At 66.8% G+C, this 54,597-nt stretch carries 57 protein-coding genes (1 of these 57 only partly in view); 24 read left to right on the forward strand and 33 right to left on the reverse strand.

Annotated features, from left to right (window positions below):
- Positions 1 to 72: the end of a ComEC/Rec2 family competence protein gene (locus tag F3H87_RS14135; RefSeq protein ID WP_149787539.1), read on the forward strand. It extends 1,956 nt beyond the left edge of the window; the window shows 72 of its 2,028 coding nt (coding positions 1,957-2,028); its start codon lies beyond the left edge, outside the window; its stop codon occupies positions 70 to 72.
- On the opposite strand, the gene lexA is transcribed toward F3H87_RS14135, so the two are convergent.
- The 6 genes from lexA to F3H87_RS14165 form a co-directional block, all read right to left on the reverse strand.
- Entirely contained in the window at positions 66 to 761 is a 696-nt protein-coding gene (gene lexA / locus F3H87_RS14140) for a transcriptional repressor LexA (RefSeq protein WP_149787540.1), read from the reverse strand. The two genes, F3H87_RS14135 and lexA, sit on opposite strands and share 7 nt — an antisense overlap.
- A 60-nt stretch (positions 762 to 821) precedes the next feature.
- Complete coding sequence (locus F3H87_RS14145; RefSeq protein ID WP_149787541.1) at positions 822 to 2,006, reverse strand: molybdopterin molybdotransferase MoeA; 1,185 nt, start codon at positions 2,004 to 2,006, stop codon at positions 822 to 824.
- Positions 2,003 to 2,479: a cyclic pyranopterin monophosphate synthase MoaC gene (gene moaC, locus F3H87_RS14150; RefSeq protein WP_149787542.1), complete on the reverse strand. Its 477-nt coding sequence runs from the start codon at positions 2,477 to 2,479 to the stop codon at positions 2,003 to 2,005. Before moaC ends, F3H87_RS14145 begins: the two co-directional genes overlap by 4 nt.
- Positions 2,479 to 3,291 carry an indole-3-glycerol phosphate synthase TrpC gene (trpC, locus tag F3H87_RS14155; RefSeq protein ID WP_149787543.1) on the reverse strand — a complete coding sequence of 271 codons (813 nt, stop codon included), beginning with the start codon at positions 3,289 to 3,291 and terminating at the stop codon, positions 2,479 to 2,481. The genes moaC and trpC overlap by 1 nt, the downstream gene beginning before the upstream one ends.
- Positions 3,292 to 3,369: 78 nt before the next feature.
- Positions 3,370 to 4,386 carry an anthranilate phosphoribosyltransferase gene (gene trpD / locus F3H87_RS14160; RefSeq protein ID WP_149787544.1) on the reverse strand — a complete coding sequence of 339 codons (1,017 nt, stop codon included), beginning with the start codon at positions 4,384 to 4,386 and terminating at the stop codon, positions 3,370 to 3,372.
- Complete coding sequence (locus F3H87_RS14165; RefSeq protein ID WP_149787545.1) at positions 4,383 to 4,964, reverse strand: anthranilate synthase component II; 582 nt, start codon at positions 4,962 to 4,964, stop codon at positions 4,383 to 4,385. Before F3H87_RS14165 ends, trpD begins: the two co-directional genes overlap by 4 nt.
- 170 nt (positions 4,965 to 5,134) lie before the next feature.
- Here F3H87_RS14165 and F3H87_RS14170 point away from each other — a divergent pair, with 170 nt between their 5' ends.
- The gene (locus tag F3H87_RS14170) at positions 5,135 to 6,769 is read left to right on the forward strand and encodes a divergent polysaccharide deacetylase family protein (protein WP_223228072.1); all 1,635 of its coding nucleotides are present in this window, start codon (positions 5,135 to 5,137) and stop codon (positions 6,767 to 6,769) included.
- Between the two features lie 32 nt (positions 6,770 to 6,801).
- On the opposite strand, the gene F3H87_RS14175 is transcribed toward F3H87_RS14170, so the two are convergent.
- The 4 genes from F3H87_RS14175 to F3H87_RS14190 all read right to left on the reverse strand — a co-directional run bounded on the left by F3H87_RS14175 (position 6,802) and on the right by F3H87_RS14190 (position 10,227).
- Positions 6,802 to 7,362 carry a pseudouridine synthase gene (locus F3H87_RS14175; RefSeq protein ID WP_149787546.1) on the reverse strand — a complete coding sequence of 187 codons (561 nt, stop codon included), beginning with the start codon at positions 7,360 to 7,362 and terminating at the stop codon, positions 6,802 to 6,804.
- A gap of 43 nt (positions 7,363 to 7,405) precedes the next feature.
- Entirely contained in the window at positions 7,406 to 8,215 is an 810-nt protein-coding gene (locus F3H87_RS14180; protein ID WP_149787547.1) for a DUF533 domain-containing protein, read from the reverse strand.
- Positions 8,216 to 8,312: 97 nt separating this feature from the next.
- The gene (locus tag F3H87_RS14185) at positions 8,313 to 9,164 is read right to left on the reverse strand and encodes a PhzF family phenazine biosynthesis protein (RefSeq protein ID WP_149787548.1); all 852 of its coding nucleotides are present in this window, start codon (positions 9,162 to 9,164) and stop codon (positions 8,313 to 8,315) included.
- Between the two features lie 364 nt (positions 9,165 to 9,528).
- Positions 9,529 to 10,227, reverse strand: a complete 699-nt coding sequence (locus tag F3H87_RS14190; protein ID WP_149787549.1) for an endonuclease/exonuclease/phosphatase family protein — start codon at positions 10,225 to 10,227, stop codon at positions 9,529 to 9,531.
- Between the two features lie 34 nt (positions 10,228 to 10,261).
- Here F3H87_RS14190 and F3H87_RS14195 point away from each other — a divergent pair, with 34 nt between their 5' ends.
- The 3 genes from F3H87_RS14195 to F3H87_RS14205 all read left to right on the forward strand — a co-directional run bounded on the left by F3H87_RS14195 (position 10,262) and on the right by F3H87_RS14205 (position 12,734).
- Positions 10,262 to 10,897, forward strand: coding sequence for a hypothetical protein (locus F3H87_RS14195; RefSeq protein ID WP_149787550.1), 636 nt, complete (start codon positions 10,262 to 10,264; stop codon positions 10,895 to 10,897).
- A 43-nt stretch (positions 10,898 to 10,940) separates the two neighbouring features.
- The gene (locus F3H87_RS14200) at positions 10,941 to 11,837 is read left to right on the forward strand and encodes a DMT family transporter (RefSeq protein ID WP_149787551.1); all 897 of its coding nucleotides are present in this window, start codon (positions 10,941 to 10,943) and stop codon (positions 11,835 to 11,837) included.
- Positions 11,838 to 11,954: 117 nt separating this feature from the next.
- Entirely contained in the window at positions 11,955 to 12,734 is a 780-nt protein-coding gene (locus F3H87_RS14205) for a hypothetical protein (protein WP_149787552.1), read from the forward strand.
- 17 nt (positions 12,735 to 12,751) lie between these two features.
- On the opposite strand, the gene mnmA is transcribed toward F3H87_RS14205, so the two are convergent.
- Positions 12,752 to 13,894, reverse strand: coding sequence for a tRNA 2-thiouridine(34) synthase MnmA (gene mnmA / locus F3H87_RS14210; RefSeq protein ID WP_149787553.1), 1,143 nt, complete (start codon positions 13,892 to 13,894; stop codon positions 12,752 to 12,754).
- 137 nt (positions 13,895 to 14,031) lie between these two features.
- Between mnmA and sciP the strand changes: the two genes are divergently transcribed.
- The 5 genes from sciP to F3H87_RS22090 all read left to right on the forward strand — a co-directional run bounded on the left by sciP (position 14,032) and on the right by F3H87_RS22090 (position 19,776).
- On the forward strand, positions 14,032 to 14,319 hold the full coding sequence (gene sciP, locus F3H87_RS14215; protein WP_149787554.1) for a CtrA inhibitor SciP: 288 nt from the start codon (positions 14,032 to 14,034) through the stop codon (positions 14,317 to 14,319).
- Between the two features lie 86 nt (positions 14,320 to 14,405).
- Positions 14,406 to 15,131 (forward strand): response regulator transcription factor CtrA, encoded by a 726-nt coding sequence (gene ctrA / locus F3H87_RS14220; RefSeq protein WP_149787689.1) that lies wholly within the window; start codon positions 14,406 to 14,408, stop codon positions 15,129 to 15,131.
- 77 nt (positions 15,132 to 15,208) lie between these two features.
- Entirely contained in the window at positions 15,209 to 17,455 is a 2,247-nt protein-coding gene (gene ligA, locus F3H87_RS14225; RefSeq protein WP_149787555.1) for an NAD-dependent DNA ligase LigA, read from the forward strand.
- Entirely contained in the window at positions 17,452 to 19,542 is a 2,091-nt protein-coding gene (gene recG / locus F3H87_RS14230) for an ATP-dependent DNA helicase RecG (protein WP_149787556.1), read from the forward strand. The genes ligA and recG overlap by 4 nt, the downstream gene beginning before the upstream one ends.
- Before the next feature lie 111 nt (positions 19,543 to 19,653).
- The gene (locus F3H87_RS22090) at positions 19,654 to 19,776 is read left to right on the forward strand and encodes a hypothetical protein (protein WP_262974985.1); all 123 of its coding nucleotides are present in this window, start codon (positions 19,654 to 19,656) and stop codon (positions 19,774 to 19,776) included.
- A gap of 192 nt (positions 19,777 to 19,968) precedes the next feature.
- On the opposite strand, the gene F3H87_RS14235 is transcribed toward F3H87_RS22090, so the two are convergent.
- On the reverse strand, positions 19,969 to 20,421 hold the full coding sequence (locus F3H87_RS14235; protein ID WP_149787557.1) for an iron-sulfur cluster assembly scaffold protein: 453 nt from the start codon (positions 20,419 to 20,421) through the stop codon (positions 19,969 to 19,971).
- Positions 20,422 to 20,487: 66 nt separating this feature from the next.
- Here F3H87_RS14235 and hisI point away from each other — a divergent pair, with 66 nt between their 5' ends.
- On the forward strand, positions 20,488 to 20,847 hold the full coding sequence (hisI, locus tag F3H87_RS14240) for a phosphoribosyl-AMP cyclohydrolase (protein WP_188129167.1): 360 nt from the start codon (positions 20,488 to 20,490) through the stop codon (positions 20,845 to 20,847).
- 60 nt (positions 20,848 to 20,907) lie between these two features.
- Here hisI and gluQRS read toward each other — a convergent pair whose 3' ends face one another.
- The 3 genes from gluQRS to F3H87_RS14255 form a co-directional block, all read right to left on the reverse strand.
- Positions 20,908 to 21,762: a tRNA glutamyl-Q(34) synthetase GluQRS gene (gene gluQRS, locus F3H87_RS14245; protein ID WP_149787690.1), complete on the reverse strand. Its 855-nt coding sequence runs from the start codon at positions 21,760 to 21,762 to the stop codon at positions 20,908 to 20,910.
- A 91-nt stretch (positions 21,763 to 21,853) separates the two neighbouring features.
- Positions 21,854 to 23,209, reverse strand: a complete 1,356-nt coding sequence (trmFO, locus tag F3H87_RS14250; RefSeq protein WP_149787559.1) for a methylenetetrahydrofolate--tRNA-(uracil(54)-C(5))-methyltransferase (FADH(2)-oxidizing) TrmFO — start codon at positions 23,207 to 23,209, stop codon at positions 21,854 to 21,856.
- A gap of 57 nt (positions 23,210 to 23,266) precedes the next feature.
- Complete coding sequence (locus F3H87_RS14255) at positions 23,267 to 24,052, reverse strand: enoyl-CoA hydratase (protein WP_149787560.1); 786 nt, start codon at positions 24,050 to 24,052, stop codon at positions 23,267 to 23,269.
- A 57-nt stretch (positions 24,053 to 24,109) separates the two neighbouring features.
- On the opposite strand from F3H87_RS14255, the gene F3H87_RS14260 reads away from it, so the two are divergent.
- Complete coding sequence (locus F3H87_RS14260; protein WP_149787561.1) at positions 24,110 to 24,529, forward strand: PaaI family thioesterase; 420 nt, start codon at positions 24,110 to 24,112, stop codon at positions 24,527 to 24,529.
- Between the two features lie 113 nt (positions 24,530 to 24,642).
- Here F3H87_RS14260 and speE read toward each other — a convergent pair whose 3' ends face one another.
- Both speE and speD read right to left on the reverse strand, forming a co-directional pair.
- A complete protein-coding gene (gene speE / locus F3H87_RS14265; RefSeq protein ID WP_149787562.1) occupies positions 24,643 to 25,488 on the reverse strand; it encodes a polyamine aminopropyltransferase in 846 nt (281 codons plus the stop codon).
- A complete protein-coding gene (speD, locus tag F3H87_RS14270) occupies positions 25,485 to 25,994 on the reverse strand; it encodes an adenosylmethionine decarboxylase (RefSeq protein WP_149787563.1) in 510 nt (169 codons plus the stop codon). The genes speE and speD overlap by 4 nt, the downstream gene beginning before the upstream one ends.
- 242 nt (positions 25,995 to 26,236) lie before the next feature.
- Here speD and F3H87_RS14275 point away from each other — a divergent pair, with 242 nt between their 5' ends.
- The 3 genes from F3H87_RS14275 to rpsI all read left to right on the forward strand — a co-directional run bounded on the left by F3H87_RS14275 (position 26,237) and on the right by rpsI (position 28,287).
- On the forward strand, positions 26,237 to 27,136 hold the full coding sequence (locus F3H87_RS14275; RefSeq protein ID WP_149787564.1) for a DMT family transporter: 900 nt from the start codon (positions 26,237 to 26,239) through the stop codon (positions 27,134 to 27,136).
- A gap of 183 nt (positions 27,137 to 27,319) precedes the next feature.
- Positions 27,320 to 27,787: a 50S ribosomal protein L13 gene (gene rplM, locus F3H87_RS14280; RefSeq protein ID WP_149787565.1), complete on the forward strand. Its 468-nt coding sequence runs from the start codon at positions 27,320 to 27,322 to the stop codon at positions 27,785 to 27,787.
- Positions 27,787 to 28,287, forward strand: a complete 501-nt coding sequence (rpsI, locus tag F3H87_RS14285; protein ID WP_149787566.1) for a 30S ribosomal protein S9 — start codon at positions 27,787 to 27,789, stop codon at positions 28,285 to 28,287. The genes rplM and rpsI overlap by 1 nt, the downstream gene beginning before the upstream one ends.
- A gap of 143 nt (positions 28,288 to 28,430) precedes the next feature.
- Here rpsI and F3H87_RS14290 read toward each other — a convergent pair whose 3' ends face one another.
- The 5 genes from F3H87_RS14290 to metA all read right to left on the reverse strand — a co-directional run bounded on the left by F3H87_RS14290 (position 28,431) and on the right by metA (position 32,697).
- Positions 28,431 to 29,075: a translocation/assembly module TamB domain-containing protein gene (locus F3H87_RS14290; protein WP_188129168.1), complete on the reverse strand. Its 645-nt coding sequence runs from the start codon at positions 29,073 to 29,075 to the stop codon at positions 28,431 to 28,433.
- Positions 29,076 to 29,282: 207 nt separating this feature from the next.
- Positions 29,283 to 29,900 carry a TetR/AcrR family transcriptional regulator gene (locus F3H87_RS14295; protein WP_149787568.1) on the reverse strand — a complete coding sequence of 206 codons (618 nt, stop codon included), beginning with the start codon at positions 29,898 to 29,900 and terminating at the stop codon, positions 29,283 to 29,285.
- Positions 29,893 to 30,762 carry a polyphosphate kinase 2 gene (gene ppk2, locus F3H87_RS14300; protein ID WP_149787569.1) on the reverse strand — a complete coding sequence of 290 codons (870 nt, stop codon included), beginning with the start codon at positions 30,760 to 30,762 and terminating at the stop codon, positions 29,893 to 29,895. The genes F3H87_RS14295 and ppk2 overlap by 8 nt, the downstream gene beginning before the upstream one ends.
- 41 nt (positions 30,763 to 30,803) lie before the next feature.
- Positions 30,804 to 31,772: an alpha/beta fold hydrolase gene (locus F3H87_RS14305; protein ID WP_149787571.1), complete on the reverse strand. Its 969-nt coding sequence runs from the start codon at positions 31,770 to 31,772 to the stop codon at positions 30,804 to 30,806.
- Between the two features lies 1 nt (position 31,773).
- Entirely contained in the window at positions 31,774 to 32,697 is a 924-nt protein-coding gene (gene metA / locus F3H87_RS14310; RefSeq protein ID WP_149787572.1) for a homoserine O-acetyltransferase MetA, read from the reverse strand.
- 138 nt (positions 32,698 to 32,835) lie between these two features.
- Here metA and F3H87_RS14315 point away from each other — a divergent pair, with 138 nt between their 5' ends.
- Positions 32,836 to 33,393, forward strand: coding sequence for a hypothetical protein (locus tag F3H87_RS14315; protein ID WP_149787573.1), 558 nt, complete (start codon positions 32,836 to 32,838; stop codon positions 33,391 to 33,393).
- A 7-nt stretch (positions 33,394 to 33,400) separates the two neighbouring features.
- Here F3H87_RS14315 and F3H87_RS14320 read toward each other — a convergent pair whose 3' ends face one another.
- The 4 genes from F3H87_RS14320 to F3H87_RS14335 all read right to left on the reverse strand — a co-directional run bounded on the left by F3H87_RS14320 (position 33,401) and on the right by F3H87_RS14335 (position 38,252).
- Positions 33,401 to 34,261 (reverse strand): ATPase, encoded by an 861-nt coding sequence (locus tag F3H87_RS14320; RefSeq protein ID WP_149787574.1) that lies wholly within the window; start codon positions 34,259 to 34,261, stop codon positions 33,401 to 33,403.
- A gap of 61 nt (positions 34,262 to 34,322) precedes the next feature.
- Positions 34,323 to 35,210 (reverse strand): DMT family transporter, encoded by an 888-nt coding sequence (locus F3H87_RS14325; protein ID WP_223228073.1) that lies wholly within the window; start codon positions 35,208 to 35,210, stop codon positions 34,323 to 34,325.
- A 115-nt stretch (positions 35,211 to 35,325) separates the two neighbouring features.
- Positions 35,326 to 36,900: a glutamine-hydrolyzing GMP synthase gene (guaA, locus tag F3H87_RS14330; protein ID WP_149787576.1), complete on the reverse strand. Its 1,575-nt coding sequence runs from the start codon at positions 36,898 to 36,900 to the stop codon at positions 35,326 to 35,328.
- A 92-nt stretch (positions 36,901 to 36,992) separates the two neighbouring features.
- Positions 36,993 to 38,252 carry an OmpP1/FadL family transporter gene (locus F3H87_RS14335; RefSeq protein WP_149787577.1) on the reverse strand — a complete coding sequence of 420 codons (1,260 nt, stop codon included), beginning with the start codon at positions 38,250 to 38,252 and terminating at the stop codon, positions 36,993 to 36,995.
- A gap of 120 nt (positions 38,253 to 38,372) precedes the next feature.
- On the opposite strand from F3H87_RS14335, the gene F3H87_RS22095 reads away from it, so the two are divergent.
- Complete coding sequence (locus tag F3H87_RS22095) at positions 38,373 to 38,504, forward strand: hypothetical protein (protein ID WP_262974986.1); 132 nt, start codon at positions 38,373 to 38,375, stop codon at positions 38,502 to 38,504.
- Between the two features lie 53 nt (positions 38,505 to 38,557).
- On the forward strand, positions 38,558 to 40,102 hold the full coding sequence (locus F3H87_RS14340; RefSeq protein WP_149787578.1) for a trimethylamine methyltransferase family protein: 1,545 nt from the start codon (positions 38,558 to 38,560) through the stop codon (positions 40,100 to 40,102).
- Here F3H87_RS14340 and F3H87_RS14345 read toward each other — a convergent pair.
- A complete protein-coding gene (locus F3H87_RS14345) occupies positions 40,095 to 40,400 on the reverse strand; it encodes a DUF6477 family protein (protein ID WP_149787579.1) in 306 nt (101 codons plus the stop codon). The two genes, F3H87_RS14340 and F3H87_RS14345, sit on opposite strands and share 8 nt — an antisense overlap.
- Positions 40,401 to 40,646: 246 nt before the next feature.
- On the opposite strand from F3H87_RS14345, the gene F3H87_RS14350 reads away from it, so the two are divergent.
- Positions 40,647 to 41,750 (forward strand): DUF6456 domain-containing protein, encoded by a 1,104-nt coding sequence (locus F3H87_RS14350; protein ID WP_149787580.1) that lies wholly within the window; start codon positions 40,647 to 40,649, stop codon positions 41,748 to 41,750.
- Here the strand turns inward: F3H87_RS14350 and mobA are convergent.
- Positions 41,747 to 42,352, reverse strand: coding sequence for a molybdenum cofactor guanylyltransferase MobA (gene mobA, locus F3H87_RS14355; RefSeq protein WP_223228074.1), 606 nt, complete (start codon positions 42,350 to 42,352; stop codon positions 41,747 to 41,749). The two genes, F3H87_RS14350 and mobA, sit on opposite strands and share 4 nt — an antisense overlap.
- A gap of 68 nt (positions 42,353 to 42,420) precedes the next feature.
- Between mobA and F3H87_RS14360 the strand changes: the two genes are divergently transcribed.
- Entirely contained in the window at positions 42,421 to 42,900 is a 480-nt protein-coding gene (locus F3H87_RS14360; RefSeq protein ID WP_149787581.1) for a DUF2478 domain-containing protein, read from the forward strand.
- A gap of 90 nt (positions 42,901 to 42,990) precedes the next feature.
- Here the strand turns inward: F3H87_RS14360 and F3H87_RS14365 are convergent, their stop codons facing one another.
- Entirely contained in the window at positions 42,991 to 45,117 is a 2,127-nt protein-coding gene (locus F3H87_RS14365; RefSeq protein ID WP_149787582.1) for a 3-hydroxyacyl-CoA dehydrogenase NAD-binding domain-containing protein, read from the reverse strand.
- Positions 45,118 to 45,119: 2 nt separating this feature from the next.
- Positions 45,120 to 46,325, reverse strand: a complete 1,206-nt coding sequence (locus F3H87_RS14370; RefSeq protein WP_149787583.1) for an acetyl-CoA C-acetyltransferase — start codon at positions 46,323 to 46,325, stop codon at positions 45,120 to 45,122.
- 147 nt (positions 46,326 to 46,472) lie between these two features.
- Between F3H87_RS14370 and F3H87_RS14375 the strand changes: the two genes are divergently transcribed.
- Positions 46,473 to 47,351, forward strand: a complete 879-nt coding sequence (locus F3H87_RS14375) for an alpha/beta fold hydrolase (RefSeq protein WP_188129169.1) — start codon at positions 46,473 to 46,475, stop codon at positions 47,349 to 47,351.
- Here F3H87_RS14375 and F3H87_RS14380 read toward each other — a convergent pair.
- The 3 genes from F3H87_RS14380 to F3H87_RS14390 form a co-directional block, all read right to left on the reverse strand.
- Positions 47,348 to 48,112 carry a hypothetical protein gene (locus F3H87_RS14380; protein ID WP_149787585.1) on the reverse strand — a complete coding sequence of 255 codons (765 nt, stop codon included), beginning with the start codon at positions 48,110 to 48,112 and terminating at the stop codon, positions 47,348 to 47,350. The two genes, F3H87_RS14375 and F3H87_RS14380, sit on opposite strands and share 4 nt — an antisense overlap.
- 133 nt (positions 48,113 to 48,245) lie before the next feature.
- A complete protein-coding gene (locus tag F3H87_RS14385; RefSeq protein WP_149787586.1) occupies positions 48,246 to 48,566 on the reverse strand; it encodes a DMT family transporter in 321 nt (106 codons plus the stop codon).
- Between the two features lie 396 nt (positions 48,567 to 48,962).
- Complete coding sequence (locus tag F3H87_RS14390; protein WP_149787587.1) at positions 48,963 to 49,916, reverse strand: DUF2971 domain-containing protein; 954 nt, start codon at positions 49,914 to 49,916, stop codon at positions 48,963 to 48,965.
- A gap of 413 nt (positions 49,917 to 50,329) precedes the next feature.
- Between F3H87_RS14390 and F3H87_RS14395 the strand changes: the two genes are divergently transcribed.
- From F3H87_RS14395 to F3H87_RS14405, 3 genes are all read left to right on the forward strand, one after another.
- The gene (locus F3H87_RS14395) at positions 50,330 to 51,637 is read left to right on the forward strand and encodes a tyrosine-type recombinase/integrase (protein WP_149787588.1); all 1,308 of its coding nucleotides are present in this window, start codon (positions 50,330 to 50,332) and stop codon (positions 51,635 to 51,637) included.
- 171 nt (positions 51,638 to 51,808) lie between these two features.
- A complete protein-coding gene (locus F3H87_RS14400) occupies positions 51,809 to 52,084 on the forward strand; it encodes a helix-turn-helix transcriptional regulator (protein WP_149787589.1) in 276 nt (91 codons plus the stop codon).
- A 6-nt stretch (positions 52,085 to 52,090) separates the two neighbouring features.
- A complete protein-coding gene (locus F3H87_RS14405) occupies positions 52,091 to 54,478 on the forward strand; it encodes a virulence-associated E family protein (protein WP_149787590.1) in 2,388 nt (795 codons plus the stop codon).
- Positions 54,479 to 54,597: the final 119 nt, after the last annotated feature.

Here is a 54,597-nt window from a genome sequence, read left to right on the forward strand (position 1 = left end):
CGCATCGTCACCGCGCGCGGCCTGTCGGGGTATCGGTTGTGGAATACGCCCCCGGAAAAGCGGCGTCAGTAGGTGCGGATCAGCCCGACCAGCTTGCCCTGCACCTTGACCATGTCCGAGGGCAGCACGCGGGTTTCATAGGCGGGGTTCGCGGCCTCCAGCGCGATCGACGCGCCGCGGCGGTAGAACCGTTTCAGCGTCGCCTCCTGGTCCTCGACCAGCGCCACCACGATATCGCCGTTATCGGCCACCGAGGTTTCGCGGATGATGACGATATCGCCGCTGTTGATCCCGGCCTCGATCATCGAATCGCCCTTGACCTCCAGCGCGTAATGTTCGCCCTTGCCCGACACCATCGCGCCCGGCACCGCCACGTGATGCGACACTTCGGCAATAGCTTCGATCGGGACACCGGCGGCGATGCGGCCCATCACCGGCAGTTCCAGCGCGTGCACCTCTTCCAGCGGGCGGGCGGCGGCGGGGCGGCTGTCGGGGCGGTCGCCGTCGATCACGCTCAGCTTCGGGCCGCCGGGTTTGCCCCCCAGCGCCTCGGGCAGCTTGACCACCTCGATGGCGCGGGCGCGGTGCGCCAGCCGGCGGATGAAGCCGCGTTCTTCCAGCGCGGTGATCAGCCGGTGGATGCCGGATTTCGAGCGCAGGTCCAACGCCTCTTTCATCTCGTCGAAGCTGGGCGGGACGCCGTCGCGCTGCACGCGTTTATGGATGAATTCCAACAGGTCGAGCTGCTTTTTCGTCAACATAGGCGCTTGCCCTCCGCTACCATGCGTTTTGCTTTGTTCTACGCATGTTCACGGTTTGTGTCAACTCTCGCGCGACAGCGGCACGACCTCGACCGTTTCGCCGGCTTGCCGTGGCCCGTCGCCGATGGGCCGGACAAGCAGCGCGTTGGCCTCGGACAGGATCGACAGCAGCGCGCTGTCCTGCCGGTCGAAGGGCGTGACGGTGCCGCCCGACAGCCGCGCGCGCATGTAATGTTCGCGCGGGCCGTTGGCATCGACATCCGCGCCCAGCGTGGCGGTCAGGCGCGGGGCGGGGCCGGCAGGCAGGCCCAGCATCGCGCGGAGCACCGGCAGCAGGAACAAATGCCCGCAGACCATCGCCGAGACCGGGTTGCCCGGCAGCCCGATCATCACCGCATCGTCCAGCCGCCCGGCCATCAGCGGCTTTCCGGGGCGCATGGCGATCTTGTAGAACGCGCGCGCCATCCCGATGTCTTCGGCCACGCGCCCGACGATATCGTGATCGCCGACCGAGGCGCCGCCGATCGTCACGATCACGTCGGCGCCTTCCGCCAGCCCGAAGGCCGTGTGCAGCGAGGCGGGGTTGTCGGCGGCAATCGGCAGCAGCCGGGCGCTGGCGCCGGCCTCTTCGATCAGGGCGTGCAGGCCGAAACTGTTGGAGGCGATGATCTGGTCCGGCCCCGGCGCCTCGCCCGGCATCACCAGCTCGTCCCCGGTGGAAATCAGCGCCACGACGGGTTTGCGCGCGACCGGCACCTCGGCCACGTTCATCGCGGCCAGCAGCGCAAGGTCGGCAGGCGTCAGCCGCCGCGGGGCGGTCAGCCGGTCGCCTTGGGTGAAATCGCCGCCTGCCGGGCGGATATTGCTGCCCGCGCCCGGCGTGCCGGTGACGGTCACGCGATCGCCCTGCCGGGTGCAATCCTCCTGCAGGACGACATGGCCCACGCCTTCGGGCACCGGCGCGCCGGTGAAGATGCGCACCGCTTGCCCCGCGCCGACGGTGCCTGCAAACCCATGCCCCGCCGCCGCCTCGCCGATCACGTCGAACCCGGCGCCGGACAGGCCCGCGCCCGCCGCCACGCCATACCCGTCCATCGCCGAGGCGGCAAAGGGCGGCTGGCTGCGCCGCGCAACCGCGTCCGCGATCATCACCCGCCCGCGCGCCCGCAACAGCGGCACCGCCTCGCGCGGCATCGCCGGGGCCAGCGCGAAGAGATGGTCAAGGGCCTCGTCTACGGTGATCATTCCGCCTCGTAGCGGCCGGATTTGCCGCCATCCTTCAACGTCACGCGGATGCCACCGATTTCCATCGCCTTGTCCACCGCCTTGGCCATGTCATAGACGGTCAGCGCGGCGGTGCCGACGGCGGTCAGCGCCTCCATCTCCACCCCGGTTTGCCCGGTGGTCCTGACCGTCGCCGCGATCCGCACGCCGGGCAGGCCGGGGTCGAGCGTCAGGTCCACCGCCACCTTGGTCACCGGCAGCGGATGGCAGAGCGGGATCAGCTCGGGCGTCTTTTTCGCGCCCATGATCCCCGCCAGCCGCGCAACCGACAGCACGTCGCCCTTTTTCGCGCGGCCTTCGGCAATGATATCAAAGGTTTCGCGCGCCATCCTTACATGGCCTTCGGCGCGGGCGACGCGCGCGGTCACGGGCTTGTCCGACACATCGACCATATGGGCGTCGCCCTTGCCGTCGAAATGCGTCAGCCCGGCCATCAGAACGGCCCGGCGGTCAGCGGGTTGGCCAGCAGGTCGCGCGTGGCCTGCGTCACGTCGGCCTGGCGCATCAGGCTTTCGCCGATCAGGAAACACCGCGCGCCGTAGCGGGCGATGTCGGCCAGATCGTCGGGGGTGCCGAGCCCCGATTCCGAGACGATCAGCCGCTCGGGCGGCACCAGCCGCGCCAGCCGCCGCGTGGTGTCGAGCGAGGTTTCGAACGTCCTGAGATCGCGGTTGTTGATCCCGATCATGCGCGATTTCAGCCGCGTCGCGCGCTCAAGCTCGGGCTCGTCATGCACCTCGATCAGCGCGTCCATGCCCCAGCGATCGGCGGCCTCTTCCAGTTCGGCGGCCTGGTCGTCGCTGACGCTGGCCATGATGATCAGGATGCAATCCGCCCCCAGCGCCCGCGCCTCGGCCACCTGGTAGGGGTCGTACATGAAATCCTTGCGCAGCACCGGCAGGTCGCAGGCCTCGCGCGCCTGCACCAGATATTCCTTCGCACCCTGGAAGCTGGGCGTGTCGGTCAGCACGCTCAGGCAGGCGGCACCGCCATCGGCATAGGCCCGCGCCAGCGTGGCGGGATCGAAATCTTCGCGGATCAGCCCCTTGGAGGGGCTGGCCTTTTTCACTTCGGCGATCAGGCCATAGCCCTGGCGGCTGGCGTTGAACAGGGCGTCGGCAAAGGGGCGCACGGCAGGGGCGGCAGAGGCATCTGCCTCGACCGCGTCAAGCGGCTTGTCCGCCCTGGCGGCGGCCACCTCGTCCAGTTTATAGGCCCTGATCTTGTCGAGAATTGTATCGGTCATGGTTCCGTCATACCCAAGCGCGCGGGCAAGGGAAAGCGGCAACCGACGATCGGGGGCAGGATGGCCCGGCCGCCGGCCTCAGCCGCCCGTTGCCGCCGCCAGTTTCACGATCCTGTCGCGCGCCGCGCCGCTGTCGATGCTTTCGCGGGCCATCGCAACCCCGGTCTTCAGGTCGGTCGCCGCGTCGGCCACCACCAGTGCCGCCGCCGCGTTCAGCAGCACCGCGTCGCGATAGGCCCCTTCGGCCCCGTCCAGCAGCGCGCGGAAGGCGCGGGCGTTGTCCTCGGGGGCGCCGCCCAGGATGTCCTCGAACGGGTGGACGGGCAGGCCGAAATCCTCGGGATGCAGCTCGACCTCGCGGATCGTGCCGTCGGGTTCCAGCGCGGCGACCCAGCTTATGCCGGTGATCGCCAGCTCGTCGGTGCCGTCGCTGCCATGCACCAGCCAGGCGTGTTCGCTGCCCAGCCGGCCCAGCGTTTCCGCCATCGGTCGGATCATCTCGCGCGAGAATGCGCCCGAAAGCTGCCGCTTCACGCCCGCCGGGTTGGTCAGCGGCCCGAGGATGTTGAAGATCGTGCGCGTGCCCAGCTCGGTCCGGGCGGGGCCGACATGGGCCATCGCCGGGTGGTGCATCGGCGCCATCATGAAGGCGATGCCGCAGGATTGCAGGGCCTTTTCGACCACGTCCGCCCCGACCATCACGTTGACGCCCATCTGCGTCAGCGCATCAGCCGCGCCGGATTTCGATGACAGGTTGCGGTTGCCGTGCTTGGCCACCGGCACGCCCGCACCGGCCACGACAAAGGCGGTCGCGGTCGAAATGTTCAGCGTGCCCTTGCCGTCGCCGCCGGTGCCCACGATGTCGATCGCCCCTTCGGGCGCGCGCACCTTGTGGCACTTGGCGCGCATCACGGCGGCGGCGGCGGCGTATTCGTCCACCGTTTCGCCGCGCGTGCGCAGCGCCATCAGCAGCCCGCCGATCTGGCTGGGCGTGGCCTCGCCATCGAACAGGATGGTGAACGCCGCCTCGGCCTCGTCGCGCGACAGCGGGCGTTCGCAGGCGGCGGCGATCAGGGGTTTGAGGTCGTCGCTCATGCCGGCACCTTCATCATGTCGAGAAAATTCTTCAGCAGCGCGTGCCCGTGTTCGGAGGCGATGGATTCGGGGTGGAACTGCACGCCGTGGATCGGCAACTCGCGGTGTTGCAGCCCCATGATCGTGCCATCCTCAAGCGCGGCGGTGATTTCAAGGCAGTCGGGCAGGCTGTCACGGTCGACCACCAGCGAATGATAGCGCGTGGCCTCGAACGGGCTGGGCAGGCCCGCGAACACGCCCTTGCCGGTGTGATGCATCATGCCCAGCTTGCCGTGCACGATCTCGTGGCAGCGCACCACCTTGCCGCCAAAGGCCTGGCCGATGGTCTGGTGGCCCAGGCACACGCCCAGAAGCGGCGTGCGCGTGTCGGCCGCCGCCTGCGTCAGCGCCAGGCAGATGCCCGCCTGGTCGGGATCGCAGGGGCCGGGCGACAGCAGGATGCCGGCGGGTTTCAGCGCCATCGCCTGCTGCACGTCCAGCGCGTCGTTGCGGTGCACCTGCACCTCGGCGCCCAGGTCGCCCAGGTAATGCACGAGGTTATAGGTAAAGCTGTCGTAGTTATCTATGAGAAGAAGCATCAGCCCGGTCTTTTCGCATTTTCGGGGGTAGAGGCCCCGCTATCGGTCGCGGTATACTTGTTCAGGCTTGCATGGCAAGGTCAAGCAATGCCACCAAAAGGGGCAAAAGACCGGGGCATGGAACGCAGGGGCAGGCCCCGGCAACGGGGTCGGCAGACGGGAGCAGGCAGATGGCGCGCGGATTCTTGGGTGGGATAGTCTTCGGCGGGGTGGTGTCGGTCGTGGCCGCCGTCGCCATCACGGCCGTCATCGGCCCGCCGGTGGTGCCGCAGCCCGAAACAGCGGCGGTCGAGGTGCCGCCGGGATCGGAATTCCAGGAACGGCGCGAGGATCGCGAGGCATCGGTGCCCGCGCCGCTGCCGCAGCCCGAACCGGGCGCGCCCCCCGCCGTCGTGGCGCCCGAACCCGATACGCTGGCCTCAATGCAGGGGGCCGATACCGATCCGGCGGCCCAGCCCAGCACCGGCACCGCCGAGGACCGGCTGGCCAGCCCGCCCGCGCAGGGGCAGCGTGGCCGGGTCGAGGTGACGACCGACGCGCCGGTGCTGCCCGGCCCGCAGGCGGCGCTGCCCGCCGCGCCCGTGGCCGAAGAGGGGGTGGATGCCCCCGCCAGTCCCGCGGCCCCCGACGAGGGCGCCGCGCCCGAACCTGCCGAGGAGGAGGTTGAGGAAGAGATCGCGGGCGAAGCGGGCGAAACCGACCCGGCCGCAGACCCTGCCGCGCCGGCCCCCGACGTGGCCGATACCGCCCCTGCCATGCCGCCGCCCTCGGAACCGGCCAGCGAGGAGGAGCCCGCCGCGCCCGGGATCGCCGCGATGGACCCGGCCGCGCCCGCCACGCCCGCACCGGCCCCCGCGCCCGAGCCGCAGGCCGAGGCCGCTCCGTCCCAGCCGCCCGCACCGGAACCCGCCGACCCCGAAGCCGAAACCGACCCCGAACCGGATACCGCGACCGGCGACCGCCCCGGTGTCGGCACGCCCGCGCCCTCGCTGGTCGAGCGGGCGGATTCGCGCGTCTCGTCGCGCCTGCCCTCGGTCGGCGCCGACGGGGATGCCGCGCCGGATCAGGCCGCCGCCCCGCCGGTGGCTGCATCCGATGCACCGCCGATCGTGGCCAACGCCGCGCCGTTCGAAAACCCCGAGGGCAAGCCGCTGATGTCTGTCGTGCTGATCGACCGGGGCGATTTCTCCAGCGCGGTCGAGGCGCTCAGCGCATTTCCCTATCCTGTCACCTTCGCCGTCGATCCGGCATGGGACGGGGCCGCCGCCGCCGCCGAACGTTATCGCGCGGCCGGGTTCGAGGTGCTGGCGCTGGTCGATATCCCCGAGGCCGCGCAGGCACCGGATGTCGAGGTGAACCTTGCCGCCATCCTGGGCGCGCTGCCCGGCGTCGTGGGAGTGATGGAGGGCGACCGCACGGGCCTGCAATCCAGCCGCGCGATCTCGGACCAGGTTGCCGCTTACCTGCGCGACAGCGGGCACGGGCTGGTGATGTATCCCAACGGGCTCGATACCGCGCGCAAGCTGGCCGAAAAGGAAGGTGTGCCGGCGGTCACGCTGTTTCGGGATTTCGATGCCGCGGGGCAGGAGGCCCCGGTGATCCGGCGGTTCCTGGACCAGGCCGCGTTCAAGGCCGGGCAGGAGCCCGCCAGCGTGGTGATGGTCGGCCGTGCGCGGGCCGAAACCGTGTCGGCGCTGATCCTGTGGGGGCTGGCCGACCGGGCCGGGCGGGTGGCGCTGGCGCCGGTTTCGGCGCTGCTGCGCGCGCGGGCGGGGATGGCGGCGGAGATCGCCCCGGGCGAGTGAAACCGCGCGGTCTGGCCTGAAAACCGCGCGGTTCAGGCGCCGGGGTCGACCTCGCGCCAGTCGCCCGGTTGCAGCCCGTCCAGCGCCCAGCGGCCGATTCGCGCCCGGATCAGCCGCAGCGTGGGATGGCCCACGGCCGCTGTCATCCGCCGCACCTGCCGGTTGCGCCCCTCGGTGATCGTCAGCTCGATCCAGCAGTCGGGCACGGATTTGCGGAACCGGATCGGCGGAGTGCGCGGCCAGAGGCCGGGCGGTTCCTTGATCCGGGTCACCCTTGCCGGTCGCGTCGGCCCGTCCTTGAGCGTCACGCCCTTTCGCAAGGCCGCCAGCGCGGCGTCGTCCGGCACGCCTTCGACCTGCGCCCAATAGGTCTTGGGCATCTTGTTCTTCGGGTGGCTGATACGGGCCTGCAATGTCCCGTCATCGGTCAGCAGCAGCAACCCCTCGCTGTCGCGGTCGAGCCGGCCGGCGGGGTAGATGCCGGGGATGGCGATGAACCCGGACAGGGTGGCGCGCGGGCTGCCGGTGCTGCCGCGATCGGTGAATTGCGACAACACGTCAAAGGGTTTGTTGAACAGGATCAGCCGCGCCATGCGGTGACGCATAGCGCGGGTTGGGGCGCATGAACAGGGCCGATCAGGTGTAAAGCGTGGGCACGCCCAACTGGTCGTGGATATGGTTGACGGTCTGCGGCTGCAGCCCCAGCGCCTGTGCGAAGCCGTGCAGGTATTGCGCCTCGGGCTGGCTGTCGAGGTCGATGGCCATGACCGACATGGCATAGACCTGCGGCTCCAGCCCCTGCGGCACCTGTCCCGCCAGCCCGGCCACGTCGACCGGGGCCTGCAATTCGGCCTGCACGAAGGCCTGTTCCTCGGGCGAGACATCGCCCAGCTTGTCCAGCAGCCGCGCCTGTTCGGCATCGTCCAGCTTGCCGTCGCATTTTGCGGCCTGGATCATCGCGCGCAGCATCAGCCCGGCGGCCAGCTCCTGTTCGGTGGTGGGGGGCGTGTCGGGTTCGTCCTGCCGCGCGATGGCCTGGTTCAGCACGTCGCCGAAGCCGCCGCGCGCGGTGTCGGGCGTGCCGCCCGTCAACAGCCCGCCCAGCAACCCGCCGATGCCGCCCGCGGCACCCGCGCCGGCCAGCCCGCCCAGCAGGTCGTCGAGTCCGCCGCCCCGTGTGCCGGTCACGCCGCCGCCGAGTTGCTCCAGCAGGCCGCCAAGCCCGGCGCTGCCCGCGCCGCCGCCCAGGATGCCGCCAAGCATATCCTCGATCCCGCCACGGCTTTGCGTGGCCTCGGGGCGTTGCTGCATCTGGCGCTGGAGTTGCCCGAGCAGGCCGCCGCCCGGCGTCTGCGCCGCCCCCGCCCGGCGCTGCACCATGGCGCTGGCGCCCTTGGCCACGGCCACGCCGACGGCGACCTTGGCCAGTGTTTTCATCAAGCTCATGATCTTTCCCCCGGTGGATTGCCGGTTCAGAATGCATGTCGCGGGCGTATCTGTCATGGGAAAAGGCGCGGGCCGCTCCCCCCACGGGCGGGTGGTGCTATCGCGGGGGCAGGTGCAGGCGCCCCTCCATCACGCGCACGGCCCGGCCCGACACGGTGACGCGGGAGCCGTGGGTGCGCAGCCCGATCCGGCTGGGCCGGCCCATGTCGTCGCCCTGGCGGTAATCGAGCGCCAGGTCGCGCCCGAGGATCTGCGCCAGAAGGGCGGCCAGCGTGGCCGCCGCGCTGCCGGTGGCCGGGTCTTCGGGGATGTTGTCGAGCGGGGCGAACATGCGCGCGTCGATCCGGTCGCCGTCGCGGACATAGGCCAGCTGCGCGAAATCCAGCCCGCCGGGAAACAGCGCGTGGCCCTCGCGGAAGGCGGCGATATCGGTGCGGATGGCGGCCAGCGCCGTGCGGTCGGTCAGTTCGGTCAGGGTGAAGGGCAGGCCCAGCGTCGCCATGACCGGCGGGTGGGTGGCGGTGCGAATCCTGTCTTGGGCCAGCCCCAGCGCGCGGGCGACGAGGCCGGGCGCCGGTTCGGCCAGCCGCTCCAGCGTGGCTTCGGTCGTGAACTGCGCCGCGCCGTTTTCCGCCCGGGCGCGGATCGGGCCGATGCCGAGGCCCAACACCATGTCGGGGCCGTGCCCCAGATCGGCCAGCGCCACGGCGGTGCCGATAGTGGGATGACCGGCGAAGGGGATTTCCGTCGTGGGCGTGAAGATGCGCAGCCGGGCGGTGTGGGCCGGGGCGTCGGGCGGGAAGAGAAAGGCGGTTTCCGAAAAGTTGAATTCCCGCGCGATGCGTTGCAGGTCGGCCCCGGGCAGGGCGGTGGCGTCGGGGATCACCGCCAGCGGGTTGCCGCCGAAGGGCGTGTCGGTGAACACGTCGTAGACAAGGTAATCGGTCATCGCGGGGTCCGGCTGGCTGTGTCGTTGCGGAGGGTGATGGCATGGGCGTGTGTGCGTCGCAAGCGGGGCCTGGGGGGTGTCGGAAAGGTTGTTATGTCCCACAGGCGATGGGGCAGTTGCATTCAATACATGTTCGTGGACGTCCACGACACATGAACGATACACCCAGCCCGGAACAGCCGCGAAGCGGCCCGGGCATCGCACGGCCGCCCCCCCGGCCGGGCGATTGGCTGCCGCAAGTGCCACGTTCCTAGGGAGGAGGTGGCGGCGCGATAAAGTGGCAGTCACAAAGGTAGGATCGCCCGACCGCGGCCATGCGGTGCCCTCTGTTGCGCTCTTTTCGATCCGCAGCACAGGTCGCCCCTCAGCCGGCGGCGAGGTCCATCCAGACCGGCAGGTGGTCCGACGCGATCCGCGCCGGGCGGCCGATATGCACGCCGCTGTCGAGCGCGCGCAGGTCGTCCGAGATCAGGAACCTGTCCAGCGCCGCAACCGGGCGCGGGGCGGGATAACTGGCGGCCGGCGCGACAAAGCGCAGCCCCGGCACCTGCGCATCGAGATCCCAGCCCGAGCCCCAGTCGTTGAAATCGCCGGCCACCACCGTGGGCAGGGGCGGCAGCGCGCGCAGGGTGCGCGTGATCGCGGCCAGTTGCAGCAGGCGATAGCGTTTGACCAGCCCCAGATGCACGCCCAGCACCCGCAGCGGGCCGATGGCGGTATCGAGTTCGACCCGGATCGCGCCGCGCGGCTCCAGCCCCGGCAGGTCGAAATGGGCGGTCTGCCGCACGCTCACATGCGGGGCGACCAGCATCGCGTTGCCATGCCAGCCGAGCGAGCCGCCGGGCTCGCCCACCTCGACCACGCGCCAGCCTTCTTCCTCGGCCATGTGGGCGGGCAGGGCGGCGGGGCGCGGAGGCAGGCGCTTGTCGGCCTCCTGCAGGACGACCACGTCGGCGCCCATCGCGCCGATCACCTGCAAAATCCGGTCCGGCCGGCGCCGCAGGTCAAGGCCCACGCACTTCTGCAGGTTGTAAGTGGCTAGTCTGAACGGGCTCGGGCGCATATATCGGACTCTGTCATAACCAGGGGACGAGGCGATGTTCGCAGATCAGACATGGGTGGCCAAGGCGATCTGGGCCTTGCTGGTCTTCTTTCTGGTCGATGCGCTTTTCGTGGGCAACTGGCCGCTTGCCTTCGTCTCGGTGGCGACGCTGCTGTTGTCGCTGGCACCGGTCTATATCGGCCGCTGGGCCGATGTCGTGGTGCCGCCCAGTTTCGTCGCGGCGATCACCATGTTCGTGGGCGGCACGCTGTTCCTGGGCGAGGTGTTCGATTTCTACGAACGGTTCTGGTGGTGGGATATCGCCATGCATGGCGGCAGCGCGGTGGGATTCGGGCTGATCGGGTTCATCCTGGTCTTCATGATGTTCCAGGGCGACCGCTATGCCGCGCCGCCGCTGGCGATTGCCTTCTTCGCCTTTTGCTTTGCGCTCGCCATCGGCGCGACCTGGGAGATTTTCGAGTTCTGCATGGACCAGGCATTTGGACTGAACATGCAGAAATCGGGGCTGATGGACACGATGGGCGACCTGATCGTCGACACGTTCGGCGCGCTGATCGGCGCCGGGTCGGGCTGGGCCTACCTGAAATGGCGGATGCGCGGCGGGCTGAGCCTGCTGATCGACGATTTCGTCCGGCGCAACCCGCGGTTCTTCCGGCGTTTCAAGCGGTAAGGGTTCTTGACGCGGCCCGGGCTTTGGCGTCTGAGTGCCCGCGATGGAACGCAAGGATCATATCGACCTGTTCGGTGCCGTATCGCTGGTGGGGTTCGCCTGTGTGCTGGCCTTCAACCAGGTGGTGATCAAGGTGGGCACCGGCGGGTTCCAGCCCGTGTTCATGGCCGGCCTGCGGTCGCTGGGGGCGCTGGCCGTGCTGATCGTGTGGATGCGGCTGCGTGGGGTGCGGGTGGATTTCGGCCGCCGCTATTGGGCGTCGGGCATTTTGCTGGGATCGCTTTTCGCCTTCGAGTTCGTGTGCCTGTTCTGGGCGCTGGACAACACCACGGTGTCGCGCGCCTCGATCCTGTTCTACACCATGCCGATGATGCTGGCCGGGGCGGCGCATTTCGTGCTGCCGGGCGAGCGGCTGACGCTGCGGCGCGCGGCGGGGCTGGTCACGGCGATGGCGGGGGTGGCGCTGGTCCTGTCGGTGCGCAAGGGCGGCGAGGCGTCGGTGATGGGCGATATCGCCGCACTGGCCGCCGCCGCCGGATGGGCGGGCATCGCATTGACCGTGCGGCTGACCCCGGTGGCCGAGCAGCGCCCCGAGATGCAGCTGATGTGGCAACTGACGGTGTCCTCGGTGCTGCTGATCGCGGCGGCGTTCCTGTTCGGCCCGCTGCTGCGCGACCTGCAACCGGTGCATTACTGGGCGCTGCTCTATCAGGTGGTCGTCGTGGCCAGCCTGGGATACATGTTCTGGTTCTTCCTGATGGCGGTCTACCCGGCCTCGGGCGTGGCCAGCTTCAGCTTCCTGTCGCCGGTGCTGAGCGTGTTCTTCGGCTGGGCGCTTCTGGGCGAGGAGGTCGGCCGGAACACCGTCGCGGCGCTCGTGATGGTGGCGATCGGGCTGGTGCTGATCAACCGCCGGCACCGCCCGCAGGGCGGCGCGTGACATTCCGCGATTGTCCCCGGGGCCTTTATGGCCCCGTGATCCGCAGAAAAAACCCATGAAAAATAACTCGTTCTGGCTTAAGTTGGCGGAATTATGCCGATCTGAACGGGTTTCATTATGCCCTTTGCAAAAGAGATACTAAGAAAATGCGCGGATTTTGCCGGCCTCGAAATCCGGCGCAAACCCGTCAGCGATGCCAGGCTGGACGATAGACCAAGGACCGGCACCGCCGGCCTGATCGTCGAGTTCATCGGGGCCCAGGGGATCGGCAAGACCACGATCTACAACTCGGTTCACGGGCATATCCGGGACCATTGGTTCTTTCGCCCGCATCTGCAGAACAAGGTTCCCCCGAAGGACAGCCTGTCGCCGGTTTCGCAGCTTCACAGAAACCTCTATTTTCAGAAGATCCGAAGGATAGAGACCTCCGGCGCGAACCCCTGGCGCAGCATCGCCCGGGCACAGCAGATGGCCCGGGTGGCCTCGGAAAGTCTTTTCATCTCGTCGCACGACTTTCCACGGGGGTTCGTTCTGGAGGAAGGATTGTTCAAGAACTTCCCCGAAGAGATACTGGAGAGCGACGCCGAGGCGTCGCACCCCCTGTGGTCTGGCCGCATCTTCGTCTACTTGCGGGCCCGCGATCCGGGGGTGGTGGTGTCGCGCTGGCAGCAACGTGCCTCGGCTCGTGGGAAAATCCTTGAATATCAGCATAGTATACGGGACAGCGACGTTCGCAGGCGCGTCGAGACCGAAACGACCCTGTATGATCGCATGATCGAGCGGGCAAGAGACATGGGCCGTCCGGTCCTGAGACTCGAGGCCGAGGACAAGGTCGACGAAAATGTCCGGCGGGTCCTGGATTTCGAAAGGCAGTGGCGGGGCAGGGTCGATGCCTGACGGCAGGAGCCGGCGGCCTATCCCCGCCAGATCCAGCCGCCGCCCAGGATGCGGCTGCCGCCGGTTTCGTAGAACACGCAGGCCTGCCCGGGGCTGACGCCTTCCTCGGGGGTCAGCAGTTCGACATCGGCGGTGGTGGCCGAGGTCGGGCGGATGATCGCCTCGCGCGGGGGGCGGGTCGAGCGGACCTTGACCGAGACATGCCATTCCGCGCGGCTGTCGAAGGGGGCGTCGCCCAGCCAGTTGATTTCGCGCACCGGCACGATCCTGGTGGCCAGCAGCTCTTTCGGGCCGACGACCACGCGGCGGGTGTCGACGTCGAGTTTCACCACGTAGAGCGGTTCGGACAGCCCGCCGATGCCGAGGCCCCGGCGCTGGCCGATGGTGTAGTGGATCACCCCGTCATGGCGGCCCAGAACGCGGCCGTCGGAATGCACGATCTCGCCCGGTTCGGCGGCGCCGGGGCGCAGTTTCTCGATCACGCTGGCGTAATTGCCGTTGGGCACGAAGCAGATATCCTGGCTGTCGGGCTTGTCGGCCACGGCCAGCCCGTATTTCGCCGCCAGTTCCCGCGTCGCCGCCTTGGAGGGCAGGTGCCCCAGCGGGAAACGCAGGTAATCCAGCTGCTCCGGCGTGGTCGAGAACAGGAAATAGCTCTGGTCGCGGTTGGCATCCGCTGCGCAATGCAGCTCCGGCCCGTTCGCGCCCGCCTTGCGCTGGATATAGTGGCCCGTGGCCATGCAGTCGGCCTCGAGATCGCGGGCGGTTTCCAGCAGGTCCTTGAACTTCACCCGTTCGTTGCAGCGGATGCAGGGCACCGGCGTCGCCCCGGCAAGGTAGCTGTCGGCGAACTCGTCGATCACCGCGTCCCTGAAGATATTTTCATAGTCCAGAACGTAGTGGGGAAAGCCCATTTCCTCGGCCACGCGGCGGGCGTCGTGGATGTCGATACCGGCGCAGCAGGCGCCCTTCTTGGCCAGTGCGGCGCCGTGATCGTAAAGCTGGAGGGTGACGCCGATCACGTCATAACCTTCTTCGGCCAGTTGCGCGGCCACGACGGAGCTGTCCACGCCGCCCGACATGGCGACAACCACGCGGGTTTCGGCCGGCGGCTTTGCAAAGCCCAGCGAGTTGAGCGGGGTATCGGTATCGAGGGCCATTGCGACCGTCCTTTTGCGCGCGAGTCGGAAGTCGGCGAGAATATAGGAAAATCCGAGACACTCTCAAGCCCCCCGTTTCATTCCGCGTTAAACCCTGTGCGGCCAGTCTCGGGCCGTTCGAGAAAGGGATGGCTGACATGTATCTCAGGAAGGTGGGCGGCCCGCGGGCCGTGACGTTGCCCGACGGCTCGGTCATGACGCGCGCGGATTTGCCGCCCGCGGATACGCGGCGCTGGGTGGCCAGCCGCAAGGCGGCGGTGGTGCGCGCGGTGCTGTCGGGGCTGATCGCGCGGGACGAGGCGCTGGACCGCTACGGGCTGAGCGAGGAGGAATTTTCCGAGTGGCTGACTGCCATTCGGACGCATGGATACGATGCGCTCAGGGCCACGGCGACACAAAAATATAGACAACCTAAAAGAGAATAATATATCCAATAAGCGCCGATAACGTGTGGTTAACTATTTTTGTTCACGTTTGATTCCATCAAGGCCCGATGAACGGAGAGAACGATATGCGCGTGCTGCTGGTGGAAGACGATCCCACGACCTCGAAAAGCATCGAACTGATGCTGACCCATGCCAACCTGAACGTCTATACGACCGACCTTGGGGAGGAGGGGATAGATCTTGCCAAGCTGTACGATTACGACCTGATCCTGCTGGATATCGGCCTGCCCGACATGACCGGGCACGAGGTGCTGCGCCAGCTGCGCCTGGCGCGGGTCGAAACGCCGATCCTGATCCTCAGCGGGGCGGACGACACCGACAGCAAGATCAGGGGCTTCGGCTCGGGCGCGGACGATTACCTGACCAAGCCGTTCCACCGCGACGAGCTGGTGGCGCGCATCCACGCGATCATCCGCCGTTCCAAGGGGCATTCGCAATCGGTGATCCGCACCGGTATGGTGAACGTGAACCTGGATGCCAAGACGGTGGATGTGGAGGGCCAGACCGTGCACCTGACCGGCAAGGAATACCAGATGCTCGAACTGCTGTCGCTGCGCAAGGGCACGACCCTGACCAAGGAGATGTTCCTGAACCATCTCTATGGCGGCATGGACGAGCCTGAGCTGAAGATCATCGACGTCTTCATCTGCAAGCTGCGGAAAAAGCTGAGCCAGGCCACCGGCGGTGAGACCTATATCGAAACCGTCTGGGGGCGCGGCTATGTGCTGCGCGATCCGCAGCCGGCGGCCGATCCCGCGGACGGGGACCGCAAGGTGGCCATCGGCGCCTGACATCCGCCACCACTCACGGGCTGGACCTCGGGCGGGCGCGCCCCTATCACTTGGACGTTGGTGATGGGGGCGCGACCATGACGAAAGAAACACCGGTGGACAAGCTGACGCGGGATGAGGCCGGGGCCGAGCTGGCGCGGCTGGCCGGGCTTCTGGACGCGGCGAACCGCGCCTACCACCGCGAGGACGCGCCCGAGATACCGGATGCGGAATACGACCGGCTGAAGGCCCGCAACCTGGAGATCGAGGCGCGCTTTCCCGACCTGAAACGCGCCGACAGCCCCAGCGAACAGGTCGGCGCGGAACCGGCCGAGGGGTTCGGCAAGATCACCCACGCGGTGCGGATGATGAGCCTCGGCAATGCCTTCGCCGACGAGGACGTGGCCGAGTTCGACGCCTCGATCCGCAAATACCTGGGCCTTTCGGCGGAGGCGCCGCTGGCCTATACCGCCGAGCCCAAGATCGACGGGCTGAGCCTGTCGCTGCGATACGAACAAGGCCGGCTGGTCAGCGCGGCCACCCGCGGCGACGGCGCGGTGGGCGAGAACGTGACCGAGAACGCCCGCACGATCGGCGATATCCCCCAAACCCTTGACGGGGCCCCGGATGTGCTGGAGGTGCGCGGCGAGGTCTATATGAGCCACGCCGATTTCGCGGCGCTGAACGCCCGGCAGGCCGAGCGGGGCGACAAGACATTCGCCAACCCGCGCAACGCCGCCGCCGGATCGCTGCGCCAGCTCGATCCCGAAATCACCCGGTCGCGGCCCTTGCGGTTCTTCGCCTATGGCTGGGGCGAGCTGTCCGCGCCGCTGGCCGAAACGCAGCTTGGCGCCATCGCGCGGCTGGCGAGCCTTGGCTTTTCCACCAACCCGCTGACCGAATGCTGCACCGGCCTGGCCGATCTGCTGGCGCATTACGCGCAGATCGAACAGCAGCGCGCGACGCTGGGCTATGACATCGACGGCGTCGTCTACAAGGTGGACGACCTGGCCTACCAGGCGCGGCTGGGCTTTCGCTCGACCACGCCGCGTTGGGCGATCGCGCACAAGTTTCCCGCCGAACTGGCCTGGACCCGGCTTGAGGCGATCGACATCCAGGTGGGCCGCACCGGCGCGCTCAGCCCGGTGGCACGGCTGACGCCGGTCACGGTGGGCGGCGTCGTGGTGTCGAATGCCACGCTGCATAACGAGGATTACATCGCCGGGCGCGACGCGCGCGGCAACCCGATCCGCGAGGGCAAGGATATCCGGGTGGGCGACTGGGTGCAGGTCTATCGCGCGGGCGACGTGATCCCCAAGGTGGCGGACGTGGACCTGTCGCAACGCCCCGGGGATGCAGAACCCTATGAATTTCCCACCCGATGCCCGGAATGCGGATCGGACGCGATCCGGGAAGAGGGCGATTCGGTGCGCCGCTGCACCGGCGGGCTGATCTGCCCGGCGCAGGCGGTGGAAAAGCTCAGGCATTTCGTCAGCCGCGCGGCCTTCGATATCGAAGGGCTGGGCGCAAAGCAGGTCGAACAGTTCTATCGTGACGGCTGGATTGCCGAACCGGCGGATATCTTCACGCTGGAGGACCGCTATGGCAGCGGCCTGCAACAGCTGAAGAACCGCGAGGGCTGGGGCGAAACCTCGGCCGCCAACCTGTTTGCGGCGATCGGGGAACGGCGCCGCATTCCGTTGGCGCGGCTGATCTTCGGCCTGGGCATCCGCCACGTGGGCGAGGTGGCGGCGCGCGACCTGGCGCTGCATTACCGCGACTGGGACGCGATGGCGCAGGCGCTGGACGAGGCACGCCCGGCGGCGCTGGCCCATCGCGCCGCCGACGAGGCCGAAGAGGCCGAGCGGATCGCTGCCGCCGCCGAGGGGCGGCGCGCGCGGATCAAGGAAACCCGCGCCGCCGCCATCGCCGAACGCGCGGTGCCCGATGCGGCCACCGCCGCCTGGGAGGACCTGATTGGCATCGACGGGATCGGCGCCACCCTCGGCCTGTCGCTGAGCGATGCCTTTGCCAACGGTCACGAGCGCGCGGCCTTCGACGCGCTGCGCGCGCATCTGAGCGTTCTGCCGCCCGAGGCGCCGGCCTCGCAAAGCCCGGTGGCGGGCAAGACCGTGGTCTTTACCGGCACGCTGGAAAAGATGACCCGCGCCGAGGCCAAGGCGCGGGCGGAATCGCTGGGCGCAAGGGTGTCGGGCAGCGTCAGCGCGAAAACCGACCTGCTGGTCGCCGGGCCGGGCGCGGGATCGAAGGCGAAGAAGGCCGCCGAGCTTGGCGTCGAGACGATCGACGAAGACGGCTGGCTGGCGCTGGTCGGGGACGCATGAGCGGGCGGCCCGAACAGCTTTTCCCGCTGTTTGCCGGGGTGGACACGCTGCCCGGCGTGGGGCCGAAGACCGCCGGGCTGCTGGAACATCTCGACATCACGCGCCCGCGCGACCTGATCCTGACGCTGCCGCATACCGGCATTGACCGGCGGCGGCGCGACAGCGTGCTGGGCGCGGACCTGCCGCAGGTGCTGACGGTCGGGGTGACGGTGGGCCAGCATCGCCCGCCCGCGCGCAAGGGCGGCGCCTATCGCGTGACGGTCGAGGATGCGAAAACCAGCTTTCAGATCGTGTTTTTCCACGCGCGCGGCGATTACCTGCAGAAACTGCTGCCCACCGGCCAGCGCCGGGTGGTGTCGGGCCGGGTCGAGCTGTTCGACGGTATCGCGCAGATGGTGCATCCCGATCACGTGCTGCCGGTGGAAGAGGTCGGGGATATCCCCGCGTTCGAGCCTGTCTATCCGCTGACCCACGGCGTCAGCCTGAAACAGATGACCAAGGCGGTTCAGGGCGCGCTGACCCGCGTGCCCGAACTGCCCGAATGGATCGATCCCGAACAGAAGCGGCAGGCCGGCTGGCCCGACTGGCACGACGCGATCGCCGCCGCGCACGCGCCGCAGACGCTGGCCGACCTGGCCGCCGGTGCGCCCGCGCGCGAAAGGCTGGCCTATGACGAGCTGATGGCGCATCAGCTGACGCTGGCGCTGGCGCGCTCGAAACTGCGCCGGGCCAAGGGGCGGCAGACCAAGGGCACCGGCGCGTTGCAGGCCCGCGTGCTGACCGCGCTGCCCTATGCGCTCACCGGCGCGCAGACCCGCACCATCGGCGAGATCGCCGACGACATGGCGAACCCCCTGCGCATGAACCGGCTGCTGCAGGGCGATGTGGGCGCGGGCAAGACGCTGGTCGCCTTCATGGCGCTGCTGATCGCGGTCGAGGCGGGCGGGCAGGGGGTGATGATGGCGCCCACAGAGATCCTCGCCCGCCAGCACCTGGAAGGGTTGCGCCCGATGGCCGAGGATGCCGGCGTGGTGCTGGAAATCCTGACCGGCCGCGACAAGGGGGCCGAGCGCAAGGCCAAGCTGGCGGCGCTGGCGCGGGGCGACATTCACGTTCTGGTGGGCACCCATGCGGTGTTCCAGAAAGACGTGGCCTTCCGCGACCTGCGGCTGGCGGTGGTCGATGAACAGCACCGGTTCGGCGTGCGGCAGCGGCTGGAGCTGGGGCAGAAGGGGCAGGCGGTGGATGTGCTGGTGATGACCGCCACGCCGATTCCGCGCAGCCTGGCGCTGGCGCAATATGGCGACATGGACGTATCGGTGCTGGACGAAAAGCCGCCCGGGCGCAAGCCGGTCACCACCGCGCTGGTCTCGACCGGGCGGATGGACGAGGTGGTGGATCACCTGCGCCGCGCGGTGGCCGAAGGACGGCAGGCCTATTGGGTCTGCCCGCTGGTGGACGAATCCGAACTGGTCGACCTGACCGCCGCCGAGGACCGGTTCAAACGGCTGCGCGCCGCCCTGGGCGAAGGCGTGGTGGGGCTGGTGCATGGCCAGATGCCGCCCGCCGACAAGGATGCCGCGATGGCGGCGTTCCAGCGCGGCGAGACCAGCGTGCTGGTGGCGACCACGGTGATCGAGGTTGGGGTGAACGTGCCCAACGCCACGATCATGGTGATCGAACGGGCCGAGATATTTGGCCTCGCGCAACTGCACCAGCTGCGCGGCCGGGTGGGGCGGGGCGATCAGGCGTCGACCTGCCTGCTGATGTACCAGCCGCCGCTGTCCGAGGGCGGCGAGCGGCGGCTGACCACCCTGCGCGACACCGAGGACGGGTTCCGCATCGCCGAGGTGGACCTTGAGATGCGCGGCGCGGGCGACCTGATCGGCACCGCGCAATCGGGCCTGCCGCGGTTCCGGGTGGCCGATCTGGAACGGCAGGCCGCGCTGATGGCCACCGCCCAGAGCGACGCGCGCAACCTGATGGCCAGCGACCCGGACCTGAAGGGCGACCGCGGCCGCGCCGCGCGCGTTCTGCTGTGGCTGATGGAACAGGATCAGGCGATCCGTTTGATTTCAGTGGGTTAGCGCGCGCGTTCCGAAAAGTTCGCAAATGTTCTCAAAAAGTTCTTTACAGGCGGTTAAGGATATGAGAACAAATTGGCAACAACGGAATGCACCCGAGCAGGAGACATGAAGATGCTGACCCAGATCATCGACACCGCCCGCCGCAACCACGACACGCTTGCCGCCGATGCGATCGGCGTGGCCGCGCTGGTGGTCATGCTGGTGGCCGGGCTTCACCTGCCGGTTCTGTCCTGAGTTTCTGCCTGCGTACCTGAACCGAGGGCCGCGCATCCCTGTCCCGATACGATGCGCTTATCTGAGATACTGCCTGTCTCTCACACCTGTCCCAAGGGTCTGCCTCTGACCCGCCTTCGGCCCCCCAGGATGCGCCACTGTCCGCCGCCGTCCCCGTGACGCGCGGCGGATTTTTTTGGCTGGATCAGGGGATCAGGCGGATTGATGCGCCTCGATCTCGGCCATCGCCTCGGCCGTGGCCTCGATCGACAGCAGGATCGAGGCGTGCCGGTTCCTGTAGTCGCGCGCGGGGCGCAGCACTTCGAACCCGTCGAAGGGGGCGGCCGGGGTTGGTCCGTCTTCCTTGAGCAGCGCACGAAGCGCATCGCGCGCCTCTTCGACCTGGGTGCGGGTGCAGCCGATGATCGCGCCGCCGACCACCGCCGCCGCCGCCTGACCCAGCGCGCAGGCCTTCACATCCTGCGCGAACTCGGCCACCCGGCCGTCGCGCATCACCACGTCCACCGTGACGGTCGAGCCGCAAAGCGGCGAGCGTTTGCGCACGCTGGCCTGCGGGCTGGCCAGCCGGCCGTGATGGGGGATATCCGCCGCCAGCTCAAGGATGCGCCCGGAATAGAGCTTGATCAGGTCGGTCTCGGCTGTCATGGCTTTCCCTTCGTCTTCGGACCTCATAGATAGGCGCTGTCCCGCCCGATGCCAAAGGAAAATGCCATGACCTTCGATCCGGCCACGCTGAAATACGACGCGCAGGGGCTGATTCCCGCCATCGCGCAGGAGGCGGACGGCGGCGAGGTGCTGATGATGGCCTGGATGAACGCCGAGGCCGTGGCGCGCACGCTCGAAACCGGCCGCGTGACGTACTGGAGCCGGTCGCGGCAGGCGTTCTGGATCAAGGGCGAAAGCTCGGGCCACGTGCAGGAACTGGTCGAGATGCGGGTGGATTGCGACCGTGACTGCCTGCTTGTGCTGGTGCGCCAGACCGGCCCGGCCTGTCACACCAACCGGCGCAGTTGTTTCTACACCGCGCTGCGGGACGGCGATGAGGTCGAGATCATGGCGCCGATGGAATAGGGGGCGCTGCCCCCTCGGCCTTGCGGCCTCACCCCCGGAGTATTTCGGGCAAGATGAAGATCAAAGGCCCACCATGTTGCGGATGTCGCCGGGTGCAAGCCCCGCCGCGCGATAGGCGGCGATGGCGCGGGCGTCGTCGCGCTTGGCCAGCCGCTTGCCGGTCTCGTCGCGGATCAGGCGGTGGTGGTGGTAGACCGGCGTGGGCAGGCCCAGCAGCCTTTGCAGCAGGACATGGATCGGCGTGGCGCTGAACAGGTCGCTGCCGCGCGTGACATGGGTGATCCCCTGGGCCGCGTCATCCACCACCACGGCGAGGTGGTAAGAGGTGCCCATGTCGCGCCGCGCGATCACAATGTCGCCGATGGCGGACAGGGCGGTGGCGGGATCGGTGGCGATCCGGCCGGTTTCGCCATCTGGCCCGGCGCCGGTTTCGTCAAAGCCGACCGGGCCGGTGCGGGCAAGCGCGCGCGCCATGTCGAGCCGCAGCGCGCAACCGGACGGGACCGGCCCGGCGGGCGGCGTCGCGGGCCGGCAGGTGCCGGGATAGACGATGCCGTCGGGGCCGGTCACCGGCGTTCCCTCCTGCGGGGCGCTGGCGGCGGCGGCGATGTCGCGCCGGTTGCAATGGCAGGGGTAGAGAAGCCCGTTAGTCCACAATATATCAATGGCTTCGGCGTAACTTTTCATGTTGTCCGACTGGCGCAGGACCGGGGTCGGCCAATCGAGGCCCAGCCAGTGCAGGTCGTCGTATATCTGCGCCTCCCATTGCGGGCGGGCGCGGCTTTGGTCGATATCCTCGATCCGCAGCAGGAAGCGGCCACCGGCAGCCTGCGCCATGTCGAAGGCGACCAGTGCCGCGAAGGCGTGGCCCAGATGCAGCGGGCCGGTGGGGGACGGGGCGAAGCGGGTGCGGATTGTCACGCTTTTTCAGGTGTATAGGCGTTTCTGTTGAAGTGGTTTCCGGGCGTGTCGCGCCCGGTCCATACCGCCAGCATAAGGCGCGGGATCAGGCGGCGTCCAGTGCGCTCTGATCCAGCCATGCGGCCCAGGCGGCCTTGGCCCGGTCGGTATAGGCCTTGTAGCGGTCCTTGCGTCCGCGCCGCCCGCCTTTCAGCCCGTCGACCGGGCGGAACAGGCCGAAATTGACGTTCATCGGCTGAAAGGTCTTGGCCTCGGCGCCGCCGGTGATGTGGTGGATCAGTGCGCCCATCGCGGTGTCCTGCGGCACCTGCGGCAGGGTCTGGCCGAGGATTTCGGCGGCGGCCATGCGCCCCGCCAGAAGGCCCATCGCCGAGGATTCGACATAGCCCTCGACCCCGGTGATCTGGCCGGCGAAGCGGATATTGGGGCGCGATTTCAGGCGCATCTGTGCATCCAGCAGCGTGGGCGAATTGATGAAGGTGTTACGGTGGATGCCGCCCAGCCGGGCGAAGCTGGCGTTTTCCAGCCCGGGTATCATGCGGAACACGTCGGTTTGCGCGCCGTATTTCATCTTGGTCTGGAAGCCCACGATGTTGAACAGCGTGCCGAGCGCGTTGTCGCGGCGCAGTTGCACCACCGCATAGGGCTTGTCCGAGGGCGCGTGCGCATTGGTCAGCCCGATCGGCTTCATCGGTCCGTGGCGCAGGGTTTCGCGCCCGCGTTCTGCCATCACCTCGATCGGCAGGCAGCCGTCGAAATAGCCGGCGGTTTCGCCCTCGTGAAACTCGGTCTTGTCGGCGGCCAGCAGCGCGTCGATGAACGCCTCGTATTGCGGTTTGGTCATCGGGCAGTTGAGATAGGCCTTTTGCTCGGCTTCCGTCTCGCCCTTGTCGTAGCGCGACTGCGCCCAGACCACCGACATGTCGATGCTGTCGGCATAGACGATGGGGGCGATGGCGTCGAAAAAGGCCAGCCGCTCGGCCCCGGTTTCGCGCGCGATGGCCTGCCCCAGCGCGTCCGAGGTCAGCGGCCCGGTGGCGATGATCCAGTGGCCGGTATCGGGCAGGCCGGTGATTTCCTCGTGGCTGACCGATACGTTCGGCAGCGCGTGCAGCGCATCGGTGACGGATTGGGAAAACGGGTCGCGGTCCACCGCCAGCGCGCCGCCCGCGGGCAGGCGGTGGCGGTCGGCCATCTGCATGATCAGCCCGCCGGCCTGCCGCATTTCCCAGTGCAGCAGCCCCACGGCGTTCTGTTCGTCATCGTCGGACCGGAACGAGTTGGAACAGACCATTTCCGCCAGGTTGCCGGTGCGGTGGGCAAAGGTTTCGACCTTGGGGCGCATTTCGTGGATGACCACGTTCACGCCCGCGCGCGCGGCCTGCCAGGCGGCCTCGGAGCCGGCCATGCCGCCGCCGATGATATGCAATGTCTTGTCCATGCCCGCCATCTAGGGGATCGCGGGCGGTTTGGAAAGGATCGTGTTGCCGGTCGCGGCTTATTGCTGCCAGTCGGGCGGGCGTTTTTCCAGGAAGGCGGCGATGCCCTCGGCGGTGTCGCGGTAGAGCATGTTCTGCACCATCACGTCGCCCGCATAGTCATAGGCGGCGTCGAGCGGCATTTCGATCTGGTTATAGAACGCCTCCTTGCCGATCTTGACGGCGGCGCCCAGCTTGGCGGCGACGGTCTCGGCCAGTTCCTGCGTGACGGTGTCGAGCTGTTCATGCGGCACGACGCGGTTGACCAGCCCCAGCGCCTCGGCCCGTTCGGCGGGGATGAACTGTCCGGTGCTGAGCATTTCGAAGGCGTGCTTGCGCGGGATGTTGCGGCTGAGCGGGACCATCGGGGTCGAGCAGAACAGCCCGATATTCACGCCGTTCACCCCGAATTTCGTGCCCTCGGCGGCCACGGCCATGTCGCAGCTGGCGACAAGCTGGCAGCCCGCGGCGGTGGCGATGCCGTGGGCCTGTGCGATCACCGGCTGGGGCAGGCTGCGGATCGTCGTCATCATGCGCGCGCAGCGGTCGAAGAGATCCTTGAAATAGGCCTTGCCGCCATCCTCGGCCTGGCGGCCGGCGGTCATCTCCTTCAGGTCGTGGCCGGCGCAGAACACCTTGCCCGCGCCCTTGATGATCACCGCGCGGGTGGCGGTGTCGTGCCTGAGCCGGTCGAACTCGGCCTGCAGCGCGGCGAGCATCGCATCGCTGAGCGCGTTCAGCTTTTCCGGGGCGTTCAGTGTCAGGTGGGCGACCGCGCCCGTGTCGTGACGTTCCAGCAGAGCCATCTTGTCCTCTCCTCCAATTCCGGCCAAGTCTACGCACGGGACGGGACGGAGGACAAGATGACCCTGAAGATGACGGCCGAGGAACTGGATGCCTTCATGCACCGCGAATTTCCGCAGATGGCTGTGGATTTCGCGATCGACAGGCTGGCGCCGATGGAGATCGACCTGCGCCTGAAGGTCGAGGATCGCCACCTGCGGCCCGGCGGCACGGTGTCGGGCCCGTCGATGTTCGGCCTGGCCGATTGCGCGATCTACCTGGCCACGCTGGCGATGATCGGGCCGCAGGGGCTGGCGGTGACGACGAATGGCAGCATCGATTTCATGCGCAAACCGGCCGCCGGAAAGGATGTCGTGGCGAAATGCCGGTTGCTGAAACTGGGCCGCGTGCTGGCGGTGGGCGATGTGCTGATGATGTCGGACGGGATGGATCAGCCGGTGGCGCGGGCCACGATGACCTATTCGATTCCGCCGCGCTGAGCGCCGGCCGGGGCAGGGGGGCGCTTCCGTTTGGGCGGTTCGTAACGGAGGGCATCGCCCGGCCGGGAGGCGGCCGTGCGATGCCCGGGCGGGTATTCCCCGGGACAGGAAACCTAGCGCAGCAGCCTGCGCACGTAGCCCGGCAGGGCGAAGGCGGCCTTGTGCACCTCGGGCGTGTAGTAGAACGGGTCGAGCCCCGCCGCCTGGAACCGGCCCTGCAGCACGTCGAGGGGGGTGGCGCGCGCGTCGCTGTCGCTGCCCCAGCCGAAGGCCATCGGCCCGCCCGCATAGGTCGGGATCGTGGCGAGATAGCAGGTGGCGTCGGCGAACAGCGCGGTGAAGGCCCGCATCGTGTTGCTCAGTTCGTCCGGTTGCAGGAAGGGCACGCCGTTCTGCGTGACAAGGATGCCGTCCGGGGCCAGGGCGCGCTTGGCATGGCCATAGAACGTGTCGGTAAAGAGCACCTCGCCCGGGCCGACGGGATCGGTGGAATCGACGATGATCACGTCATAGCCGCCCGGCGTGTTGCGCATGAAATCCGCGCCGTCGGCGATCACCAGGTCGAGCCGCGGATCGTCGAAGGCGCCCTGGCTGAGCGCGGGCAGGTATTGTCTGGAAAACTCCACCACCCCGGCGTCGATCTCGACCATCGTCACATGGGTGACGCCGGCATGTTTCAGCACCTCGCGCGCCATGCCGCCATCGCCGCCGCCGACGATGCAGACGCGCTGCGCCGCGCCATGCGCCAGGATCGGCACATGGGTCAGCATCTCGTGATAGATGGCGTTGTCGCCTTCGGTGGTCTGCACCACGTCGTCGAGCGTCAGGACCCGCCCGAAGGTCGGGTTCTCGAACACGCGCAGGCGCTGGTGGTCGGTTTCGCTGTCGTAAAGCAGCCGGTCCACGCGCAGCGATTGCGCGTAGTCGGCGTGCAGCTTCTCGGTCGACCAGTCGCTCATGCCGCCACGCCCGCCTCGGCGACCACGCCTTCGCCGCGGCGCAGTTCGCGCACGCGCACGTCCGAGGTGTCGAAGGCCCGCGCCAGCACGCCCACGGCCAGCCGGGGCCGCGCGTCGCCGCACATGAACACGTCGAAGGCGCCATAGCCGATCTCGGGCCATGTGTGCACCGAGATGTGGCTTTCGGCCAGCACCGCCACGCCGCTGACGCCCTGGGGCGAGAACTTGTGCGTGTGGATATGCAGGAGCGTCGCGCCGCAGGTATCCACGCAGTCGCGGAACGCCTGTTGAATGCGCGCCTCGTCGTCCAGCCCGGTGCCGTTCACCACCTCGATGATCAGGTGGGTGCCGGCGAACACGCCGTGTTCATCGCGGATAAAGTGATCGTCGCGCGTGTCGTCAAACAGATCGCGGTCACATGCGGGGGCGAGACCCCGCGCGGTGTCTTCCTCTTGGGCGCCTGTTGCCAGACCGTACCCCAGTTGGAAGAGGTCCATGTCTTTCATGACATTCCCCTTTCAAGCCAGCAGTGCGTTCCAGTCGGTCCCTTAGCGCCCCCCGGGAAGTCATCGCGGGTTGGGATCGGGTCCGAAAGTGAGCGGGCACCTAAGACCTTGCCGCGAGTCGTTCAAGAGGTATTTTTGCACACGCAGCGAAAAAAACCGGATCGGCGTTCCGTTGCGTCACGCAAACGGCACATGCTTGTCCTTTTCCGGGGTTGCCGGTTGAAAGGGTAAGGGAGACACGCATGATCACACCGCCGTCAGATCCGCGCCGCGCGTTGCGGGCCATCGGGCTTTTGCTGCTGGCAATCGTCTGTTTCGACCTGATGGCGGTTCTGGTGCGGGTGCTGTCGGTGCGTTACTCGGCGCTGGAACTGTCGGCCTATCGCAATGTGCTGGGGGTCATTCCCAGCCTGGCGTTGCTGGTGGCCACGGGCGAGCTGCGCCTGCGCGGCAGCAACCTGCGGATCGAGAAATGGCCGCTGGCGGTGTTGCGCGGGCTTGCCGTGGCGGTGGCGCAGGTCTGCTTTTACTCGGCGCTCGGGGTGCTGGAACTGGCCACGGTATCGGCGCTGGGGCAGACCAACGCGATGTTCGTGGTGATCCTGTCGGTGCTGCTGCTGGGTGAGCGTGTGGGGCCCTGGCGCATCGCGGCGCTTGTCGTCGGGTTCCTGGGCGCGCTGTGGATCATCCGGCCGGGCGGCGAGGCGTTCTCGGTCCATGCCCTGCTGCCGGTGGGGGCGGCGGTCTGCTACGCGTTCTCGATGATCTCGGTGCGGTTCTTCGGGCCGGGCACGTCGAACGCGCTGCTGTATCTCTATTCCTCGCTGGCCGCGGCGCTGGGGGCGATCGCGATGGCGGCGGTCACCACCGAATTCACCCCGCTGCAAAGCGTGGGCGATGCCGCGCTGATCTTCGTGATGTCGATCCTGGGCGGCACCGGGGTTCTGTTCATGATGCTTGCCTATCGCATGGGCGAGCCGTCGCTGCTGGCGCCGTTCAACTATTTCGGGCTGATCTCGGCGTTTTCGCTTGGCTGGCTGTTCTTCGGCGAGGCGCCGGTCGACACGCTGTTCCCCGGCGTGCTGCTGATCGTGGCGGCCGGGGTGCTGATCCTCTGGCGCGAGAACCGGCGCAGCACGTGAAGCCGCGATTATCTGCCGGTTTTATGGGGTATTATGATACCTATTTTGTAAGCTATTGTTTTGGCTTGTATAATTCCCGAATTGTGCGCTTGACCTGTGGATTGGCGCGTATATAACCCCGCAATCCGAATTCGGTGACGGGCTTTGCCCGGCGCCACAACTCTCAACCAGGGGTGATCCCGCATGAAAACCTTCTCTGCAACGCCTGCAGACATCGAGAAGAAGTGGATCCTGATCGACGCCGAGGGCGTTGTTCTGGGCCGTCTTGCCTCGATCGTCGCCATGCGCCTGCGTGGCAAGCACAAGCCGAGCTTTACGCCCAACATGGACATGGGCGACAATGTCATCATCATCAACGCCGACAAGGTGCAGATGACCGGCAAGAAGCGCACCGACAAGAACTATTACTGGCACACCGGCCATCCGGGCGGCATCAAGAGCCGCACCGCCGAGCAGATCCTTGAAGGGGCGCATCCCGAGCGCGTCGTCGTTCAGGCCGTCAAGCGCATGCTGCCGGGCAACCGCCTGGCGCGCCAGCAGATGACCAACCTGCGCGTCTATGCCGGCGCCGAGCATCCGCACGAGGCGCAGAGCCCCGAAGTGCTGGATGTGAAATCCATGAACTCCAAGAATACGCGGGTGTCGAACTAATGGCTGATCAGATCAATTCCCTGGAAGACCTGAAGGACGCCGTGTCCGACGATATCGCCGGCGTTCAGGGTGCGGCGGCCGACGAGGTCGCGGCGGAACCGCAACGTGACGAGCTGGGCCGTTCTTACGCCACCGGTAAGCGGAAGGACGCGGTCGCCCGTGTCTGGATCAAGCCGGGTTCGGGCAAGGTCACGGTGAACGGCAAGGAGCTGAACACCTATTTCGCACGTCCCGTTCTGCAGATGATCCTGCGCCAGCCCTTCGAAGTGGCCGGTGTCGAGGACCAGTTCGACGTGATGGCGACCGTCAAGGGCGGTGGCCTCTCGGGTCAGGCCGGTGCGGTCAAGCACGGCATCTCGAAGGCGCTGCAACTGTTCGACCCCAGCCTGCGCGCCCCGCTGAAGGCCGCCGGTTTCCTGACCCGCGACAGCCGCGTGGTGGAACGCAAGAAGTTCGGCAAGCGCAAGGCGCGCCGCAGCTTCCAGTTCTCGAAGCGTTAAGCCGTTTCAGGCACGACATGCGAAAGGCCGCCCCTTTGGGCGGCCTTTTTGCGTGCGCGGTGGCGTGGGGGCGGGCAAAAAAACAGGGGCGCCCTTTTGGGGCGCCCCGTCCGGGTCGTCACCGAGGGAACGGATCGGACAGCCTAGAGCGAGAAATCGTAGCTGAGCGTAAAGGTCAGCAGCCCGTCATTGCCGGTGGTATCGTCATCCTCGTAAAGGATGTTGAAGGCAACCTCGTCGGTGACGGCATAGGTGGCGCCAAGCTCGTAATAGGTCGAATCGTCCGCGGATTCGGTGCCGATCAGCCCCTGCAGCGACCACTTGTCGGTCAGGGCGTAATCAAGGCCCAGCTCGGCATAGGTTTCGTCGTTTTCGACGTCATAGCCCACCTCGAACGAGCTGCCCAGGCGGTCGGTCAGCCCATAGGACAGCACGGCGATCAGTTCGGCAGTGTCATAGCCGCTGTCGTCGAAGAAATAGGCCGCATAGGACAGATCAAGGCCGACACCGTTGCTGAACTCGGTGCCCCAGCCAAGGATCACGTCGATTTCCATCTGATCCGGCGACAGGGCCGAGGGCAGCGTGCCGAACCAGAGCTGGCCGTAAAACCCGTTCTTTTCCGCCTGCATGTAGAAGGACAGCGGATATTCTGCATCGGTGTTCGAATCGGTGGTCAGATCGTAGGAGGTGGCGACCGCGACACCGCCCGACAGGTTGACGCCTTCGGCACTGGCGGCCACGGGCAGAAGCGCAAGGCTGGCGCCCAGGCTGAGAAGGATTTGCTTCATTTTTCTGAAACCTCGTTGTGAATTCATGATGCGGACTGGCTGACGAGGTTTGGCTTGCCCGCCATCCCTCTAGCATATCCGCCGCATCGCGCCACAAGCTTTAATGCCGCACCGCAGAATGCGATGACAGTTTTGTTGCGCCGGGCCGGAATAATTCCGCCATGGCAGGCATTTGGCGATTTTCCGGGCAGAAAGCGGGCGCTTCGCCTAGCTATCGGGCGGAATCAGGCCCAGGCCCCGCAGGTAGACGCCGATGGCCGATTCCAGCAGCTCTTCGGGCGGGAACGGGCTGGCCCGTCCGGGCGAGTTGCGCGCGAAGAGTTCCACAACCCCGTGCGACAGCGCCCAGATATGGGCCGAGAACATGGCGGCGGGCGGGCGTTTCTCTTTCGGGATGTGCTGGCCCAGGTCGCCGGCGGCGCGTTCCAGCACGTCCCAGGCGCGGCGTGCCACGGCGGCCAGTTCCGGCGTGCGGTTCACGCTGATGCCGCTTTCGAACATGGCGATGTAATGGCCCGGATACTTGCGCGCAAAGGCCAGGTAGGCGCGGCCGGTCGCCTCGAACGCGGCCAGCGCCGAGGGTTGCCCGCTTTGATAGGCGTATTCCATCACGTCGGCGAAAATCTCGTATCCCTGGCGCGCGGCTTCGGCGATCAGGTCTTCGCGGCCCTCGAAATGGCGATAGACCGCCGCCGGGGTGACGCCCGCGCGCTTGGCGGCCTCGGACAGGGTGAAACCGGTCGGCCCCTTTTCCTCGATCAGGTCGAGCGCGGAATCGACCAGCGCCTGCCGCAGGTTGCCGTGATGATAGCCGCGCTTAGCCATCCCAGACATCCGGCCCGCCGCAGATCGCACGGTCGATGGCCCCGATGGCGCCGGCATCCTTGCGGTCATAGTCCAGCGCGTGCAGCACCGTGCGGATCACCGCCAGCCGCGCGCGTTTCTTGTCGTCCGAGCGGATCACCGTCCACGGCGCCTGCGCTGTGTGCGAGCGGTCCAGCGTTTCGCGGATCGCCTGCGAATAGGCGTCCCACCGGGCCAGCCCGTCAACGTCGATCCGGCTGAGCTTCCACTGTTTCAGCGGATCGCGTTCGCGCTGGATGAAGCGGTGCAACTGCTCGGCCCGGCCCACGTTCAGCCAGAACTTGAACAGGTGGATGCCCTCGTCCACCAGCATGTTCTCGAAATCGGGCACCTGGGCGAAGAAATGTTCGCGCTGGTCGTCGGTGCAAAAGCCGAACACCTTTTCCACAACGCCCCGGTTGTACCACGAGCGGTCGTAGAACACGATCTCGCCGCCCGATGGCAGGTGATCGACATAGCGTTGGAAATACCATTGCGTCGCTTCGGTTTCGGTGGGCTTGGCCAGCGCCACCACGCGCGCGCCGCGCGGGTTGAGGTTTTCGCGGAACCGCTTGATCGTGCCGCCCTTGCCGGCGGCGTCGCGCCCTTCGAACACGCAGGCGATGCGCGCGCCGCTTTCCCGGGCCCAGTGCTGCAGCTTGACCAGTTCGACCTGCAGACGCTCCATGTCGCGCTCATAGGCTTTATTCTTCATCCGTTCCGAATGCGGGTAGTCGGGGTTCAGGATGTCGTCCTTGTCGGCGCGGCGGATCGCGTCGCGGATCGGCTGCGGCGCGTGGTTTTCGTAATAGTCGCTGATCGCACCGTCGAATGGCAGCTCCATATGCCTCTCCTTTTTGGGGCCACTATGGAATGTGAAGGGGCTTAACGCAATCGTGCGCGGGCGGCGGCGCGGTGAATGGCGGCCTCGACCGCGTCGGGCGCGGCGTGATGGGGCATATGGCCGATGCCCTCCAGCCGGGTCAGCACCGCGCCGGGGATCTGCCGGGCCAGCGGTTCGGAATGAACCCCGATCGGCACCACCTCGTCCGCGGTGCCATGCACGATCTCGACCGGCATCGGCAGTGTGGGGTAGCGCGCGCTCATGCCCACAAGATGGGGCCGCAGCGTGTTTACCTGCCGCGCATTGGCGCGGAAACTGTCGCGCCGCAGCGTCAGCCCCGCGCCGATATGCCGGGCATAGCCGGGCGGCACCGGGTCGGGGGCAAAGATCTCGTGCAGCGCGGCGTTCAGCCGGCCATAGGGCGACCAGGCGGCGATCAGCGGCGCGAGCAGCGCACCGCCCCAGCCCGAGCCGATGATGCGATAGATCGGCCCCAGCCCGCCGGGCCACGGGTGCGATGCGCCCGCCACGACGATCAGCCCGGCGGTGTCTTCGGGCCGGGCCAGCGCCCAGGCCAGCGCCACCGCGCCGCCATAGGAATGGCCCAGCACCAGCGGGTTGCGCAGGCCCAGCCGGTCGGAGGCCGCCTGCAGCAGCGTGGCCTGTTCGGCGGGGCTTTCGGCGCGGGGTGTCCAGGGGCCATAGCCATCCGCCGCGCGTTCGGTCCAGCCAAGGCCGGGCCGGTCGAACACGGTCACGCGAAAGTCGCGGCTCAGCCTGTCGACGAAGGAAAAGGTGAAATCGCGGGTGTTGCCGCTGGCCCCGTGCAGCAGCACAAGGTCGGGGCCGGTGCCCTCTGTATGCGCGTGGACGATGCGGCCCTGCACCTCGATCAGATCGCCCGTCGGGGGATAGCGCGCCTCGGCCGCGGCCTCGTGCAGGTCGGCGCGGCGGTCGATCACCACACCGCATCCAGCCAGCGCCGCAACCGCCAGCGCCGCGCCGATCATCTCAGCCCCCGATCCTTGCAGGCTCGTATGGCGTGGTTTGGTAAATCTCGTTGATCCAGTTGCCATAAAGAAGATGCGCGTGGCTCCGCCAGCGGTTCTGCGGCGGTTGGGAGGGGTCGTCGTCGGGGTAATAGTTCATCGGCACGTTGATCGGCTCGCCGCGGTCCACGTCGCGGTCGTATTCTTCCTTCAGCGTGAAACTGTCATATTCGAGGTGGTTGAAGATATAGAGCGCGCGATGACCGGGGTCTTCGACCAGGCAGGGCCCCACCTCGTCGCTGCCCAGAAGCGTGCGCAGCCCCGGCACCTTGTCGACATCCGGCTGGCGCACCTCGGTCCAGCGGCTGACGGGGATCACGCAATCGTCGGAAAACCCGCGCAGATAGGGCGAGGCGGGCGCAAGGTTACGGTGCCGGAAACAGCCGAACGCCTTGTGATCCAGCATATGCTTGGGCACGCCGTTCAGGTAATGGATCATCGCCATGCCGCCCCAGCACACGCCGAAGGTGGAATGCACATGGGTTTGCGTCCAGTCGAAGACGCGGGTCAGTTCCTCCCAATATGTCACCTCCTCGAAGGGCAGGTGCTCGATCGGGGCGCCGGTGATGATCAGCCCGTCGAATTTCTCGCCGCTTTCCGAGACCTCGGCAAAGGGGCGATAGAACGCCTCCATATGCTCGGCGGCGGTGTTGCGGGCGGCGTGTTCGGTCATGCGGATCAGGCTCAGCTCGATCTGCAACGGCGTGGCACCGATCAGCCGCGCAAACTGGTTTTCGGTCTGGATCTTCTTGGGCATCAGGTTCAGCAACCCGATGCGCAGGGGACGGATATCCTGCCGGGCGGCCGCGTCCTCGGACATGACCATCACGCCCTCGCGCGTGAGCACGTCGAAGGCAGGCAGGTCGGAGGGCAGTTTGATCGGCATAGCGGAACCACGAATGTTGTCAGGAATGCATGGTTTAGACCCCTGCCGGGCCGGTCACAAGGGGGCAGGACGGCGGGCCCGCATTCTGCTAGGCTCGGCTTTAGCTGTGTTCCGCAAACCGCCAAAGGGGCCGTCACGATGCGTGCTGTTCTTTTCTCGATCCTTTTGCTGCTGCCCGCCGCCGTTGCCGGGCAGATCGACACATCGGCCCTGCAGCGTTGCGTCTGGGCCTGTCTTGCCGGGCCGGGCAAGGGCGACGCGGCCAGCGCGGCCTATAATGCCTGCGTGGCCGAACGCTGCTCCGAACAACCTGCCGCGCCGCAGGGCGATGCCGGACAGGGATGGGTGGCCGGGCGCACCGGCGCGGGCGTGGGCGTGGCCGGCGTCACCGGCGCGCACGAGGGGACGGGCCTTTATTACTTCTGCGGACAGGGACAAAGTTACCTGCGCGTCATCGGCGTCGACGGGGGCGAGCGCGGCATGATCGTGGTGGTGGACGGCACGCAGTTTCCGCTCAGCTTCCAACCCAACGACCGCAACCAGCCGGAATCGGCGCTGGCCTATTCCGATCCGGTGATCGGCGCGTTGCAGCGCGGTTCGCAGGTCCGGGTGATGACCTATGACGGGATCGCCGTGGTCGAGGCGACGCTGACCGGCGCGGGGCGCGCGCTGGCGCAGGTGATCTCGTCCTGCTGAGGCTGGATCAGCGCGCGGCCAGCGTGTCGGCGATCAGCCGGTCGAAATCCGCCGCCGTCCCGACCTGCGCGATATCGTCGGCGGCGACGGTCAGGCCCCAGCGGTCTGCCATCTTCTCATAACGCGGCTGGCGATGGGCCAGCGCCTGCGCATAGGTCCAGCGGATGAAATCGTCGGGATCGACGCTTTCCTCCTCCACGCCCTTTTCGTGCAGATAGCCCTGCCAGGCGCGGTCGAGGAATTCGGGCTGGTACGACATCGGCTTGGGCGCGCGGTCGAAGCGCCGGATCAAATCCCCGGTATGGGCCTCGTCGCCCTTGATCCAGACCATCAGCGTGTTTCGCGACAGCTCACTCATCAGCGGGTCGTCGGGATCGTCGGGATCGACCCATTCGCAGATCGACCCGCCGGTATCGCAGACGAAATGCGGATAGCCGTACAGCCGTTCGGCCCGGTCGATGAAATACCCGGTATCCATCAGCGCATGTATCTCGGCGGTGCGGAACTGCGCCTGCCGCCGGGTATATTCGCCATAGGCCAGCCCCCCCTTGTCGGGATCGCCCGGCTTGCCCAGGTAGGTAGACACCGGCGCCAGGTTCTCGAAGGTGATGTTCGAGCCGATATAGATCGAATCCGTCATCAGCAGATCGCGCAGGAAGGGCACCTTCATCGCGTGCGCCTTGGCGTTGTCGGCGATGTATTCGCCCATGTAGCGGGTGCCGATGCGGTAATCTATCGAGTAATGGAACCAGTCGCCGCTGTCGCGCAGCATCCGCGACACATGCGTCTTGCCCAGACCCGACATGGCAAAGAGCAGCACCCGCTTGCGCGGCGCGCGCAGCCAGTCGTCGGCGGTTTCGTACAGCATGGCCCGGTCCCTTATTGCCCCCAACCACCTGTTAGCCGCAGCCGGGGGCCCGGTCAAACGCTCAGGCGCGGGCGCGCGCCGCGCGGGTTTCCGTCCAGATGTTCAGGTAGTTGCCGCCGAAGATGAACAGCGCGCCCAGGACCACCGCCGCCTCCAGCGGTTCGTCGTAAAGCGCCATGCCCACCACCGCGATCAGCGGCAGCCGCGCGAAATCCAGCGGCACGACGACGGTGGCGGGTGCAAGGCTCAGCGCGTTGGTCAGGCAGAAATGCGCCAACAGCCCGGCACAGCCGATCAGCACCAGCCAGGGCAGGGTGGTGGCGTCGGGCAGGGCGATATCGCCGTCGAACCCGGCGCATACCAGCCCCATCACCGCCTGCATCACCGTCATGTAGAACAGGATGCAGGTCAGCGTCTCGCTCCGCGTCAGCCGCTTGGTAAAGATGATCGAGACCGCAAAGCCGATGGCCGACAGCGCCGCGGTCAGGATGCCGGCATTCAGGGTCTCGGGGCTGGGCCGCGCCACGATCAGGATACCGACAAAACCCATCATGGCCGCCAGCACCCGCACCCGCGTGAACCGCTCGCCCAGCACCAGCGGCGACAGCACCAGCACCCACAGGGGCGAGGTGAATTCCAGCGCGAACACCTGCGCCAGCGGAATCACCGTCACGGCATAGAACCACAGGTTCTGCGCGCTGAAATGGCCGATATTGCGGATCAGGTGCAGCCCCTTGTGCCGCCGCGTGATCTGCCCCAGCGTGCCCGCCCAGGCGCCGACCGCCAGCACGATCGCCAGCCCGACGAAGCTGCGATACATCATGATCTCGAACGTATCGAGCGACAGGCTCACCGCGCGCCCGGCCACCGCCATCGACGAAAACGATGCGATCGCCCCGGTCATCCACAGGGCGGCCACCAGCACGTTGCGCGATCCGCTGTCGGTCATGGCGTCGTCCTTCATCGTTCGGTGAAATACTCTCGGGGGGTGAATTTGCCGCAAGGCAAAGAGGGGGGCAGACGCCCCCCTCGATCCGGGTGCCGTCAGGCGCAACCGGCGGGGATCATTCCCACTCGATCGTGCCGGGCGGTTTGCTGGTCACGTCATAGGTGACGCGGTTGATGCCCTTGACCTCGTTGATGATGCGGGTGGCGGTTTCGCCCAGGAAATCGTGGCTGAACGGGTAGTAATCCGCCGTCATCCCGTCGACGCTGGTCACTGCGCGCAGGGCGCAGGCGTAGTCATAGGTGCGCCCGTCGCCCATCACGCCCACGGTGCGCACCGGCAGGATCGCGACGAAGGCCTGCCAGATCTCGTCATACAGCCCGTGCCTGCGGATCTGGTCGATATAGACCGCGTCGGCCTTGCGCAGGATATCCAGCTTTTCGCGGGTGATCTCGCCGGGGCAGCGGATGGCAAGGCCCGGCCCGGGGAACGGATGCCGCCCGATGAAGCTGGCGGGCAGGCCCAGTTCGTGCCCCAGCGCGCGCACCTCGTCCTTGAACAGCTCTCGCAGCGGTTCCACCAGTTTCAGGCCCATCTTTTCCGGCAGGCCGCCCACGTTGTGATGGCTCTTGATGGTGACCGAGGGGCCGCCCGAGAAGGACACGCTTTCGATCACGTCGGGGTAGAGCGTGCCCTGCGCCAGGAACTCGGCGCCCTCGATCTCGCCGGCGTATTTCTGGAACACGTCTATGAACAGACGGCCGATGGTTTTTCTCTTTTGTTCCGGGTCGCTTACGCCCTCAAGTTCACCCAGGAACAGGTCGGATTCATCGGCGTGGATCAGCGGGATATTGTAGTGGTCGCGGAACATCGTGACCACCTCCTGCGCCTCGTTCAGCCGCAGCAGCCCGTGATCGACGAAGACGCAGGTCAGCTGGTCGCCGATCGCCTCGTGGATCAGGACGGCGGCGACCGAGCTGTCGACGCCGCCCGACAGCCCGCAGATCACCTGCTTGTCGCCCACCTGTTCGCGGATCTTGCGGATCGCTTCCTCGCGATAGGCGCCCATGGTCCAGTCGCCCGTGAACCCGGCATCGCGGACGAAGTTTTCATAAAGCGTGCGGCCGTTCGGCGTGTGATGCACCTCGGGGTGGAACTGCACTGCGTAGAACCGGCGATCCAGGTCCGCCGTGATCGCGAAGGGCGCGCCGGGCGATGTGCCCAGAACCTCGAATCCCGGAGCGATTTCAGATACATGGTCGCCATGGCTCATCCAGACCTGTTCGCGCCCCGAGCCATCCATGAACCAGCCGTTCAGGAAATCCGGGCGCGGCCCCCCGGTCGGGGTCACGTAGGCGCGGCCGAATTCGGCCGTGGCATGTTCGCCCGCTTCGACCTTGCCGCCCAGATCCTGCATCATCACCTGCTGGCCGTAGCAGATACCGAGGATCGGCACGCCCATCTCATAGGCTTTCCCGGGCGGCCGGGGCGAGCCTTCGCGCATCACCGAATCCGGCCCACCGGAAAAGATGATCGCGCGGGGGGCGTAGGCATCCAGGAACGCGTCGGTGACGTTCTGGTAGGGGTGGATTTCGCAATAGACGTTCAGCTCGCGCAGGCGGCGCGCGATAAGCTGCGTTACCTGGCTGCCGAAGTCGATGATCAGAAGGCGGTCATGGGATGTCTGGCTCATGGTTTGCCTAGTAGTGCGCCCATCGGACCGGCGCAAGAAAAAGCCGCGCGGGGGCAGGGCACCCGCGCGGCTTTCGTGGCATTGCGCGCGGTCTACCAGCGATAGGTGAACCCGGCCGCGATCTCGTGCTGGTCCATCCGCACCCCGACCGGCTGCGCCACGCCGGTCAGCGCCGGGTTGCTGCCGGTCAGCGATTTGTCGAAGGCGCGGGTATAGGACATGGTGAACCCCCAGTTCGCGTTGATCCGGTAACTGGCCCCCAGCGAGGCATGGAGCTGCGGCGTCGCCGGTGTCAGCGCGTTCAGCACCGTGCCGCTGGCGTCGAACGCCCCGGTGGCATAGCTCAGCCCGCCGCGCAGCGTCCAGCGGTCGTCCAGCCGGTAGATCGCGCCGATGCGGAACACATCCATGTCGTCCCAGCCGAACCCGATCCCGTTATCGGCGCCCAACGGTCCCTCGGGCGGGGCGTTGGGGTTGGCGATCGAGGGGATGTCGCCATAGAAAATACGCTGGTATTCGGCGGTAAAGGTCCATTGCGGGTTGGCCGCCGGGGTAAAGGCCGCGCCGATGGTGGCCACGGCGGGCACATCGAATTCACCGCCGCCCGCGAACAGCCCGGCATATTTGTCGAAGCGGTCCATGTTGATCTTGCTGCGATAGGCCGCGCCGATCGTCCACTCGGCGCTGGCCCGGTAGAGCAGCCCGATATTCAGCCCCACACCGGTCGACCAGTCGTCGCCGCGATTCGTGACGTTGCCGGGGTCGAGGGACATGCCGGAAAACGCCTCCAGCCCGGTGGCCGAAAACCGCTGGATCGCGATGATCGGCGCCACGCCCAGCGTCAGCCGGTCACTGGCCTTCCAGGCATAGTTGATGCCGATGAACGCCTGTTCCAGGTTCACGCCCAGCGGTGCCGATCCCGCGCCCAGCCCGGCGTAGAAATTGGTATCGTATTCGGTGTTCATGCCGCCATTGCCGAACATGAAGACCCCCAGCGTCGAGCGGTCGTTCAGCTTCCAGTTCACCCCGCCACAGGGGATCAGGAACACGCTGTTGCCGCTCTTGTAGGTTCCGGGCGTCAGCGGCCCGCCGGGCGATACCGTGACCGAGCGGTCGGGCGCAAAGGTCGTCAGGCAGAACCCCGCCATGTTGCCCACCGAATAGCCCGTGGCCGGGTTCTGCGCCATGCCCAGAACGCCTGTCGGCACCGCGACCCCGGCGCCGGCCATGCCCTTCGATCCGCCGCCATAGCCGTTGGCGATATAGCCGTTCGTGGCGAAAGCCGGGCCTGTCGCCAGGCCGCAGAAAACCAGTGCGCCGGCCGCAGCCAGGCGCGCGAAAACACGTGTCATGGGGTTGTCCCCTCCCTTTGGCGATGCGCCTTCGCGGCGCTTTTGTCCGATTGTGCCCGTAACGTGGGCAGCCCGTCCCTGTTCGCGTATATTCCTGAATCATGATATTAGGTTTTCGGAATGTGGTTTGTCATTTCTTTTCTCGAAAAAATTGAAAAACCGGCCGCAATGCGGCTTTGGGCGGTGCCGATGTCGCTTTTTCACGTCAGGCGACGGATTCCAGACCTGAGCGCGGCGCCGCAGGCTGTATGAGGGGAAAACCCCGCGGCATTTCGCGGGGCACCGGCGATGCAAAGGGGCAGACGATGGCAGAGGCAGGAACGCGCAAACGGGCTCGGGGTGGCGGAGGCGCGGCACGCCGCGCTGCCCGCGGGGCGGTGTCCTTCGAGACCGCGAAATATATCGAGCGCAACATCCCCGATTTCGAGGTGCTGAACGAAGAGGCGCTCCAGGTCATCGAAGAGAACGCCGAGACCGTTCTGGCCGAGATCGGGGTGAATTTCGTCAACAACCCCGCCGCGCTGGACCGCTGGCGCGATGCCGGCGCCGAGATCGACGGCGAACGCGTGCGCATCCCGCGCGGCCTTGCCCGCAAGCTGTGCGCGACCGCGCCCTCGCAATTCACCCAGCACGCCCGCAACCCCGCCCGCAATGTCGAGATCGGCGGGCGCAACCTCGTGCTGGCGCCGGTCTACGGCCCGCCCTTCGTGCATGACGCGAAGGACGGCCGCCGCTATGCCACGATGGAGGATTTCCGCAAGTTCGTGAAGCTGGGCTACATGTCGAAATGGCTGCACCATTCCGGCGGCACGGTGTGCGAGCCCACCGATATCGCGGTGAACAAGCGCCACCTCGACATGCTGCACGCCCACATGACGCTGAGCGACAAGCCCTTCATGGGCTCGGTCACCGAGAAAAGCCGCGCGCAGGACAGCGTGGACATGTGCGAAATCCTGTTCGGCAAGGAGTTCGTGCAGGACAACACGGTGATGACCAGCCTGATCAACATCAACTCGCCGCTGACCTTCGACGACGTGATGATGGGCGCGCTCGAGGTCTATGCCGCGAACAACCAGGCCTGTATCGTCTCGCCCTTCATCGTGGGCGGCGCGATGGCGCCGGTTTCGGTTGCGGGCACGCTGACGCAGGTCCTGGCCGAGGTTCTGGCCGGCATCGCCTACAGCCAGCTGGTCCGCCCCGGCGCGCCGGTGATCTTCGGTGCCTTCGTGACCTCGATCGACATGAACAGCGGCGCACCCACCTTCGGCACGCCCGAGGCGGCGCAGATCACCTATGGCGCGGGGCAACTGGCGCGGCGGCTGAACCTGCCCTATCGCTCGGCGGGGTCGTTCAACGGCTCGAAACTGCCCGACGCGCAGGCGGCCTATGAAACCGCGAACACGCTGAACGTGGGCCTGCTGTCGGGCGTCAACTTCATGCTGCACGCCTGCGGCTGGCTCGAAGGCGGGCTTGTCGCCTCGTTCGAGAAATTCGTGATGGATGCCGACCAGCTCGGTGCGCTGCACAAGATGGCGCAGGGCGTGGCGGTCGATGCGGAGGCGCAGGCGATGGACGCGCTGCGCGAGGTCGGCCCTGGCGGTCACTACCTGGGCTGTGCGCATACCCAGGCGCATTTCCAGTCGGCCTTCTGGAAATCCGACCTGCTGGATTACAAACCCTACGAGACATGGTCGGAAGAGGGCGCGCGCGATACGATGACGCTGGCCGCGGCACGGGTGGAAAAGCTGCTGGAAGATTACCAGCAGCCCGCCATGGACCCGGCCACCGCCGAGGCGCTGGCCGCCTTCGTCGCCGAGAAAAAGGCCTCCGAACCCGACGCCTTCAGCTAAGGCCGTCCTGCGGCGGCTGCGGGGCGCGGATCAGCCGCGCCTCGCCCATCATGGCGATCAGCACGCTGACATGTCGCATCGGCGAATAACCGGCATCGCCCGCGCGTCGTGCGGTATCCAGGTCGTGCTCGATCTCCATCAGCGACAACAGCGCCGCGCCGCTGCCCGGAAGTGCGACGCATTTCAGCAGTGGGCGCAGATGCGCGTTGCGGCGATACTCCGTTGCGCCCAGCCGCGCGGCGCGCAGCAGCAGGCGGGGGCGGCGCAGCTGGTGCAGCATGGTTGTGATGTCCTGCATGGGGCCTCCTTCGACATGGAATGCCCCAGCTAAACACAACCTGAGCGGGTGTTGCGCGCTGGCGCGGTGCAGCGTGCGCAGGGTTTCCGGCCCGTTCACCATTTCCTAACGAAACTTGCCAAAGCGGAAATGGTTAACGGACAGGCAAGTATTCTTCGCCAATTTGTTAACAAATTCGGGGATGCGCGGTGGGCAACCGCGGCAGCGCCATTGACCTTTCCTGCACAGAGGAGGCTGAACGGAACGATGCATAGACAGCTTGGCGCGCATGTGCCGGATTGGGTGCCGCCTGCTGCCGCGCACTATCTGGCCCATACCGAGGGCGGGTTGACGATCAGGGAACTCGCCCGGCACGCCGGATGCCACGCATCGACCGTTCTGCGACAGATCCGGCGGATCGAGAACCGCCGGGATGACAGGCTGGTCGACGAGGCGCTGCGCCATCTGGGCATGTCGCTGTTTCCCGACGACCGGCGGCACAGCGACAAGGACAGCACCCCGATGACGATACAGACACCCGAGCGCGAGTTTCCCGAGGACGAGCAAACCCTGCGGAGCGAGTCGTTGCGCATCCTGCGCCGGCTCAGCGAAAGCGGCGCGATCCTGGCGGTGGCCGCCGATATGGAAAAGGCGGTGGTGATGCGCGATGGCCCCGCCGGCAGCACCCGCACCGCCGTGGTGTCGCGCAACGTGGCGCAGGCCATGGCGCTCAAGGGCTGGATCGCCTGCGATGCGCCGGGCCGGGTGTCGCGCTATGCGATCACGGCGGCGGGCCGCACCGCGCTGGCCGACATGGTGGAACCCGCGCAAGGGCCCGGTTTCGCCGAGGCGCAGACGCCCTTTGCCGACCGGCACCGGTTGTGGGACGAACGGGTGATCGGCGGCGACGACGGCACGCGGCGGCGCATCCGTTACAACGCCGCGGAATCGCCGCTGACCGCGCTTGCCCGGCGCCGCGACCGCAACGGCAAGCCGTTCCTGGGCTGCGAGCTGGTGGCGGCGGGCGAACGGCTGCGCGAGGATTTCGAACTCGCCCAGATGGGCCCGCGCGTGGCGCAGAACTGGGACAGGTTCCTGACCGGCGCCGATCGCGGCAATTTCGGCCGCGCCGGGCAGGGCGGCCAAGGCTCGGGCGCGGCGCGCGAGCGGGTGGCGGCGGCGCTGCGCGCGTTGGGGCCGGGGCTGGGCGACGTGGCGCTGCGCTGCTGCTGCTATCTCGAAGGGCTGGAAACGGCGGAAAAGCGCATGGGCTGGTCGGCGCGCTCGGGCAAGATCGTGCTGCGCATCGCGCTGCAGCGGCTCCGGGCGCATTACGACCGGCGCGGCCCGGGCGACAGCCTGATCGGTTAACGCCCGGCGAGGAAGCGTTCGGCCTCGGCCAGATCCTCAGGCGTGTTGATGTTGAAAAAGGGCGGCGGCCTGCCGCCCCCGAACCGCACATGCCGCGCGCCCGCCGCCTCGCAGAACCGCATGACCCGCCGCTCGCCCCGCGCCAGCGTCGCCCGCAGGGCGGGGGCCGCAGCCACGGGCCAGAGCCCGCAAACCGGGTGCTGGCGCGCATGGCCGTCCGGCCCGGCCGTTTCGGCGATGGCGCATTCCCCGGCAGCGGCCAGGCGGGCCACGAAATCGGCCGGCAGGAACGGAGTGTCGCCCGCCACCGTCACCACCCGTTCCGCGCTCAGCCTCTCGGCCCAGAGCATCGCCGCCAGCAGACCGGCCAGCGGCCCGGGGCGGTCCGGCACCGGGTCGGGCAGCACGGGCAGGCCCGCATCTGCCCATCGCGCGGCATCGCCGTTGGCGTTGATGGCGATTCGCCCGGCCTGCGGGTGCAGCTGCATCAGCAGGTGGTCGATGACCCGTCCGTCTGCCAGCGGCAGCAGGGCCTTGTCGCCACCGCCCATCCGGCGCGCGGCGCCTCCGGCGATGATGACGGCGGGGGGCGGTTCGGTCACGGTGTCACATGGCTCCGGTCGGGCAACATGCCTTACCTTGCCGCAACGCGAGGACAAGGAAAACCACCATGGCCCAGATTATCGCCGTGCCCTGCGGCGCCGATACCGATGCCGCGCTGACCGCGCTGCGCGACCGGCTGCGGGCGCAGGGGCTGCGCGTCGCGGGCGTATTGCAGGATCGCGCCCCGGCGCCGGGCAGGGCGCGGCAGCACATGGTCCTGCACGATGCGGCGGGCGGGTTCAGCCGCGTCATCTCGCAGGATCTGGGCGACGGGGCCGGGGGCTGCCGGCTCGATCCCGGCGCGCTGGAGGATATCGTGCAGCAGGTCGCCACCGGGCTGCCCGGCGCGGATGTGCTGTTTGTCAACCGCTTCGGCAAGCAAGAGGAACTGGGCCGCGGTTTCGCCCCCCTGATCGCCGAGGCGCTTGGCGCCGGCATGACGGTGATCATCGCCGTGGCCGATGAAAAACGCGCGGCTTTCGAGGGGTTCGCAGGCGGGCTGGCGCGATGGTCGGTGCCCGGCGCGATCCAGATCGACCGCGCGTAGGCGGCTTCATCGTTCGGCAAATACTCCGGGGTGAATGCGGCGCAGCCGCAGAGGGGCAGGGCCCCTCCGCCGCCATTTGATATCACAGGATCACGCTGCTTTCTTCAGCGATTCCGGCGGCAGGAACCGCGCACCATAGCGTGCCGCCAGTTCCTCGCAGCGCGCCACGAACCGCGCGCGGCCGTAGGTTTCGACGAATTGCGCATACCCGCCGGTCCAGACCGGGGCGCCGATCCCCATGATCGACCCGATATTGGCGTCGGGCGTTGAGCGCAGCACGCCCTCGTCCAGGCAGCGCAGGGTTTCCAGCACGGCGCGGAACAGCATCCGGTCCCTGATATCGGCATCGGGTATCTCCGCCCCGTCCTTGCGCCATTGCGCAAGGCCCGGCCAGATCTCCTTGCCCGCGTCGGTATAGTCGAAGAACCCGCCGCCCGCGCCGCGGCCCTTGCGGCCGTGCCGTTCGACCATCTCGCGCAACAGCGCGCGGGCCTCGGGCGTCGTATCCTCGTCGGCGCTGCGCAGCCCCATGCCCACCTGCGTGTCGAAGATATCGACGGCCAGCGACAGTTTCACCTCGTCGTAAAGCGTCAGCATCCCCGTGGGAAAGCCCACCGCGCGCGACAGGTTCTCGATGCGCACCGGGTCCAGCCCTTCGGCCACCATCTGCGCGGCCTCGTCCATCTTGGTGCCGATGGTGCGAGAGGTGTAGAACCCCGTGCTGTCGTTCACCACGATGGGGGTCTTGCCGATCTGGCGCGCGAAATCGAAGGCGCGGGCCAGCGTTTCGTTGTCGGTCTTTTCGCCCACGACGATTTCCAGCAGCGGCATCTTGTCGACCGGCGAAAAGAAATGCAGCCCGATGAATTTCTCGGGCCGCGCCGCGCCCTGCGCAAGGCGCGAGATCGGCAGTGTCGAGGTGTTCGAGCCCCAGAACCCGGTATCGGCCAGCAGCGCCTCGTGGTCCTTCAGCACCGCCTCTTTCACGTCGATGCGTTCGAACACCGCCTCGATGATCAGGTCGCAGCCTTGCAGCGCCCCGGCCTTGTCGGTGGGGGTGATCCGGTCCAGCACGGCCCTGGCCCCGGCCGCGTCCATGCGGCCACGCGCCACGCGTTTTTCCAGCAGGGTTTGCGTATAGGCCTTGCCGCGCTCCGCCGCCGCCATCTCGGTGTCCTTCAGCACCACCTCGATCCCGGCCATCGCCGCGCAATAGGCGATGCCTTGCCCCATCATGCCCGCGCCGAGGATACCCAGCTTGCCAATCTTCGATTTCGGCACGTCCCCTGGCCGCGCCGCGCCGCCATTGACCTTGTTCAGGTCGAAAAAGAACGCCTGGATCATGTTCTTGGTCACCGGCAGCGGCACCAGCGAGGCGAATTGCCGGCTTTCATAGCGTTGCGCCCCGTCGAAATCGACATTCGAGGCGGTGTTGGCCATGATATCCATGATCTTGCCCGGCGCGGGCAGCAACCCGCGCGTCTTCTTGTAAAGCATCGCCGACCCGGCGGCGAGGCGTGGCGCCGCAGCCGCCGTATTCGAAGGCCCGCCGGGGATGCGATACTTGCGGTCGTCCCAGGGCTGGGTGCAGGCCGCCGCATCGCCCCGGACGGATGTGAGCCAGTCCTTGGCGCGCGGCACCAGTGCCTCGGCGCTGTCCACGACCTCGTGGATCAGCCCGGCCTCCAGCGCCTTTTTCGCGGGCACCATCCGACCCTCCAGCACGAAAGGCATCGCGCCCTCGATCCCCAGCATATAGGTCATGCGCACCACGCCGCCGCCGCCGGGCAGCAGGCCCAGCGTCACCTCGGGCAGGCCGATCTTTACCTTCGGCAGGTCGGCGGCGATGCGGTAATGGCTGGCCAGGCAGATTTCGAACCCGCCGCCCGCCGCCGCGCCGTTGATCGCGGCCACCACCGGCACGCCCAGCTTTTCCAGCCGGCGCATGTTGGCCTTGGTCCGCTCGACATTCTCGAAAATCTCCTGCTCCTGGCCCGGTTCGACCGAGATCAGCCATTTCAGGTCGCCGCCCGCGAAAAAGGTTTCCTTGGCCGAGGTCAGCACCACGCCGGTCAGCCCGTCCTCGGCGCAGAGCCGGTCGGTCATGTCCTGGTACAGGCGGTCGAATTCCGCGTTCATCGCGTTGACCGGGCCATCCATGTCCATCGTGACGGTGACGATGCCTTCGGCATCCTTTTCGTAACGAAACTCGCCCATGTTCACACCCGTTCGATCAGCGTTGAAATTCCCATGCCCCCGCCCACGCAGAGCGAGATCATCGCGCGTTTCGCGCCGCGCCGTTCCAGCTCGTCCAGCACGGTCGAGACCAGCGCGCCGCCGGTGGCGCCCAGCGGGTGCCCCATGGCGATGGCGCCGCCGCAGACATTGGTGATCTCGGGGTCGATATCCAGGTCGCGCATGTAGCGCAGCGCGACCGAGGCGAAGGCCTCGTTGATTTCCCAGATATCCACGTCGTCGCGGGTCAGCCCGGCCTTGGCCAGGCATTTCCTGGCCGCCGGGCCGGGGCCCGTCAGCATGATCACCGGGTCGGTGGCCAGCACGGCGGCGGCCACGATCCGCCCGCGCGGTTCCAGCCCCGCGTCGCGGCCCGCCTTTTCGCTGCCGATCAGCACGGCGCTGGCGCCATCCACGATGCCCGAGGAATTGCCCGGCGTGTGCACATGGTCGATGCGGTTGACCTGCGGGTATTTCGCGATCGCCATCTCGTCCATGCCAAGCGCGCCCATCTGCGCGAAGCTGGGTTTCAGCCCGCCCAGCGTCTGCATGTCGGTGCCGGGCTTGATGAAATCGTCGCGTTCCAGCACCACCGTGCCGTTCACGTCGCGCACCGGCAGGACCGAGCGGTCGAACCAGCCGTTGTCGCGCGCATGCGCCGCGCGGCGCTGGCTTTCCATCGCAAAGGCATCCACGTCCTCGCGGCTGTAGCCGTCCAGCGTGGCGATCAGGTCGGCCCCGATCCCCTGCGGGACCGAGTTGTGGTCCAGAACGAATTCCGGGTCCGCGAACATAGGCCCGCCCGACGATCCGATGGGCACGCGGCTCATCGATTCCAGCCCGCCGGCGACGACCAGGTCCTCTTGCCCCGATCCGACCTTGGCTGCGGCCATGTTCACCGCCTCAAGCCCCGAGGCGCAGAACCGGTCAAGCTGCACGCCCGGCACGTTTTCGTCCCAGCCCGCCGATTGCGCGGCGGCCTTGGCGATGCAACTGCCCTGTTCCAGAACCGGGGCGACGCAGCCCATGATCACGTCATCGACGCGCCCGGTGTCCAGGTCGTGCCGTTCCTGAAGCCCTTCAAGCAGACCGGCCAGCAGGCGGATCGGTTTCACCTCGTTCAGCGTGCCGCCCTGTTTCCCCTTCGAACGGGGTGTGCGCACGGCATCGAAGATATAGGCCTCGGCCATGATCCTTGTCCTCCTCCCAATGGTTGCCGTCAGCCTAGGGGCGGGGGCGGCGGAATATCAATCATGCGCGTGGGAAATGCCCCAACGTCACGGGGCTTGTGCGCGTCCGGCCGCTGGCGCAGGCTGCGCGGACAAGGAGGACAGGACATGCAGGTTTCCACCAACGGCATCACACTCGAGGTCGAAGAATACGGCGATCCCGCCGATCCCGCGCTGATCCTGATCCGGGGGCTGGGCAGCCAGCTGATCCACTGGCCGCGCGAGTTGACCGACGGGTTCGTGGGGCAGGGGTTTCGCGTCATCGCCTTCGACAACCGCGATATCGGCAAAAGCGCCCGCTGCCCGGCGCCGGGCGTCGATGGCCGGGCCGAAACGATCCTGTCCGACCTTGCCGCGGGCCGCCCCCTGACCCCGGCCTATGCGCTGGAGGATATGGCGGCGGACGTGACCGGGCTGATGGACGCGCTGGGAATCGCGCAGGCGCATATCTTCGGCATCTCGATGGGCGGGGCGATTGCGCAGCTCCTGGCCATCCACCATGCCGACCGGCTGCTGTCGGCCACCATCGTGATGACGCGCGCGCATTTCACGCCCGCGCCGGGGATCGAGGCGCTGCTCGGCCATAAGCAGGACCGCGCCGGGTTCATCGCCGCCGCAATGGAGGGCGACCGCGCCTGGGGCTCGCCCGGCTTTCCCGCGCCCGACAGGTATTTCCGCGACCTGGCGGGCCGCGCCTACGATCGCGGCGCCGGGGCAGAGGGCGTGAACCGGCAGTTGCTGGCGACGCTGACATCGGGCGACCGCCGCGCGGCGCTGCGCGGTGTCGATCTGCCCTGTTTCGTGATCCACGGCGCCGACGACACGCTGATCCCGCCCGATAGCGGCAAAGAGATCGCCGCGCTGATCCCCGGCGCCGAGTTGGAAGTCATTCCCGGCATGGGCCACGTCATCACGCCATCGCTGGCGCCGCTGCTGGTCGGGAAGGTTTCCGATTTCATCGCGCGCCGGGGGCAGGGCGGGCACTAGGTTCCGACTGTGTCCGGCCTCGTGTCCGACAGCAGTTCGTTTTCCAGCGCCTGGATATCCGCGACCTGCGCCTCGCTCAGAACGTCGTGAAACTTGGTCAGCGACGACGGCCGGGGCGTTTCGAGCAGTTCGAACTCTCCCAGCGCAGCCAGTTCGGACGGATCGAAGACCCGCGTGAACTCGGCCAGCGGGTCCATCACCAGGGCTTCGTAATCGACGCTGCGCAGGGCGTGGCCCATCCGGCCCTTCGCATCGTCGAAGGCATGGCGATGCGCGATGACCCGGTGGGCGCATAACAGGTGTGGAGGCAGCCGCCGGATATCGGAATACCTGTCCAGCCCGAGGAACCGGTTTGGATAGGGAATGCGGTTGATGCTCCGTTGCCGCCACTCCTGCGCATACCGGTACCATTTCAGCACACCCGTATGGCGCAACATGGACGCAACCACCTGGTAGGCCGGGCGCTGCGGATAGAGAAAAACAAGCCCGTCGAACTGCCTTGCCCAGTGTTCGGCGAAGAACAGGTTGGGATGATGCTGGTCCAGCACGACACCGTCCGCCTCTGCCAGCAACCGAGCATAGTAATCCCGCGTGGATGCCGAGGGCTGCCTGTGATGGATGGCCGCTTTGGCGATATCCATCAGGATCGGCAGGTTCTCTTCTCCGCCCAGCGGATCGCGCGTGTTCCGAAACCCGTTGAGAAGCCGCACCGTGAAATGCGTGCCGGATCGACCCGTTCCGACGATGAATATCCCTTTCAAAGCCACCTCCCGCGATCGCTGACCCGGGACCAGTCTGGACGGTCGGGCACGGGGATGGCAAGGCAAGTTTCGCCTCGGGCGGCGTGACAGGTGCCGGACGATAAGAGGGCAGGCATAACCGCCCGCGCACGCCTCAGTGCTGCGACGCCAGCTTCATGAGGATGAGGCCGCCGACGATCAGCGCCGCCGCGACAAGGCGCATGGGGCTGACCTGTTCGCCCAGAACGACGATGCCGGCAAGAAACGCCCCGACCGCGCCGATGCCGGTCCAGATCGTGTAGGCGGTGCCAAGCGGCAGCGTTCGCATGGCCACCGCCAGCAGGCCGAAACTGCCGATTATGAACATGACCGTCCCGAGGCTGGGCCAAAGACGGGTAAACCCCGCCGATTGCTTCATCAGCAAGGCCCATACGACCTCAAGCAGACCGGCGATGACGAGACAGATCCAGGCCATGACAGCCCCCCTTGTCCAGACCGCCGGGCCGTCCCGGACATGGAACCCTGAAAAGGGGCGAGGACGTTGCCTCGGTTACGGGAGGATATGGGAACCGGGCGGCGGGAGGCAAGGCATGGCGATGCGGTTTGGTGAAAAACCCGGAATGCATCCCGACCGGTTGAGGAGTGCCGTGCTGTGGTGAACAAAAAGGCCCTTAAGTCATTGCGGCTTGAGGGCTTTTTATGGCTCCGGCGGTAGGGTCGTTCCGAAGAAATGTTGACCCCATAACCTATTGAAAAACAACAAAAAACTGGAAAAAGGAAGTTCGCTATTGCATGTATATCAGAGGGTGTCCCAAATGCAAAGCCAAGGTCAAGTCAGGATGCGCTCGACTGAAGTAGTTTAGTGGCGCGCCTACTTACTTCTCAGGGGAATGGTTGAAGCAGTAACCTTGGTATCAGCCTTTTCCACACCGACCTTTTCGAGCAATCGGCGAAACGCCTGAACGCTCACATAGGGGTGTTCTGTTGGACCAACTATTACTCTGTTCAGGAGTTGAGGAATATCTGCGGAATGCAGTCCTTTCTCTGGGTCATCCTCCAAGTGCAAGACCCACACATCTTGGGGTATGCCGCCGATAACCACCAGCCTGCGTTCTAACGCTTCGCTTTCTCGTTCCGACGGGCGGTAAAAAATTCTCCACTCCTTTTCCTCGGCAAAACCTGGGTGCTTGGTGCCAAGCGCGACATTCAAAAAGAAGTGAAAAAGGTATCCAGTGAGGTTCTCTTCGCCCGCGCCGCGAAGAAATGCCTCTTCCTTTTTGACCTTCTCGGAAATCGATCTTAACCGCGCGCGAAACACGGTTAGGTCGTGATACATCACAGGTATCGAGAACACCCCAAGTTCATCTGTTACAGCCATCATAGGCGTGTTGTTGACCACAAGAGCCACATCGCCATAGGCCCTCCACATGGATAGACGGCCAAGCTCATCTTCATGTTCTTCATGAAGGGACAAGCACGAAATATAAGTCTCGAAACGCCAGTCTGCTGCCCAACCTTCGATCAGTTCCGACACGCGCATCCGAGTTTCAGGAAATATGCCGTCAATTGCCGCGTTAAACTCCTCTCCTTCAGGGGAGGCGAAGCCGAGCCGGATAAGTTCCAGTCCGTGACTAATCTCGGAGTAGTCGTTCATGACCGCAGCGTTTCTCAGCCAAAGCTCGCTGTTGCCAATTATCTTAATGGCTGTGTCAGCAGAGGTGTAATGAACAAATCGGCTATTCTTCTCGACGACTGAAAGCTGCGCCTCTAAAGCCTCGGCAAAAAAGATTTGCGAAAACTTCAAGTGATCTGGGTCAATTTCCATTGCTCAATACTCGCCGAATAGATTTTGCAACCAGTCTAGTGGTGTTTGATGTCAACCGGAATGCGTTGGCTATAGACGAATTTCCCTTTGTTGGTGACCACGTCGTCTAGCTTCATCAGCAGTGCCATGATTGGATATATTCCGTAATATAGCCCTCAGGGACACGGCAAGGCCATGTTTTCAAGGCTTTCAAAGGGATAGGGGAATGACAGTGGCTCCGGCGGTAGGGATCGAACCTACGACCAATTGATTAACAGTTCTTTGGAGTAGACGGCTGGTGGACGGCTATAGTAGTCTTTTATGTAGTAACAACAATGGCTTGACCGCCTAACCACCCACCATAGACGGCTTGCAGCAGTTAGTCGGAACCGCTCCGATCCTTACGCGAGCCTTACGTCGCAGGAGAACAAAACATGAACAAATACCCCTCGAAGGCCCACCTCACCGACGCGATGATTGCCAAGCTGCCGCTCCTCGCCTCGGGGCAGAAGCTGATCGCCGATGCGAAGCAGCCGGGGCTCTATCTGAAGATCGGAAAGACGGCCAAGAGTTGGTGCGTCCAGCGCGAGGTTCAGTTGATCGACCCCGAGACGCTGAAGCCCAAGCGGCAGACGGTCCGCCGCGCCTTCGGAAGCTATCCCGAGCTGGGCGTGAAGGAGGCGCGCGACGCGGCTCCGGCGGCGCTTGCCGAGGCGTTGCAGGAGAAGGGATCGCAGCAGGGTGACCGCCGCGACGTGACCCTGGCCGAGGGTTGGCGGCTCTATCGGTCGGCTCTGGAGAAGCAGGGCAAGAGCGCCGCGACGGTCTACGCCTACCGCAATGCGGTCGAGACCGATCATCTGCTGGGTATCTGGAGGGACCGGCCCCTGAGCGAGCTGGCGACCGAGACCGGCATGAACGCCGTCGCCGCGAGGCACGAGAAGATCACGAACGGCGAGACCGGGAAGGGCGGGGGAGCCTATGCCGCGAACGGCGCGATGAGGACGCTGCGCGTGGTCTACAACTGGTGCCGGAAGATGGGCTACACCCCGGCCCCGGCGGACCCAGAGCACCACCCGACCCTTCGCGTGATCTACAACCCCGAGGAGGCGCGGGAGGACGCGATGAGCCGCCTAGATTTGCCCGGCTGGTGGGAAGCCTATCAGGGGATGAGTAACCGGGTGCGGGCCGAGTTCCAGCTGTTCCTGCTGCTCTCCGGCATGCGGAGCGGATCGCTTGTCGATGCGCGCTGGGAACACGTCGATGTGCGCGGGCGTCGCTTCCAAGTCCCAGCCCCGAAGGGAGGCAAGGCGAAGGCGTATGACGTGCCGCTGACGCGCCCGATGTTGGCCTGTCTCGCTCGGGCTCGCCGCGCGGCCCGCGTCCGTTCGCCCAACTTCGCGGATCGCATTATCTTCCCGGGCGACGCGACGAAGGCAAAGCGCGGATCGAACAGCTTCACGGGCCAGATGTCGAAGTTCGCGACGAAAGAGCCCAAGCTGCCGTGTTCCGGGCACGGGCTGCGGCATACATACCGCAACGCCTGCATCTGGGCTGGGGTCGAGGAGAGCTTGTCGAAGAAGCTGATGAACCATTCGCAGAAGGGCGATATTCACTCCGGCACATACGGCTCCCGCGAGGGGATCGCGCCCGACCTCCTCGACGCACAGGAGCGTATTAGCTCGACCCTGATGGATCTGCTTCGGCAACAAAAAGAAGGGGCTAGACCGATGGCGGCTTAATCGCATATCGTCCGGCCACGACATAGCGCCGACGTTGCGGGCTGAGAACACCCCCTGCAACGTCGAGCACCCGGAACAAGGCTGAGGTAGCCCCGGGAGCAACGGCGACGACCCCAACCCGGGGCGTCGCTTTTTCTTTGAGCGTCGCTCCGCACGACAGGAGACGACGCTGTGAACAACAACGCAGAGTTCGCCGAGACGGTGGCCCAACAGGTCGCCGAGAAGCTGGCCGAAGGTATCCGTGACGGCACCTTCCTGCCGGTGAGCGAGTATATGACTCCGGCGCAAGCCGCCGCTTATCTAGGCCTGACCGAGGGCGGCATGGAGACGATGCGCAAGGAGGGGCGCGGGCCGCGCTACGTCCGCCCGTCGCACAAGATGGTGCGCTATGCCCGTCGGGACCTTGATGCGTGGTGCGAACAGCACGCTGTCCAGCCCGGGGAGTGATCCCGGATGGTGCCCAAACCCCAACTTGCGGCGGCGTGCCTCCGCCTAACGCACCCGGACGGCCCGTGGAAGCTGACCGCCATCGCCTCCGGGCGGACGAAGCAGATTTTCAGCAAGACCTTCTCCAAGGTCGAGGAGGCGCTCGGCTGGGCGTCCCGACAGAACGAAGGCGGGGCGAATTTGTATTGGCAGATCGCCCGACACGGCCGCGCGGCGGACGCGAAGACGAAGTTGGCGCGGACCGATGTTGTTGATTGCGCATTCCACTGGACCGACATCGACTGCGGCCCGGGGAGCGTCGAGGATGTGTGCGCCCTCCTGAACAATCCGACCTACCTGAGCCGCAAGGGGCTCCCGCCGGTCTCCTTCCTCCTGCTCTCCGGGAATGGTGTTTGGGCGTTCTGGAAACGCACGACACCGCTGACCGATTGGCAGGAGGTCGCCAGCATCAATATCGCGATCCGGGACGCCCTGACGGACCTCCCGAAGGACGACGGCTGGAAGGGTGCGGACAGCGCCCAGAACGCGGACCGGATTGCGCGGCTCCCGGGCTTCGTCAACTGGCCTGACGAGAAGAAGCGGGCCAAGGGCGCAACCGAGGTGCTTGCCACCTGGACCTTCCTCCGGGCCGAGCCGATCCCAGACAACGAGTTTGCCAGTTTCGCCGAGGCTGATGGGCCGACCTCGGCGGAGGCGGCGACCGGGACCAGCGGGTCTCCTCTCGGTGTGGTCCCGGTCGCCGACCATCCCCTGCTGGACGTATCGGGCGAGCCGTGGCGCTCATGCGGCGACGTGTTCGAGGACCTCGACGGCTACGCACTCCCGCTGCGCTCGCTACAGCTCCTCGCAGGCGGCGTCGCCGAGCTGGACGATGCCCTGCGGAAGCGGAAGGACACAGAGGGCGACAGCTCCGGCAGCGGCTATGCGTGGGAGGTGTATTGCGCTCTCGCCCGGGCTCGCGTCCCCGGGCGGATCGCGCTGCCGCTCCTCCTCGACCCCGACCGCCCGATTGGGCGCTGGCACCGGGATCGGAAGGTGGACGCCCGGAAGCTGCTGAAGCACGACCTCCCCCGGGCAATCGAGCGCGTGGGCGCAGAGGCGTTCTGGCCCGAGGGCGACAAGCCCGAGCAGGGGCCGGAACGCTCGCCCCGGCTCGCTGGCTTCGTGACAGACAAAAACGGCCAGCCGGTCGCGAAGCACCAGCGGAACATCCGGCTGGCCCTCGACTGGCTTGGCGTCCGGGTATCTTACGACCAGTTCACCGACCGCCGCCTGATCGACGGTCTGGAGGGCTTCGGACCTTGGCTGGACGACGCCGCGCTGACGGCGCTCTATCTCGGCGTTGACGCCCGCTTCGGGATGCTGCCGCCGGTCGATTTCTTCCAGATGGTGGTGAACGACTATGCCCAGCGGAACGCCTTCCACCCCGTGCGCGATTACCTCGCCCGGGTTGAACCCGAATGGGACGGCACGCCCCGGATCGAGCGGTGGCTGATCGACTACGGCGGGGCCGAGGACACGCCCTTCACACGGGAGGTCTCGAAGCTGACGCTTATCGCCGCCGCGCGGCGGGCTCGCCGTCCGGGCTCGAAGTTTGATGAGATGCTCGTGCTGGAGGGACCGCAGGGCGTCGGCAAGTCGAGCGCCATCGAGGCATTAATGCCGGACCCCAATTGGTTCTCCGACAACTTCAGCTTCACGCTGCGCGACCGCGAAGCCATCGAGCAACTCGCCGGTCGCTGGGTGATCGAGGCCCCCGAGTTGAAAGGGATGCGCAAGAGCGAGAGCGAGACGCGGAAGGCGTTCATGTCGCGCCAGACGGATCGCGGGCGGCTCGCCTATGCTCGGACGGTCTCCGAGGTCCCGCGCACCTGCGTCTTTATCGGCACGACGAATGACGAGAAGTATCTGACCGACCCCACGGGCAACCGGCGCTTCTGGCCGGTCCGGGTTGAGGGCTTCGACATCGCGGCGATCCGCGCCGACCGGGACCAGCTGTGGGCCGAGGCGGCGACGCTTGAGTCCCAAGGGCACTCTATCCGGCTGCGACAGGACCTCTGGAGGACGGCGGCGACGGTCCAGCATTCGCGCCGGGTAGACGATCCGTGGGCGGAGGTCCTGAGCGCCGCGCTCGGCGACCTGACCGGGAAGATCGACCCTGCGTTGATTTGGGACATTGTCGGCGTCGAGGTTGGGCGTCGGTCGCAGGCCGACAACGAAAGGCTCGGTGCGTTGATGCGGGACCTCGGCTGGGAGCGAGCCAAGCGCCGTCTAGCCGCATACGAGACAACGCGCTGGGCCTACGTCCGGGGCGACGAAAATGAGCGCCAGACCGAAATCCGGCTTGAGCTCCGGGACGGTCGCTGGGTCGCAACAAAGGAGTTGCCATTTTGAGCCGTTCCCTCCCATACCACCCCCCGTTCCCGCCCCCGTTCCCTCCCTTGGGTTGCGCTAAGCCCTTGGATCGCTTGCGGAAACACGGGGCGTTCCCCCCGTTCCGCCCCGATCCCCGC

The sequence above is a fragment of the Lutimaribacter pacificus genome, assembly GCF_900142185.1.
Lineage (GTDB): Bacteria > Pseudomonadota > Alphaproteobacteria > Rhodobacterales > Rhodobacteraceae > Lutimaribacter > Lutimaribacter pacificus.

Coding starts and splice junctions, on each gene's coding strand:
- lexA (WP_149787540.1), bottom strand. CDS start 761: ATGTTGACGAAAAAGCAGCTCGACCTGTTGGAATTCATCCATAAACGC.
- F3H87_RS14145 (WP_149787541.1), bottom strand. CDS start 2,006: ATGATCACCGTAGACGAGGCCCTTGACCATCTCTTCGCGCTGGCCCCG.
- moaC (WP_149787542.1), bottom strand. CDS start 2,479: ATGGCCGGGCTGACGCATTTCGACGGCAAGGGCGACGCCCATATGGTC.
- trpC (WP_149787543.1), bottom strand. CDS start 3,291: ATGACCGATACAATTCTCGACAAGATCAGGGCCTATAAACTGGACGAG.
- trpD (WP_149787544.1), bottom strand. CDS start 4,386: ATGAGCGACGACCTCAAACCCCTGATCGCCGCCGCCTGCGAACGCCCG.
- F3H87_RS14165 (WP_149787545.1), bottom strand. CDS start 4,964: ATGCTTCTTCTCATAGATAACTACGACAGCTTTACCTATAACCTCGTG.
- F3H87_RS14170 (WP_223228072.1), top strand. CDS start 5,135: ATGGCGCGCGGATTCTTGGGTGGGATAGTCTTCGGCGGGGTGGTGTCG.
- F3H87_RS14175 (WP_149787546.1), bottom strand. CDS start 7,362: ATGGCGCGGCTGATCCTGTTCAACAAACCCTTTGACGTGTTGTCGCAA.
- F3H87_RS14180 (WP_149787547.1), bottom strand. CDS start 8,215: ATGAGCTTGATGAAAACACTGGCCAAGGTCGCCGTCGGCGTGGCCGTG.
- F3H87_RS14185 (WP_149787548.1), bottom strand. CDS start 9,164: ATGACCGATTACCTTGTCTACGACGTGTTCACCGACACGCCCTTCGGC.
- F3H87_RS14190 (WP_149787549.1), bottom strand. CDS start 10,227: ATGCGCCCGAGCCCGTTCAGACTAGCCACTTACAACCTGCAGAAGTGC.
- F3H87_RS14195 (WP_149787550.1), top strand. CDS start 10,262: ATGTTCGCAGATCAGACATGGGTGGCCAAGGCGATCTGGGCCTTGCTG.
- F3H87_RS14200 (WP_149787551.1), top strand. CDS start 10,941: ATGGAACGCAAGGATCATATCGACCTGTTCGGTGCCGTATCGCTGGTG.
- F3H87_RS14205 (WP_149787552.1), top strand. CDS start 11,955: ATGCCCTTTGCAAAAGAGATACTAAGAAAATGCGCGGATTTTGCCGGC.
- mnmA (WP_149787553.1), bottom strand. CDS start 13,894: ATGGCCCTCGATACCGATACCCCGCTCAACTCGCTGGGCTTTGCAAAG.
- sciP (WP_149787554.1), top strand. CDS start 14,032: ATGTATCTCAGGAAGGTGGGCGGCCCGCGGGCCGTGACGTTGCCCGAC.
- ctrA (WP_149787689.1), top strand. CDS start 14,406: ATGCGCGTGCTGCTGGTGGAAGACGATCCCACGACCTCGAAAAGCATC.
- ligA (WP_149787555.1), top strand. CDS start 15,209: ATGACGAAAGAAACACCGGTGGACAAGCTGACGCGGGATGAGGCCGGG.
- recG (WP_149787556.1), top strand. CDS start 17,452: ATGAGCGGGCGGCCCGAACAGCTTTTCCCGCTGTTTGCCGGGGTGGAC.
- F3H87_RS22090 (WP_262974985.1), top strand. CDS start 19,654: ATGCTGACCCAGATCATCGACACCGCCCGCCGCAACCACGACACGCTT.
- F3H87_RS14235 (WP_149787557.1), bottom strand. CDS start 20,421: ATGACAGCCGAGACCGACCTGATCAAGCTCTATTCCGGGCGCATCCTT.
- hisI (WP_188129167.1), top strand. CDS start 20,488: ATGACCTTCGATCCGGCCACGCTGAAATACGACGCGCAGGGGCTGATT.
- trmFO (WP_149787559.1), bottom strand. CDS start 23,209: ATGGACAAGACATTGCATATCATCGGCGGCGGCATGGCCGGCTCCGAG.
- F3H87_RS14255 (WP_149787560.1), bottom strand. CDS start 24,052: ATGGCTCTGCTGGAACGTCACGACACGGGCGCGGTCGCCCACCTGACA.
- F3H87_RS14260 (WP_149787561.1), top strand. CDS start 24,110: ATGACCCTGAAGATGACGGCCGAGGAACTGGATGCCTTCATGCACCGC.
- speE (WP_149787562.1), bottom strand. CDS start 25,488: ATGAGCGACTGGTCGACCGAGAAGCTGCACGCCGACTACGCGCAATCG.
- speD (WP_149787563.1), bottom strand. CDS start 25,994: ATGAAAGACATGGACCTCTTCCAACTGGGGTACGGTCTGGCAACAGGC.
- F3H87_RS14275 (WP_149787564.1), top strand. CDS start 26,237: ATGATCACACCGCCGTCAGATCCGCGCCGCGCGTTGCGGGCCATCGGG.
- rplM (WP_149787565.1), top strand. CDS start 27,320: ATGAAAACCTTCTCTGCAACGCCTGCAGACATCGAGAAGAAGTGGATC.
- rpsI (WP_149787566.1), top strand. CDS start 27,787: ATGGCTGATCAGATCAATTCCCTGGAAGACCTGAAGGACGCCGTGTCC.
- F3H87_RS14290 (WP_188129168.1), bottom strand. CDS start 29,075: ATGAAGCAAATCCTTCTCAGCCTGGGCGCCAGCCTTGCGCTTCTGCCC.
- F3H87_RS14295 (WP_149787568.1), bottom strand. CDS start 29,900: ATGGCTAAGCGCGGCTATCATCACGGCAACCTGCGGCAGGCGCTGGTC.
- ppk2 (WP_149787569.1), bottom strand. CDS start 30,762: ATGGAGCTGCCATTCGACGGTGCGATCAGCGACTATTACGAAAACCAC.
- F3H87_RS14305 (WP_149787571.1), bottom strand. CDS start 31,772: ATGATCGGCGCGGCGCTGGCGGTTGCGGCGCTGGCTGGATGCGGTGTG.
- metA (WP_149787572.1), bottom strand. CDS start 32,697: ATGCCGATCAAACTGCCCTCCGACCTGCCTGCCTTCGACGTGCTCACG.
- F3H87_RS14315 (WP_149787573.1), top strand. CDS start 32,836: ATGCGTGCTGTTCTTTTCTCGATCCTTTTGCTGCTGCCCGCCGCCGTT.
- F3H87_RS14320 (WP_149787574.1), bottom strand. CDS start 34,261: ATGCTGTACGAAACCGCCGACGACTGGCTGCGCGCGCCGCGCAAGCGG.
- F3H87_RS14325 (WP_223228073.1), bottom strand. CDS start 35,210: ATGACCGACAGCGGATCGCGCAACGTGCTGGTGGCCGCCCTGTGGATG.
- guaA (WP_149787576.1), bottom strand. CDS start 36,900: ATGAGCCAGACATCCCATGACCGCCTTCTGATCATCGACTTCGGCAGC.
- F3H87_RS14335 (WP_149787577.1), bottom strand. CDS start 38,252: ATGACACGTGTTTTCGCGCGCCTGGCTGCGGCCGGCGCACTGGTTTTC.
- F3H87_RS22095 (WP_262974986.1), top strand. CDS start 38,373: ATGTGGTTTGTCATTTCTTTTCTCGAAAAAATTGAAAAACCGGCCGCA.
- F3H87_RS14340 (WP_149787578.1), top strand. CDS start 38,558: ATGGCAGAGGCAGGAACGCGCAAACGGGCTCGGGGTGGCGGAGGCGCG.
- F3H87_RS14345 (WP_149787579.1), bottom strand. CDS start 40,400: ATGCAGGACATCACAACCATGCTGCACCAGCTGCGCCGCCCCCGCCTG.
- F3H87_RS14350 (WP_149787580.1), top strand. CDS start 40,647: ATGCATAGACAGCTTGGCGCGCATGTGCCGGATTGGGTGCCGCCTGCT.
- F3H87_RS14360 (WP_149787581.1), top strand. CDS start 42,421: ATGGCCCAGATTATCGCCGTGCCCTGCGGCGCCGATACCGATGCCGCG.
- F3H87_RS14365 (WP_149787582.1), bottom strand. CDS start 45,117: ATGGGCGAGTTTCGTTACGAAAAGGATGCCGAAGGCATCGTCACCGTC.
- F3H87_RS14370 (WP_149787583.1), bottom strand. CDS start 46,325: ATGGCCGAGGCCTATATCTTCGATGCCGTGCGCACACCCCGTTCGAAG.
- F3H87_RS14375 (WP_188129169.1), top strand. CDS start 46,473: ATGCAGGTTTCCACCAACGGCATCACACTCGAGGTCGAAGAATACGGC.
- F3H87_RS14385 (WP_149787586.1), bottom strand. CDS start 48,566: ATGGCCTGGATCTGTCTCGTCATCGCCGGTCTGCTTGAGGTCGTATGG.
- F3H87_RS14390 (WP_149787587.1), bottom strand. CDS start 49,916: ATGGAAATTGACCCAGATCACTTGAAGTTTTCGCAAATCTTTTTTGCC.
- F3H87_RS14395 (WP_149787588.1), top strand. CDS start 50,330: ATGAACAAATACCCCTCGAAGGCCCACCTCACCGACGCGATGATTGCC.
- F3H87_RS14405 (WP_149787590.1), top strand. CDS start 52,091: ATGGTGCCCAAACCCCAACTTGCGGCGGCGTGCCTCCGCCTAACGCAC.